At 39.9% G+C, this 57,671-nt stretch carries 60 protein-coding genes (2 of these 60 only partly in view); 25 read left to right on the forward strand and 35 right to left on the reverse strand.

Annotated elements, in window-relative coordinates; all coding sequences use genetic code 11:
* Positions 1–237, forward strand: the 3' end of a protein-coding gene (locus ACYVRA_RS14210; protein ID WP_461253381.1) for a hypothetical protein. 672 nt of this gene lie to the left of the window's left edge; the window shows 237 of its 909 coding nt (coding positions 673–909); the start codon falls outside the window, past its left edge; the stop codon is at positions 235–237.
* 121 nt (positions 238–358) lie between these two features.
* Here ACYVRA_RS14210 and ACYVRA_RS14215 read toward each other — a convergent pair whose 3' ends face one another.
* The 4 genes from ACYVRA_RS14215 to ACYVRA_RS14230 form a co-directional block, all read right to left on the reverse strand.
* Positions 359–1,642: an MBL fold metallo-hydrolase gene (locus tag ACYVRA_RS14215; RefSeq protein WP_461253382.1), complete on the reverse strand. Its 1,284-nt coding sequence runs from the start codon at positions 1,640–1,642 to the stop codon at positions 359–361.
* A 232-nt stretch (positions 1,643–1,874) separates the two neighbouring features.
* The gene (locus ACYVRA_RS14220; protein ID WP_461253383.1) at positions 1,875–3,503 is read right to left on the reverse strand and encodes a tetratricopeptide repeat protein; all 1,629 of its coding nucleotides are present in this window, start codon (positions 3,501–3,503) and stop codon (positions 1,875–1,877) included.
* A 254-nt stretch (positions 3,504–3,757) separates the two neighbouring features.
* Entirely contained in the window at positions 3,758–4,042 is a 285-nt protein-coding gene (locus tag ACYVRA_RS14225) for a hypothetical protein (protein ID WP_461253384.1), read from the reverse strand.
* 126 nt (positions 4,043–4,168) lie between these two features.
* On the reverse strand, positions 4,169–4,399 hold the full coding sequence (locus tag ACYVRA_RS14230) for a tetratricopeptide repeat protein (protein WP_461253385.1): 231 nt from the start codon (positions 4,397–4,399) through the stop codon (positions 4,169–4,171).
* 191 nt (positions 4,400–4,590) lie between these two features.
* Here ACYVRA_RS14230 and fusA point away from each other — a divergent pair, with 191 nt between their 5' ends.
* On the forward strand, positions 4,591–6,681 hold the full coding sequence (gene fusA, locus ACYVRA_RS14235) for an elongation factor G (protein ID WP_461253386.1): 2,091 nt from the start codon (positions 4,591–4,593) through the stop codon (positions 6,679–6,681).
* Between the two features lie 15 nt (positions 6,682–6,696).
* Entirely contained in the window at positions 6,697–7,419 is a 723-nt protein-coding gene (locus ACYVRA_RS14240; RefSeq protein ID WP_461253387.1) for a hypothetical protein, read from the forward strand.
* 35 nt (positions 7,420–7,454) lie between these two features.
* On the opposite strand, the gene ACYVRA_RS14245 is transcribed toward ACYVRA_RS14240, so the two are convergent.
* Together ACYVRA_RS14245 and uvrB are read right to left on the reverse strand one after the other, a co-directional pair.
* Positions 7,455–8,312, reverse strand: coding sequence for a DNA-methyltransferase (locus ACYVRA_RS14245; protein ID WP_461253388.1), 858 nt, complete (start codon positions 8,310–8,312; stop codon positions 7,455–7,457).
* A 72-nt stretch (positions 8,313–8,384) separates the two neighbouring features.
* On the reverse strand, positions 8,385–10,370 hold the full coding sequence (gene uvrB, locus ACYVRA_RS14250; protein WP_461253389.1) for an excinuclease ABC subunit UvrB: 1,986 nt from the start codon (positions 10,368–10,370) through the stop codon (positions 8,385–8,387).
* Positions 10,371–10,534: 164 nt separating this feature from the next.
* Here uvrB and ACYVRA_RS14255 point away from each other — a divergent pair, with 164 nt between their 5' ends.
* The 3 genes from ACYVRA_RS14255 to ACYVRA_RS14265 all read left to right on the forward strand — a co-directional run bounded on the left by ACYVRA_RS14255 (position 10,535) and on the right by ACYVRA_RS14265 (position 14,058).
* Positions 10,535–11,161, forward strand: a complete 627-nt coding sequence (locus ACYVRA_RS14255; protein WP_461253390.1) for a hypothetical protein — start codon at positions 10,535–10,537, stop codon at positions 11,159–11,161.
* Positions 11,162–11,164: 3 nt separating this feature from the next.
* Positions 11,165–12,283: a glycosyl hydrolase gene (locus ACYVRA_RS14260; protein ID WP_461253391.1), complete on the forward strand. Its 1,119-nt coding sequence runs from the start codon at positions 11,165–11,167 to the stop codon at positions 12,281–12,283.
* Between the two features lie 146 nt (positions 12,284–12,429).
* The gene (locus ACYVRA_RS14265) at positions 12,430–14,058 is read left to right on the forward strand and encodes an endo-1,4-beta-xylanase (RefSeq protein ID WP_461253392.1); all 1,629 of its coding nucleotides are present in this window, start codon (positions 12,430–12,432) and stop codon (positions 14,056–14,058) included.
* A 3-nt stretch (positions 14,059–14,061) separates the two neighbouring features.
* Here ACYVRA_RS14265 and amrS read toward each other — a convergent pair whose 3' ends face one another.
* On the reverse strand, positions 14,062–14,946 hold the full coding sequence (gene amrS / locus ACYVRA_RS14270) for an AmmeMemoRadiSam system radical SAM enzyme (RefSeq protein WP_461253393.1): 885 nt from the start codon (positions 14,944–14,946) through the stop codon (positions 14,062–14,064).
* Positions 14,943–15,329: a hypothetical protein gene (locus tag ACYVRA_RS14275; RefSeq protein WP_461253394.1), complete on the reverse strand. Its 387-nt coding sequence runs from the start codon at positions 15,327–15,329 to the stop codon at positions 14,943–14,945. The genes amrS and ACYVRA_RS14275 overlap by 4 nt, the downstream gene beginning before the upstream one ends.
* A gap of 83 nt (positions 15,330–15,412) precedes the next feature.
* Here ACYVRA_RS14275 and nudC point away from each other — a divergent pair, with 83 nt between their 5' ends.
* Positions 15,413–16,195: an NAD(+) diphosphatase gene (gene nudC, locus ACYVRA_RS14280; protein ID WP_461253395.1), complete on the forward strand. Its 783-nt coding sequence runs from the start codon at positions 15,413–15,415 to the stop codon at positions 16,193–16,195.
* Between the two features lie 26 nt (positions 16,196–16,221).
* Here nudC and ACYVRA_RS14285 read toward each other — a convergent pair whose 3' ends face one another.
* Genes ACYVRA_RS14285 through hflK form a run of 3 tightly spaced genes read right to left on the reverse strand, consistent with a single transcriptional unit; the run spans position 16,222 to position 19,588 of the window.
* Positions 16,222–17,622 carry a hypothetical protein gene (locus tag ACYVRA_RS14285; protein ID WP_461253396.1) on the reverse strand — a complete coding sequence of 467 codons (1,401 nt, stop codon included), beginning with the start codon at positions 17,620–17,622 and terminating at the stop codon, positions 16,222–16,224.
* Between the two features lie 29 nt (positions 17,623–17,651).
* The gene (hflC, locus tag ACYVRA_RS14290) at positions 17,652–18,638 is read right to left on the reverse strand and encodes a protease modulator HflC (protein ID WP_461253397.1); all 987 of its coding nucleotides are present in this window, start codon (positions 18,636–18,638) and stop codon (positions 17,652–17,654) included.
* Complete coding sequence (hflK, locus tag ACYVRA_RS14295; protein WP_461253398.1) at positions 18,638–19,588, reverse strand: FtsH protease activity modulator HflK; 951 nt, start codon at positions 19,586–19,588, stop codon at positions 18,638–18,640. The genes hflC and hflK overlap by 1 nt, the downstream gene beginning before the upstream one ends.
* Positions 19,589–19,671: 83 nt before the next feature.
* On the opposite strand from hflK, the gene ACYVRA_RS14300 reads away from it, so the two are divergent.
* From ACYVRA_RS14300 to ACYVRA_RS14310, 3 genes are all read left to right on the forward strand, one after another.
* Complete coding sequence (locus ACYVRA_RS14300; protein WP_461253399.1) at positions 19,672–21,009, forward strand: ATP-dependent 6-phosphofructokinase; 1,338 nt, start codon at positions 19,672–19,674, stop codon at positions 21,007–21,009.
* Positions 21,010–21,043: 34 nt separating this feature from the next.
* Complete coding sequence (locus ACYVRA_RS14305) at positions 21,044–21,796, forward strand: TrmH family RNA methyltransferase (protein WP_461253400.1); 753 nt, start codon at positions 21,044–21,046, stop codon at positions 21,794–21,796.
* Positions 21,797–21,899: 103 nt separating this feature from the next.
* Positions 21,900–22,793, forward strand: a complete 894-nt coding sequence (locus tag ACYVRA_RS14310; protein ID WP_461253401.1) for a GerMN domain-containing protein — start codon at positions 21,900–21,902, stop codon at positions 22,791–22,793.
* Here ACYVRA_RS14310 and ACYVRA_RS14315 read toward each other — a convergent pair.
* A complete protein-coding gene (locus ACYVRA_RS14315; RefSeq protein ID WP_461253402.1) occupies positions 22,790–23,593 on the reverse strand; it encodes a TIGR00282 family metallophosphoesterase in 804 nt (267 codons plus the stop codon). The genes ACYVRA_RS14310 and ACYVRA_RS14315 overlap by 4 nt on opposite strands.
* 44 nt (positions 23,594–23,637) lie before the next feature.
* On the opposite strand from ACYVRA_RS14315, the gene ACYVRA_RS14320 reads away from it, so the two are divergent.
* Positions 23,638–24,306, forward strand: coding sequence for a hypothetical protein (locus tag ACYVRA_RS14320; RefSeq protein WP_461253403.1), 669 nt, complete (start codon positions 23,638–23,640; stop codon positions 24,304–24,306).
* Between the two features lie 114 nt (positions 24,307–24,420).
* Here the strand turns inward: ACYVRA_RS14320 and ACYVRA_RS14325 are convergent, their stop codons facing one another.
* The 8 genes from ACYVRA_RS14325 to ACYVRA_RS14360 all read right to left on the reverse strand — a co-directional run bounded on the left by ACYVRA_RS14325 (position 24,421) and on the right by ACYVRA_RS14360 (position 31,217).
* Complete coding sequence (locus ACYVRA_RS14325) at positions 24,421–25,734, reverse strand: adenine-specific methyltransferase EcoRI family protein (protein WP_461253404.1); 1,314 nt, start codon at positions 25,732–25,734, stop codon at positions 24,421–24,423.
* A 208-nt stretch (positions 25,735–25,942) separates the two neighbouring features.
* The gene (locus tag ACYVRA_RS14330; protein WP_461253405.1) at positions 25,943–26,461 is read right to left on the reverse strand and encodes a hypothetical protein; all 519 of its coding nucleotides are present in this window, start codon (positions 26,459–26,461) and stop codon (positions 25,943–25,945) included.
* 237 nt (positions 26,462–26,698) lie between these two features.
* Positions 26,699–28,015 carry an adenine-specific methyltransferase EcoRI family protein gene (locus ACYVRA_RS14335; RefSeq protein WP_461253406.1) on the reverse strand — a complete coding sequence of 439 codons (1,317 nt, stop codon included), beginning with the start codon at positions 28,013–28,015 and terminating at the stop codon, positions 26,699–26,701.
* Positions 28,016–28,270: 255 nt separating this feature from the next.
* On the reverse strand, positions 28,271–28,714 hold the full coding sequence (locus tag ACYVRA_RS14340; protein ID WP_461253407.1) for a hypothetical protein: 444 nt from the start codon (positions 28,712–28,714) through the stop codon (positions 28,271–28,273).
* A 274-nt stretch (positions 28,715–28,988) separates the two neighbouring features.
* The gene (locus ACYVRA_RS14345) at positions 28,989–29,681 is read right to left on the reverse strand and encodes a class I SAM-dependent methyltransferase (RefSeq protein ID WP_461253408.1); all 693 of its coding nucleotides are present in this window, start codon (positions 29,679–29,681) and stop codon (positions 28,989–28,991) included.
* 291 nt (positions 29,682–29,972) lie between these two features.
* The gene (locus ACYVRA_RS14350) at positions 29,973–30,221 is read right to left on the reverse strand and encodes a hypothetical protein (RefSeq protein ID WP_461253409.1); all 249 of its coding nucleotides are present in this window, start codon (positions 30,219–30,221) and stop codon (positions 29,973–29,975) included.
* Between the two features lie 48 nt (positions 30,222–30,269).
* A complete protein-coding gene (locus tag ACYVRA_RS14355; protein WP_461253410.1) occupies positions 30,270–30,680 on the reverse strand; it encodes a hypothetical protein in 411 nt (136 codons plus the stop codon).
* A gap of 36 nt (positions 30,681–30,716) precedes the next feature.
* The gene (locus ACYVRA_RS14360) at positions 30,717–31,217 is read right to left on the reverse strand and encodes a GNAT family N-acetyltransferase (RefSeq protein WP_461253411.1); all 501 of its coding nucleotides are present in this window, start codon (positions 31,215–31,217) and stop codon (positions 30,717–30,719) included.
* Between the two features lie 606 nt (positions 31,218–31,823).
* On the opposite strand from ACYVRA_RS14360, the gene clpS reads away from it, so the two are divergent.
* The 3 genes from clpS to aat all read left to right on the forward strand — a co-directional run bounded on the left by clpS (position 31,824) and on the right by aat (position 35,377).
* On the forward strand, positions 31,824–32,129 hold the full coding sequence (clpS, locus tag ACYVRA_RS14365) for an ATP-dependent Clp protease adapter ClpS (protein WP_461253412.1): 306 nt from the start codon (positions 31,824–31,826) through the stop codon (positions 32,127–32,129).
* Positions 32,130–32,192: 63 nt separating this feature from the next.
* Positions 32,193–34,631, forward strand: coding sequence for an ATP-dependent Clp protease ATP-binding subunit ClpA (clpA, locus tag ACYVRA_RS14370; RefSeq protein ID WP_461253413.1), 2,439 nt, complete (start codon positions 32,193–32,195; stop codon positions 34,629–34,631).
* The gene (gene aat, locus ACYVRA_RS14375; RefSeq protein ID WP_461253414.1) at positions 34,631–35,377 is read left to right on the forward strand and encodes a leucyl/phenylalanyl-tRNA--protein transferase; all 747 of its coding nucleotides are present in this window, start codon (positions 34,631–34,633) and stop codon (positions 35,375–35,377) included. Before clpA ends, aat begins: the two co-directional genes overlap by 1 nt.
* Positions 35,378–35,495: 118 nt before the next feature.
* Here the strand turns inward: aat and ACYVRA_RS14380 are convergent, their stop codons facing one another.
* Complete coding sequence (locus ACYVRA_RS14380; protein ID WP_461253415.1) at positions 35,496–36,923, reverse strand: aminopeptidase; 1,428 nt, start codon at positions 36,921–36,923, stop codon at positions 35,496–35,498.
* A gap of 199 nt (positions 36,924–37,122) precedes the next feature.
* Here ACYVRA_RS14380 and ACYVRA_RS14385 point away from each other — a divergent pair, with 199 nt between their 5' ends.
* The 6 genes from ACYVRA_RS14385 to gltX all read left to right on the forward strand — a co-directional run bounded on the left by ACYVRA_RS14385 (position 37,123) and on the right by gltX (position 42,761).
* Entirely contained in the window at positions 37,123–38,184 is a 1,062-nt protein-coding gene (locus ACYVRA_RS14385; RefSeq protein WP_461253416.1) for an MBL fold metallo-hydrolase, read from the forward strand.
* Positions 38,185–38,307: 123 nt separating this feature from the next.
* Positions 38,308–38,850, forward strand: a complete 543-nt coding sequence (locus ACYVRA_RS14390) for a hypothetical protein (protein ID WP_461253417.1) — start codon at positions 38,308–38,310, stop codon at positions 38,848–38,850.
* Between the two features lie 345 nt (positions 38,851–39,195).
* Positions 39,196–39,969, forward strand: a complete 774-nt coding sequence (locus ACYVRA_RS14395; RefSeq protein WP_461253418.1) for a CIA30 family protein — start codon at positions 39,196–39,198, stop codon at positions 39,967–39,969.
* Positions 39,970–40,258: 289 nt separating this feature from the next.
* Positions 40,259–40,432, forward strand: a complete 174-nt coding sequence (locus tag ACYVRA_RS14400; protein WP_461253419.1) for a hypothetical protein — start codon at positions 40,259–40,261, stop codon at positions 40,430–40,432.
* 37 nt (positions 40,433–40,469) lie between these two features.
* On the forward strand, positions 40,470–41,099 hold the full coding sequence (locus tag ACYVRA_RS14405; RefSeq protein ID WP_461253420.1) for a hypothetical protein: 630 nt from the start codon (positions 40,470–40,472) through the stop codon (positions 41,097–41,099).
* Positions 41,100–41,246: 147 nt separating this feature from the next.
* On the forward strand, positions 41,247–42,761 hold the full coding sequence (gltX, locus tag ACYVRA_RS14410; RefSeq protein ID WP_461253421.1) for a glutamate--tRNA ligase: 1,515 nt from the start codon (positions 41,247–41,249) through the stop codon (positions 42,759–42,761).
* Here the strand turns inward: gltX and ACYVRA_RS14415 are convergent.
* The 13 genes from ACYVRA_RS14415 to trpD all read right to left on the reverse strand — a co-directional run bounded on the left by ACYVRA_RS14415 (position 42,758) and on the right by trpD (position 52,287).
* Positions 42,758–43,507: an SIR2 family NAD-dependent protein deacylase gene (locus ACYVRA_RS14415; protein ID WP_461253422.1), complete on the reverse strand. Its 750-nt coding sequence runs from the start codon at positions 43,505–43,507 to the stop codon at positions 42,758–42,760. The genes gltX and ACYVRA_RS14415 overlap by 4 nt on opposite strands.
* A 65-nt stretch (positions 43,508–43,572) precedes the next feature.
* Complete coding sequence (locus tag ACYVRA_RS14420) at positions 43,573–44,460, reverse strand: 4Fe-4S binding protein (protein WP_461253423.1); 888 nt, start codon at positions 44,458–44,460, stop codon at positions 43,573–43,575.
* Entirely contained in the window at positions 44,457–44,897 is a 441-nt protein-coding gene (locus tag ACYVRA_RS14425) for a DUF2141 domain-containing protein (protein WP_461253424.1), read from the reverse strand. The genes ACYVRA_RS14420 and ACYVRA_RS14425 overlap by 4 nt, the downstream gene beginning before the upstream one ends.
* A 78-nt stretch (positions 44,898–44,975) precedes the next feature.
* Positions 44,976–45,395, reverse strand: coding sequence for a hypothetical protein (locus tag ACYVRA_RS14430; protein WP_461253425.1), 420 nt, complete (start codon positions 45,393–45,395; stop codon positions 44,976–44,978).
* A complete protein-coding gene (locus ACYVRA_RS14435; RefSeq protein ID WP_461253426.1) occupies positions 45,392–45,838 on the reverse strand; it encodes a LytTR family DNA-binding domain-containing protein in 447 nt (148 codons plus the stop codon). Before ACYVRA_RS14435 ends, ACYVRA_RS14430 begins: the two co-directional genes overlap by 4 nt.
* 24 nt (positions 45,839–45,862) lie before the next feature.
* Positions 45,863–46,672, reverse strand: coding sequence for a tryptophan synthase subunit alpha (trpA, locus tag ACYVRA_RS14440; RefSeq protein ID WP_461253427.1), 810 nt, complete (start codon positions 46,670–46,672; stop codon positions 45,863–45,865).
* Positions 46,665–47,864 (reverse strand): tryptophan synthase subunit beta, encoded by a 1,200-nt coding sequence (gene trpB / locus ACYVRA_RS14445; protein WP_461253428.1) that lies wholly within the window; start codon positions 47,862–47,864, stop codon positions 46,665–46,667. The genes trpA and trpB overlap by 8 nt, the downstream gene beginning before the upstream one ends.
* A gap of 4 nt (positions 47,865–47,868) precedes the next feature.
* The gene (locus ACYVRA_RS14450; protein ID WP_461253429.1) at positions 47,869–48,501 is read right to left on the reverse strand and encodes a phosphoribosylanthranilate isomerase; all 633 of its coding nucleotides are present in this window, start codon (positions 48,499–48,501) and stop codon (positions 47,869–47,871) included.
* Positions 48,502–48,541: 40 nt separating this feature from the next.
* On the reverse strand, positions 48,542–49,276 hold the full coding sequence (locus tag ACYVRA_RS14455; RefSeq protein WP_461253430.1) for an SIMPL domain-containing protein: 735 nt from the start codon (positions 49,274–49,276) through the stop codon (positions 48,542–48,544).
* Positions 49,277–49,293: 17 nt separating this feature from the next.
* Positions 49,294–49,929 (reverse strand): hypothetical protein, encoded by a 636-nt coding sequence (locus ACYVRA_RS14460; RefSeq protein WP_461253431.1) that lies wholly within the window; start codon positions 49,927–49,929, stop codon positions 49,294–49,296.
* 54 nt (positions 49,930–49,983) lie between these two features.
* Complete coding sequence (locus ACYVRA_RS14465) at positions 49,984–50,310, reverse strand: hypothetical protein (RefSeq protein WP_461253432.1); 327 nt, start codon at positions 50,308–50,310, stop codon at positions 49,984–49,986.
* A gap of 138 nt (positions 50,311–50,448) precedes the next feature.
* Complete coding sequence (gene trpC / locus ACYVRA_RS14470) at positions 50,449–51,258, reverse strand: indole-3-glycerol phosphate synthase TrpC (protein WP_461253433.1); 810 nt, start codon at positions 51,256–51,258, stop codon at positions 50,449–50,451.
* Between the two features lie 12 nt (positions 51,259–51,270).
* Entirely contained in the window at positions 51,271–52,287 is a 1,017-nt protein-coding gene (trpD, locus tag ACYVRA_RS14475) for an anthranilate phosphoribosyltransferase (protein WP_461253434.1), read from the reverse strand.
* 111 nt (positions 52,288–52,398) lie between these two features.
* Between trpD and ACYVRA_RS14480 the strand changes: the two genes are divergently transcribed.
* Entirely contained in the window at positions 52,399–54,717 is a 2,319-nt protein-coding gene (locus ACYVRA_RS14480; RefSeq protein ID WP_461253435.1) for an MFS transporter, read from the forward strand.
* Between the two features lie 12 nt (positions 54,718–54,729).
* Here the strand turns inward: ACYVRA_RS14480 and ACYVRA_RS14485 are convergent, their stop codons facing one another.
* Positions 54,730–55,014 carry a helix-turn-helix domain-containing protein gene (locus ACYVRA_RS14485; protein WP_461253436.1) on the reverse strand — a complete coding sequence of 95 codons (285 nt, stop codon included), beginning with the start codon at positions 55,012–55,014 and terminating at the stop codon, positions 54,730–54,732.
* A 470-nt stretch (positions 55,015–55,484) separates the two neighbouring features.
* On the opposite strand from ACYVRA_RS14485, the gene ACYVRA_RS14490 reads away from it, so the two are divergent.
* The 4 genes in view from ACYVRA_RS14490 to ACYVRA_RS14505 are tightly spaced (at most 33 nt apart) and all read left to right on the forward strand, a layout consistent with a single transcriptional unit that may run on beyond the window.
* The gene (locus ACYVRA_RS14490; RefSeq protein ID WP_461253437.1) at positions 55,485–55,922 is read left to right on the forward strand and encodes a hypothetical protein; all 438 of its coding nucleotides are present in this window, start codon (positions 55,485–55,487) and stop codon (positions 55,920–55,922) included.
* A 26-nt stretch (positions 55,923–55,948) separates the two neighbouring features.
* Positions 55,949–56,071: a hypothetical protein gene (locus tag ACYVRA_RS14495; RefSeq protein ID WP_461253438.1), complete on the forward strand. Its 123-nt coding sequence runs from the start codon at positions 55,949–55,951 to the stop codon at positions 56,069–56,071.
* 33 nt (positions 56,072–56,104) lie between these two features.
* Positions 56,105–57,163 (forward strand): DNA-methyltransferase, encoded by a 1,059-nt coding sequence (locus ACYVRA_RS14500; RefSeq protein ID WP_461253439.1) that lies wholly within the window; start codon positions 56,105–56,107, stop codon positions 57,161–57,163.
* Positions 57,156–57,671: the 5' portion of a NotI family restriction endonuclease gene (locus ACYVRA_RS14505; RefSeq protein ID WP_461253440.1), read on the forward strand. Its footprint extends 321 nt past the window's final position; only the first 516 of its 837 coding nucleotides appear in the window; the start codon lies at positions 57,156–57,158; the stop codon falls past the right edge of the window. The genes ACYVRA_RS14500 and ACYVRA_RS14505 overlap by 8 nt, the downstream gene beginning before the upstream one ends.

Genomic DNA, 57,671 nt, shown 5'->3' on the forward strand with positions numbered 1-57,671 from the left:
TCTCCAGGTCATGCATGGAATGTTTTAAAATTAGTTGATGGGAGAACTTTATACTTCGATTTAACATGGTTTGATAATGAATCTATTAATACAGAAACTGGGGAGATATATCAAACAGATGATTATGGTTGGGAAAATATAACATTTTATGAACATCTTTTTCGTTTTTCAAATATTGGTTTGGGTTCCAAAGTTTTTCATCATAATATTGGCAAATTTGTTAAAGAAAATAGTTAACGCGTATGCTGTCAATCACTTTCCAATTTGTAGAAACATCTGCGATATTTCAACAACGCCGAGGGTAATTGACACCTGTGCTTTATCTTGACACAGTTATTTCCTTATAACTCCTGTTTGATCAAATACAATCAAAAACATGACCGTCTTGAAGTAAAATAATATTATGCCCAATAAATAATTCCTTAAACTTTTCTGGCGCTTCTGTGTGAATGGGGATAATACCGCATTTTGGTTTTACAGTGTCAAACAATGTGCCTAATGTCTTTACATCGGCGTGTCCGCTTGTATGTTTATACTCATAATTAAACGGTTTAACAAAATCAGCAAAGGTTGGATTATATGCCTTGTTACCCTTATCCAGATAACCTTTCCACATTGAATAATATATTTTTGTTTCTTTTAATTTGGAGTATTCTTCTAAAAGCGGTTTAAAACTGTCATTTAACCTTATAAGCATACAAAAGCCATGTTTATCAAGATAAGGCTTTAATTTACCGGCAAACTCAAAAAAGGGGTTGCTTTTACGGTTTAATTTTATGAAACGTCCCGCAGGTTTTTCTTGGTCATAATCAATATCATAGAATGCAGTTTTTTGCCTATGTGATTCAGAAACAATTTTTAAAATCTTAGTTTGATAAGTATCACAGACAAAACAACGCCTTGCCCTTTTTGCGGCATGATATAACGCAAATACCCTGTCAATATTTGTGGAAGAAACCATAACAAAGTTGTATTTGTTTTCTCTAAATAGTTCTTCAAAATCTTTTTGTAATTCCTGTTCTGTTTGCAAGGCGGCTTCAGGGCGTTCTATGTTTGAACCTTCCGAAATGATATAATCAATGCGTTGTGCGTATTTTTGAAGCATTGGAACAAGCGCTTTTTTTTTAAAACCATGCCCGCGAAAATCGCCTGTATTTAACACCCGTTTACCGTCCGCTTCAACGATAAACATATAAGCGTCAAAAGCTGAATGGTCAATAAATAACGGCGTAACTTTTATTTCGCCAACTTTTATTTTTTGCAATGGTTTAAAAGTATTTATTGTTTTTAGGCGTTTCAATATATTTTTATGTTTTTCCGCTTCTTCTTGGACTGGAATAAACGATAATCTTTTTTCAAGGCATTTATATATCTCCAAAGCCGTTTTACCAACATATATGGGTAAGCTTGATACCGTATCACATATTTTTCCAATATGGTCTCCATGATAATGAGTTATAAATAAAGCGCTTTTTGAAACATCGCCACAAGTTAATCCGTCAATTTGCAACAGTTGATTATTATCATTTTCAGCGCCAGGCAACTGCTCGCCAAAGTCAATAAAAACTTTATAGCCGTTACTTTTAATTTCTGTTATACAGCCGCCTATTTGATTTGTCCCTCTATGTATTGTTATTTTCATTCCGTTACTATCCTTTCAAAACTAATGATAAAATTATACCTAAATATAATTTTTATGAATAGTGGTAATTTACAATATATTCTTTATTTTCTTCTTTTTGACCATTTTGGGATTTAACACTCATGCAAGGACGGCACAGAGAGATGAATATATTTGGTCAAAAAGAAATATTTTACATAACATTTTCTTATCTCAAACCATAACAACAAAACTGTTAATTTGAGCATTGAGGTTATTTTGCGGACAGATCTCCCACCTGCTTTAACTGTTCTTTCGCGAAGTTATTTCCCGGCTCAAGTTTCAACGATTTCTCCAGATCGCTTACCGCTTGTTTATTATTCCCTTTCAGACGGTATGCCACCCCTCTGCCTCTATAGGCAAAGGCGTTTTTTGGGTTCAATTCAATCGCCTTAGTAAAATCATTGATGGCTTTATCATATTGATTTTTACACCGTAACGCCTCTCCTCTGCATCTATAGGCAAAGGCATTTTTGGGGTTCAATTCAATCGCCTTATTAAAATCATTGATGGCTTTATCATATTGTTTTTTACCCCGAAACGCCTCTCCTCTGCCTCCATAGGCAATAGCATTTTTCGGGTTCAATTCAATCGCTTTATTAAAAGCAATAATAGCTTCATCAAATTGATTCTTCAACCGAAGCTTCTCTCCAATGTCCGCATAGTCATAGTCCGTGGAAGCGGCGGCGGTTCCGCTGTTGTCTAATGTTTCATCGTCACCAAAATCAAAATCTTCTTCTTCGTCATCATCATCCGTGGAAGCGGCGGCGGTTCCGCCGTTGTCTAATGTTTCATCGTCACCAAAATCAAAATCTTCTTCTTCGTCGTCATCATCCGAGGAAACGGCGGCGGTTCCGCTGTTGTCTAATGTTTCATCCTCACCAAAATCAAAATCTTCTTCTACTTCTTCGTCATCATCATCCGAGAAAGCGGCGGCGGTTCCGCCTGAATAGGCAGCCGCATTGTAGCTGTAGGGTATGTCAGTTTCGTTGTATGGTATGCGGGTTTTTAACTCGCTCAGGGCGACTTCCTTAACACGGACAAATTCAGAGGTAGCTTTTCTAAAAAGAGATTTTTTTTCCACCCAACCTTCTACATAGAACATATCTGTTGAAAAATCAAATTGTATGCTCATATATAAGTCTTCGCTTGAATCCGAAAGTTTTTTCTTTATTTCTGGTCTATGGACTATCAAATTACGCCCCCGTATGACTATGTATTCAATGAAGGCAATATCATTTATAGGTTTGCCTAAATAAGCGGAGACCGCCTTGTATGGCGCAATATCCTTTGGCTCAGAAAACTCATCTAAGTATTCCATAGAACCACCAATTTCACTTAAGGCCAGGCTGTTAGGCATTTTGAAGAGCCAGCGATCCTCACGCCATTCCGCAGTAAGTTCTTTGGAAATTAAGGAGAGAGGTACTCCCGATGCGTCTTCCAGAGCTTTCTCGGCTGCGTCCACTTCCGCTTGCCATTCTTCCTTGGCAACCCATGTCTGAAGGCGCTCGTTCCACCAAATATCATCCAAAGTAAGCGGATGCCTCACGCGCTTTTCTAAAAAGGGGCGGAAATGCTCTTTGTCGGATTGGACCTTTGCGTTTTCCGCCGCCTCTTGCGCCCGCCATGCGGCGTTGTTCGCTGCCTCTTGCGCCCGCCGTGCGGCATTTTCCTCAGCCTCTTTTATAGCCTTCCGCGTGGCTTCGCCTTCTTCGGCGATTTGTTCGTTCCTCTCTTGATCAGCCTTAATCCTCTGCCAGCAGCCCTCACAGATCGGTACTCCCCTGTATCTAGCAGTAATATCCATCCAATGTCCGCAATACCCGCACTGTCTATAAGACATTTCAATCCTCCAGAAACTTCATCATCCCAGAATAAAACGATGGTATATTCAGGTATACTGTCATTATAACTGTAAATGCTCCGGTGTCAATCACTCGCAATGCCTCAAAAATAATCTAACCGAAAATGAATGACGCCTTAAAATAAAAATCTAACCAAAATATGTTTTTATGAAGGAGGGTTCGAGAAAACAAATGTACAGTTACCTGCCTGTTAAGCGACAATTGACTTTACAATTTATTATGAATTATATTTTTAAATCCATTTATACATCATTAACTCCCAATTATTTACAATTCTAGTTTTTAAAATATTATATTTTTCATTATAACTAATACTGGAATCATAAATCTTAAAACCATTCTTTTTATAAAAATCAATTGACCAAGGAGCAATTTTTAAAACATTCAGAATAATTAGTCTGCGATTTTCTTTACTTAATATATTTATTGATTCATTATATATGGAAGTCATTATTGCAATATCTGCCTCTAAAGCTTTACGAATATTTATTTGCATATTTTTTAACTGATTTCCCATTAAATTATTATATACTATTATTTAAATATTTTCCAATTTAATTTTTAAACATACCTGCCAATTTGTCGCTTAACAGTTTGGAAATGTTATTCCGATATAGCGATGTTTATGAAAAAAGGTTTCTTGCTAACTGCTTCCCATTTTCTTCTTGGCCCTTTTAAGGGCATTTTTCACTTTTGTTAAGTCCGGGTTGAGCTGCAGAACCGTCTCAAAATCCGCAATCGCTTTGTCATGTTCTTTTTGTTGATAATATACAATACCACGCTTGAAATATTCCTCCGCTGTTTTCGGCTCTGTTTGCACCGCTGTCTGCGCCGCTGCCTGTTCTGCCGTGACTGTACTAAATAAATTCTTCATGCATACATCGTTCTATCCCGCAGCCGTCTAACCTCCAGACAGGGCTTTGCGTATACCCTCTTTTATGTAAATAACGATTTATTTATAATTTTCAATTTATTATTACCCTTCTCCCCTTGCAACCATTTGCAAATCTTGCTATCTTAAGCCATATAAAAGCATTTAATGCGTATTTTAAGGAGTACTAAACAATGAGCATTGAGACCAGCAGAATGCGTAACATCGGCATTAGCGCCCACATTGACTCAGGTAAAACTACCCTGTCTGAGCGTATTCTGTTCTATAGTAAGAAAATTCACGCCATTCACGAAGTCCGGGGCAAGGACGGCGTTGGCGCCACTATGGATCATATGGAACTTGAAAGGGAACGCGGCATTACAATCCAGTCCGCGGCGACTCAGGTGACATGGAAAGACCACACCATAAATGTAATTGACACGCCCGGACACGTTGATTTTATGATAGAGGTTGAGCGCTCTCTTCGCGTTTTAGACGGGGCGATTCTTGTTCTTTGCGCGGTCGGCGGAGTGCAGTCTCAGTCAATCACGGTTGACCGCCAGTTAAAACGCTACCATGTGCCGCGTATCGCGTTTGTAAATAAGTGTGACCGTACCGGCGCCAATCCGTTCAAGGTAACGATGCAGTTACGCGAAAAGTTGGGGCTTAACGCCGTGATGATTCAAATCCCCATCGGGCTTGAAGATAAACTTGAAGGCGTTGTAGACCTTATCGCGATGAAAGCCATCTACTTTGACGGAGAGCAGGGCGAAACTACCCGCCTTGCGGAAATTCCCGCCCACTTAAAAGCGGACGCTGAAAAATACCGCGAGGAGCTTCTTGACGCTATTTCGATATTTTCCGACGAGCTTGCGGAAAATATAATTGATGGCAAAGCAATTCCACAAGAGATGATTCACGCGGCAATCCGCAAAGGCACTCTTGCGGAACAGTTTGTGCCGGTTATGTGCGGTTCCGCTTATAAATTCAAAGGGATTCAACCGCTGTTAGATGGAGTAACGCATTATCTTCCCAATCCGACAGAAGTAAAAAACTTCGCCCTCGACCTTGATAAAAATGAGGAAAGCATAGAGCTTAACGCTGATGAAAAAAGCCCGACCGTCGCGCTCGGTTTTAAACTGGAAGACGGTCAATACGGTCAGCTAACGTATGTGCGGGTTTATCAGGGTAAATTAAAAAAAGGCGACGAGTTGCAAAACACGCGCGCCCGCAAAAAATTTAAAGTGGGCCGTCTTGTGCGTATGCACGCGGACAGCATGGAAGATATTAACGAAGGCGCACCTGGTGACATTGTGGCCCTATTTGGAATTGAATGCGCGTCAGGTGACACTTTCTGCGGCGGCGGTCTTAACTATGCGATGACGTCAATGTTTGTTCCCTCTCCTGTCATTTCCCTCGCTATTATGCCTAAAGACAAAAAAAGCTCCGATCAGATGGCGAAGGCTCTTAACCGTTTTACAAAAGAAGATCCCACTTTTCAAACTTACGTCGATCCTGAATCGAACCAGACAATCATTAAGGGAATGGGAGAGCTTCATCTTGAAGTGTACATTGAGCGAATGCGCCGCGAATACAAGTGCGATCTTGATACCGGAATGCCGCAGGTCGCTTATCGTGAAACAATTACGCAAAAAGCCGAATTCAATTACACACACAAAAAGCAAACGGGCGGCGCTGGGCAATTCGGGCGCGTGGCAGGTTACATGGAACCGTTCTCCGAAGGCGATTACGATTTTGTAGACATGATCAAAGGCGGATCAATTCCCACTGAGTATGTGCCAAGCTGCGATAAAGGATTTAAAGAGGCGATTAAAAAAGGCAGCTTAATCGGCTTCCCAATCGTCAATATCCGCTGCGTTATAAACGACGGTCAAAGCCACCCGGTAGACTCGTCGGACATCGCTTTCCAGTCTGCGGCAATTGGCGCTTTCCGAGAAGCGTATGGCAAGGCAAGGCCGTGTATTCTTGAACCGATTATGAAAGTGTCGGTGGAAGGGCCGACGGAGTTTCAGGGAAATATTTTTGGCTCAATTAATCAAAGGCGCGGAATGATTTTATCTTCTATTGAGGACGGACATTCTTCGCGCGTGGAAGCGGAAGTTCCGTTAAGTGAAATGTTTGGTTACTCCACGGTTTTACGCTCGCTCACCCAGGGGAAGGCCGAGTTTACGATGGAATTTGAAAAATACTCAAAAGTGCCGCAGGGCATATCTGAAGAGCTGATAAAAGAAGCTGAAAAAAAGAAAAAGAGCGCAAGCCGTTAATTAGGAGAAAATATTATGGTATTAAACGAACTTATCCAACGCAGTCCAATCCGCATTTTTGAACAGTCAATCGAAGGCGGATTAAAACCCGGAGAAATCGGGGTTATCGCTTCACCTAACGGAGTGGGAAAAACATCGGTACTTGTGCAGCTTGCCCTTGACAAACTGCTTCAGGGGAAAAAAGTTATTCACGTATCTTTTACCACCCACAATTCATTGGGACAGCTCAATCAGCACGTGCCTGTTTGGTACAACGATATTTTTGACGAATTTATCAATAAAAAAAATCTTGATAACGCCGTGGAAATAAAAAACAACCTTGTTAAAAACCGCGTATTAATGAGTTTTAATCAGGACGGAATCACGAAGAATCAGATTCTTAAAAGTTTAAGGGCAATGATTATCGAAGGCGGCTTTAAGGCCGATTCAATTATTGTAGACGGGTTTGATTTCTCGCGCATGGACAAAGAAATCATTGCCGGCGTTAAAACCTTCGCGATAGAATTGGGGGTTAGCGTTTGGTACAGTTGCTCGGTAAAAGACGACGTATCGCAGTACGATAAAGAGAATATTCCTGTAATACTGAACGATTTTATTAACAACATTGATATTGTGATTGTTTTACAGCCAAAGCATGATCATGTCGAGCTTTCTGTTTCCAAAGACAGAGGATCAATTATTTCAAAGGCAATGGCTATGAAATTGGATCCTAAGACGCTGTTGATACTGGAAGCGTGATTACGGTAAACCGTTTTGACATATTTTAGCTCCAATTAGCCTGTTTCTTGAAAAACTGTCGGTTCTTTTTTTATTTTTAAAAATCTGTCTTTAGTTAATTTACAATATTTTATGTCAATTTCAATACCCACATAATAACGGTTTCCAATTAACAAAGAAGCGACCCCGGTAGTGCCTCCGCCATTAAACGGGTCTAATATTATATTACCTTCATTTGTAGAAGCCGTTATAATTCTTAATAAAAGATCTAATGGTTTTTGAGTTGGGTGTTTGCCAAATTCTTTCTCGCTGTTTTTAGGCGCGGGTATTGACCAGACTGACCGCATTTGCGTATTTTCTTTTTTTATTTTATCTTCCGGAAAAATTCCGTTTTTCATTTTCTCATAATTAAAAACATGTTTTGCTTTTTTATCTTTACGCGCCCAGATTATTGTTTCATGTGAAGCGGTAAAAAACCTGCAACTTAAATTAGGCGGCGCGTTTGGTTTGAACCACGCAATATCATTTAAAATATGAAAGCCGTTTTTTTGCATGATATATCCGCATTGAAAAATACTATGATATGTGCCAGAAACCCAAATAGTTCCTTCGGGCTTTAATACCCGTTTACAGGCAGTTATCCAAGCGTCATGAAATTTTATATCCTCTTCCAACCCTTTGCTTTTATCCCATTTCCCTTTATTAACATTAACCATTCTTCCATTTTGACATGTAAATCCGTTATTTGATAACATATACGGCGGATCGGCAAAAATCATATCTATAGAGTTATCTTGAATGCGTGCTAATACCTCAAGACAATCGTTGTTAAATATAACGGCATTTTCAGAATAGAAATAAGGTTTTATCTCATTTTCAGGATTTATAATTGTCAATAACAATTCGTCTCTCACCCCATCTCTTTAATCCGCGCAATCTCATCGCGCATAGCCCCCCGGCAATCCGTCGAACAACGATTCACTTACTTACCCCATCTCTTTTATTCGTACTATCTCATCGCGGATTGACGCAGCCTGCTCAAACTCCAATTTTTTCGCGTGTTCGAGCATCTCGCTCTCCAAGGCTTTAATCAACTGTTTGCGCTGCGCGGGAATAAGCACATTGTAGGAGTTCTTTAAAACTTCAACCGTGGTTGCCGCCGCGTTATCCGCTTCTTCGACATGGCGCGTCAGTATTTCCGCGATTGCTTTTTTTACTGTCGCCGGGGTTATGCCGTGTTTTTTGTTATACGCTATTTGAATTTCGCGGCGGCGGTTTGTTTCGCTGATTGCTTTTTCCATCGCTTCGCTCATGCGGTCGGCGTACATGATTACTTTTCCGGCGGCGTTACGCGCGGCGCGCCCGATTATTTGCACAAGGCTTGTAAGCGAGCGTAAGAAGCCGATTTTATCCGCGTCAAGAATCGCTATAAATGAAACTTCGGGCAGGTCGATGCCTTCGCGTAACAGATTGATTCCTACAAGAATGTCAAAATCGCCTTGACGCAGTTGGGTGAGTATTTCCACGCGCTCAATGGTTTCTACTTCGCTGTGAATGTAGCGGACTTTCAAACCGAGGCCGGATAGGTAATCCGTAAGGTCTTCCGCCATTTTTTTTGTCAAGGTGAGGATAAGAGAGCGTTCTTTGGCTTTGATTCGTTTCTGCACTTCGCCGTAAATGTCTTCCATTTGACCTTCGCTGGGACGCACTTCTATTTCAGGGTCTAAAAGTCCTGTGGGGCGTATTAGCTGTTGCACTACACGCGCTGATTGCTCAATCTCAGTTTTTCCCGGCGTGGCGGAAACAAAAACAGTTTTGTCCAGCCGCTCGACAAATTCATCGTAACGAAGGGGGCGGTTGTCAAGGGCGCAGGGGAGACGGAAACCGTAATCGACAAGACTTTGCTTGCGGCTGCGATCGCCCGCGTACATGGCGCCTAACTGCGGCAGGGTAACGTGGCTTTCATCAATAAACGTTAAATGTCTTTTTGGGAAATAATCTACAAGCGTGTCAGGGGTTTCGCCGCTTTTGCGTCCCGCTAAATGAGCGGAGTAATTTTCAATGCCGGAACAGTAGCCCATTTCGGTAAGCATTTCGATGTCGTATTCAACGCGGGTTTTTAATCTTTCAGCTTCGATAATTTTGCCGTTGTTTTTAAAATACTCTAGGCGGTCTTTAAGTTCGTCTTTAATCGCGCCCATCGCGTTTTGTATCATTTCGCCGGGCATTACAAACTGTTTTGCGGGATAAATAAGAGCGCGGTCGAGGTCTTCAAGCATTTCACCTGACACGGGGTTGAAACGGCGGATACGCTCAACTTTATCCCAATCCAAATCGACGCGGTAGGCTTCTTCCATGTAGGCGGGATAAATTTCAAGCGTGTCGCCCCTTCTGCGAAAACGCCCGCGCTCGAGAACCGCGTCGTTGCGTTCGTATTGCAATTCAACAAAGCGGCGGATTAGCGAATCGACATCGACGGTTTCGCCTTTTGAAAAAGTAGCGGTCATTTTTTTGTATACGTCGGGGGTTACCATGCCGTAAATGCAGGAGACAGTCGCGACGATTATTACATCTTCGCGTTCCATCATGCTTCTCGCCGCAGAGAGACGCATTCGTTCTATTTCGTCGTTTATTGAAGCGTCTTTTTCTATGTATAAATCTCTGCTTGCGACATAAGCTTCCGGCTGGTAGTAATCGTAGTAGGAAACAAAATACTCAACGGCGTTGTCAGGAAAAAATCCTTTAAACTCTCGGTAAAGCTGCGCGGCAAGCGTCTTATTGTGGCTGACAATCAGCGTGGGCATTTGCACCGCTTCTATTATCTTCGCCATTGTGAAAGTTTTACCCGAACCTGTAACGCCTTGCAATGTTTGGTACTTGTCCCCGGCTCGGATGCCTTCAGCTAACGCTGAAATTGCCTCGCCTTGATCTCCCGCAGGCTGGAAAGGCGATACTACTTGAAATTGACGCATAAAAATAAATCCTAATAATGGCTCACAACACTTGATATGACATAATGGCTACCTGTAAACTACTATATTAAAGTATAGTAGTATTGTCAAGGCAGTTATATATAATAATGATGTATAATAAAAGCGGCATTTAATGCCGTTAAATTTTTAGTAAGGGGTGTTTTATGAAAAAGAACTTAGCGGTAAAGCAGGCGATTTTACTGGTAATCGCGGTATTGGCGGTATTGGCGATCTCATGCGCTTCCAGCGGCGGAGCGGCAAAAACTGAAACTCAGAAAGCCGCGCCAAGCATTAAGTTTAGCTGGGATTTTAGCGATCCGGCTTCTGGAACAGCAGGCTGGTATATGATTCCTAAAGAATATTGGGATTTCCACGGAACAGCGGATATAAGCCGCGATGATAAAACTTTCGGAAAACCAATGTTACGGATGGACGTTGATTATTCAAAAGATTCTAATTCCGAATGGTCAGAACCTAAAATGAAAGTGGATTTCGGTACCCCGCTTGAAGGAATAAGCAAATTCAGTTTTGATTTTATTTACAATCCGACATTTTCCAAGGGCGGCCATTTTAAGAGCAAAGTAGTTATCTTTAACGGTAAAAAACAACTAGCCGAAAGAAACACCGACGCTATTTTAGCTCTTGATGAACTTCCTGGCGGCTATGTAAAAGGAACCGTATCGTTATCGCTCAGATCTTCCAGTCCGGTTGACAGTATGGTTTTTAGCATTGCCGGTTACAAGACAAATTACAAAGGCCCTGTTTTCTTTGATAATATGCGCTGGGAATAAGTCTTGAAATCAATCAGTATTCTTTTACTGGCGGCGTTTTTATTGCTTTTCTCGTGTAACACCGCGCCGTCGGTTAAGAATACTCCCGCTTCCAAGCCAAAACCTGTCCGTCCTCCCGCTGAATCATCACCTAATAAAAAACGCCTATTAAATTATTTGTCCGACGTATATGGGAAATACATCATCTCCGGTCAGATGGACACGTCATGGACTACCAACGAAGAGATAGATATGATATCCCGTGTTTACGCGGATACAGGAAAATATCCGGCGATTAAAGGTTTTGATTTTATTATGCTTTCATATACCTATATGCCATTTATGAACGGCAGGGAACAGGTGAACGAAGCTATTGAATGGTGGGAAGGAAAAAACAACAATACGGCGTTATTGCCAAACAAACCGTCTATTCATGGAATTGTTACATTCTGCTGGCATTGGCGGACGGGCGCGAGAAATGATTTTTATTCGGATAAAACCGAATACCGTATCCCTTGGAAAAACGATCAGCTTGATACCGAAGATGCCGCTTTCACAGTCATTACAAAAGACCTTGACAGAGTGGCTTTACGTTTACAGACGCTTAAAGAAAAAGATATTCCAGTATTATGGCGGCCTTTGCATGAAGCGAGTGGCGGCTGGTTCTGGTGGGGGGCAAGCGGCCCAAAACCGTACATCGCCCTTTGGGAATTTATGTGGGATTATTTTACTTACGAAAAAGGATTGGATAACCTTATTTGGGTTTGGAACGGTGACAGTGAAAACTGGTTCCCCGATCCAAAAACCGTTGACATTATAGGCCGTGATATTTACGCGCAGGGTTTTTCTTCATTAAAAGACCAGTTCGAGCGGACAAAAAACATGGGTGATAAGGAATACATCGTCGCCCTTACTGAGAATGGTAGAATCCCCGACCCTGATGAATGTGTTAAAGACAAAGCCATGTGGTCGTGGTTTATGACTTGGAATGACGGCCGTAAAATAATAGGCGAATCGCATAAAGATAACTTTTTTACCGGAGAATTTTACAACAAGAACGATTACAAAAAGAAGGTATACAACCACCGCTCGGTAATTACTTTGGACAAACTGCCGGATTTAACGGCTTACCGTTTGGAATAATACTGTAAGTCTTTCACAGTTTTAAGAATATTAAAAGATAAATCTTACAAACGCAAAATAAACAAAAGTTAAAACTTGTTTTTTAGACTTAAAAAAGTAATACTTAATTGAGATAATATTGAGTACAAACTAAAAGAGGAAGAGTTATGGGAAAGAAAGCGCCGCAAACCAGCAAGATTCATGCTGTTGCTCTTGTAATAGTAATTGGTTTTACAATAACAGCCTGTTTCACGCCGGAAAAGACTGATACTACTTCAACACCAACTACTACACCAACTCAACCCTCAACTCCTACTTCACCTTCAACTCCTACTCAACCCGCAACTCCTACTCCAACGGTTACTGACGTAACGGTAAATCCGTCAACCGCTACAGTCGCTAAAGGCGCGACACAAACATTTACAGCCGTTGTTACAGGTACCAATAATCCCGCGCAGACCGTTACGTGGTCTATCGTACAGACCAATAAAAATTCGGGAACTGTTATTAACGCAAGCGGAATGCTTACTGTAGCCGCCGCTGAAACTCTTTCCTCGCTTACCGTAAAGGCAACTTCAACTGCGGATACGGGCAAGAGCGGAACGGCGACAGTCATCGTTAGCGGCGGTTCTCAATCTGCAGAAATTCCGTTACATTCAAAATGGCCGTTCTTTGTGGGAGCGGCCGCTCCCGGCAGCGCTTTTAGTTCGAGTAACGGACAGTATCCTTTGCTTATGTCTTTTAACGTACTGGTCGCGGAAAACGATATGAAACCCGCATCCATAATGCCAAGTCAATGGCAGAATTGGGCTTCGTCTCCTGCCTACAATGCCTCTCAAGCCTACCGTTGGACAGAAGCGGATAAATTGGTTAATTTTGCTGAAGCGAATAATACAAAAATACGCGGTCATGTTCTTTTCTGGCATGAGCAGATTCCTAAAGTATTTTTTAGAACAGGTAATACGACAAGCGCTTATGTGGCAAAAAACGTGTTTTATACCCGTATGGAACAACATGTTAAAACTGTTTTTCAAAAATACGGCGGCAAAGTTCTATGGTGGGACGTAGCCAACGAATGTGTCGGGGATGACGGTAATCCAAGAGTCGCTGGCGGAGCCAATATCGCGGGCAGTGATGGCAAATCTGATTTTACGGCAGTCATGGAGGAGTCGGGCCTTACGGGCGATGACCGTTATGAGTGGATTGTTTACGCTTTTAAATATGCCCGTAAATATGCCGATGAAAACGGCGGTCAGAATGTAAAACTCTTTCTTACTGAATACAATATTGAAAATAGTTGGGATACGGTTAAACGGAACGGATTTCTCAGACTGTTGGATTACCTGATTGCAAACGGCGCTCCAATTGACGGCGTAGGCATTCAAGGACATGCAAGAATACAGTATGGTGACGGTTATATAACCAGTCTCAGCACTGTTATTGATCAAATTACAACAAAGACAAATCCTGTCAGCAAAAAAAATCTGGTAGTACAGGTAACCGAACTGGATATATCGCTTTTCGCGTGGGATGATTCAACTCTGACGCTTTCTGCCGGTGAAATAAATACGCGTCTGCAGACACAGACAAATATGTACCGCAAATTGTTTGATATGTTAGCTGATAAACACAGTAAGGGAAAATTCGACATGGTTCTTGTCTGGGGTCTTGACGACGGCCACAGTTGGCTGAACAACTTTCCCAAGTCAGGCAGAGAAGATCACCCCCTGCTTTTTGACCGTCAATACCGTCCAAAACCCGCGTACAACTCATTAATAACCGGAGCTGTCCAATAAGAACTATACGCCGATATTCCCCGTATGAACAAACGTCAATTTTTTTTCCGCTTCTTTGGCGGCGCGTAAAAGAAAATCCCTGTCCGTGGGCGGAGCGTTCCATCGGTAATCGGGATGATAGGCCGTTAGGTGCCAGGGGATTTCTTTACTGACGGAAGCGATAAAATCCGCGGCTTTGCCAAGTTCGTCACTTAAGTCATTTAAATCAGGCACGACAAGAGTTGTAATTTCCAGATGAACTCCCGTCTTGTGGCAAAGTCCGATAAAATCAAGCACTGTCCGCAAATCGCCGTTCAGTGTTTTTTTGTATGTTTCTTCGGAAAAAGTTTTTAAGTCCACGTTTGCGGCATCGGTAAGTTTTAAAATTTCGGCGGCGGCTTTTTCATTGATACAGCCGTTGGTTACCAGCACATTGGCTATCCCGTGCTTGCGCGCGAGCGTCATGCAGTCCAAAAGATATTCAATATGGATAAGAGGCTCCGAGTATGTGTATGCGATGGAAGGAGAGTCCTGTTTCAGCGCGGCGGAAATTATTTCGCCCGGCTGCATCCATTTTCCCGGTATGTCAGTATTTTGGGAGATATGCCAATTCTGACAAAAAGGGCAGTGGAGATTGCAGCCGGCAAAACCGAGTGAGAGTATTTTTGTGTGAGGTTTAAAATGATACAGAGGTTTTTTCTCAATTGGATCAAGCGCGAGCGCGGAGATGAATCCGTAAAAGGGAATAATTCCCTTTCCGCCTTTATTTCCCCTCACCCCGCACGCGCCAAATTTGCCGCTTTTAATTACGCAGTTGTTAGGGCAAAGCTCGCAACTAACGCCACCGTCTGTCTCACAGAGAAAAAGCGGAGGGCGTTTAAATTGGGAAAAATCAGAAATGCCTATCACGCGCCTGCCTGCGGCTGATTTTGCAAAATGCGTTCTTTAATCGCCCGCGTTTTGCCGACAGCCTGCGCCAATTCATTTACCTCAAATGGTTCAAGAATCATTCCGACGGCGCCGCGTTTTACCCAAAGTTTTACCAGCGGCACGCCCTCGCCCGCTTCGGTAACCGCGGAGGGAACTTCTTCAACAAACAATATATCATCAAGCTTAAATTCCAGCACGACCGGTTCGTTTCCCAGCGGATCGTATACAAGGATAAGTTTGTTTTTTTCTGAGGGATGCGTTCTTGGATACCCGGTAAAAGGAATACCGTCATTCGGATGCCCCTTCGCGTATTTAGCGATACTGTTTATCGGCAGCATTTCAAGATAATTTATTTTATTCATTGCTTTCTCCCTCCATATTTAATATATAATATAAATTATTGAATAACAAGAAAATTTTTATTATTATAAATCAGGAGTGATATTTGGACAAGCGGGCGTTTTTCTTTCAGGGTGATTCTTTGCTTTTACCGGTTAATACTCAGGATTCTCAAATTGAAGGCGGGCTTTTGTTTGAATTATCAAAGAAATTTGAAAATCCCGATATTTTTGAAATACCTGAATTGGGCGGCTCTCCCGCCTTGATTACCGTAGTGTCCGTCCCACAGGTAGCAATCTTGCCTGAAGATTGGAAAACTATCCCCGTCCGAAGCATTATTTCCATGTTTAGCGTATCCGGCGGCAGCGTCAACCGCATTATCCGCGCCTGCCATATCGCGCAGTGGAGGCGTGATTCCCGTTTCTGCGGAACTTGCGGCGCAAAAAACGACGACATTCCCATGCAGGCGCAGAGAATCTGCCCCAAGTGCGGAAGGATGGAGTTTCCAAGAATTTGCCCCGCCGTTCTTGCGCTTATTACCGACAATGAAAACAGAATTCTGCTTGCACATAACAAAAAATTTAAAGCGGGGGTTTACAGCCATATTTCCGGTTTCAACGAAGCGGGAGAAACGCTGGAAGAAACAGTAGTTAGGGAAATCCGTGAAGAAGTAAATATAACAGTAAAAGACATTGTTTATATTAAATCCCAACCGTGGCCTTTCCCAAATTCTCTGATGCTAGGTTTTAAAGCGCGATATTCATCGGGTACGATTAAACCCGACGGAGACGAAATAGAAGACGCAAAATGGTTCACAAAAGACAACCTGCCTAATTTACCCGCAGAGGGTTCCTTATCACGCTATCTAATTAACTGTTGGATTAATTAGGATTATTTCACTTTTATTCTTTATTTCTAACTTTCAGTCCTCAAGAGTTCGATAATTCTCCAACGGTTACGTTTGTCACGCTTTAAAGTAAGAACGTCATTGAAATGCCTGGCGTAATCATCGAATGGCGACCATAAATTATAGACCGCGCGGAAGACAATAAGACCGTCGGCTTCTTCGCCTCCGATACAATCAACTTCTAAGTCGGTTACGCCAAAAACATTGGGCGCCGGAAGATCCCCGCCCATTACTTTCCAAACTCTCGCTTGAACAATTGACGAAGCTTTAGCTCCTTCATAAGCCTGCCTTTGTTTTAAAACCGCATAATAACTTGAAGCCGCGTTTATATCGCTTCTGTCAGCGCCTTGGATGCATGCTTCCATAAACTGATGATTTAATGAACTGAACGCGTCGTAGTAAGCGGTGACAACCGTTTCGGGCGACATTCCTTCCGTTGTCGGACGGGTGGCAATATTTATTACCGTGCTGAAAAAAATAAATAGAACAAACGCTACTCCTACTGTAACGCCAATCAGCAAATATTTATTGTTTTTTATATATCGTTTTGCTTTTAAGAGTTTATTTTTATTGAACAAATAATTTTTCTTCTCTTTTTCAAACTGTTTTGCTTTTTCAGGAGATAAAGTTTCAAATAACGAAGAAACAGATACCGCTTTTTTTTCTTTATCTGTTAAAATTTCAAGAATACCGGTAAGAATTTCAATACTGCTTTTTGTTACGGTATTTTTCTTGCTCTTTTTTTCAACGGGAAGCATAAGCGCCGCTTGAATAAGCTCTGATAATCGCGCGTTAAGACCCAACGCGGCAAGATGAACTGGGAAAAAAACACCTTCCCTCATGTCCTGAAAAATATCATTTGAAAGATAGGGATGATTCCCCGTCAGTATTTTGTATAACATTACGCCAGTACAAAAAGCGGTCGTATCCATGCCGGTTAAATCGGGGCAATTATACTTGTCAATTTCATTGCCTTCAATATAGAGACAGCGGCTGGATATATGCTCGGGAGCAAAAAAAACATTGCCCTCTTTTGAAACAAATGACGCGCCCGGATTAATTACGGAATGTTTATCGCCAAGGAACATTTTTGCCTTACTCCAGTTGATTACGGCTTCCAAAGCTTCTTGTTTTAAAGCAAGTGACGGCGATGAGCCAAGTTCTTCTAAAAGTAAATCCAATCTTTTTCCCGGCACATAAGGGCCAAAAACCCTCATAAAACCGCCGATTTCATTCACACCGGTTATTTTCCATGTTTCGTTTGTTCCGTCTGGATTAACAATAAATCCCGGATCTATCAAACTCTGAGACATTTTTGTACGGGCAAAAGAACGCTGATCAAGCCCGGTATCAAAACATAAAACCGATTGATTGTTAATTTCTGAAATATAAATTCGCTGTTCCATCATTATTCCTTTTTTATATTAATTTTTAACGTTTACCTTGTCGAGTAAAGATAACGGAAATAATCCATGTCGGTAGTAAGCGTTTTGTTAAACTTCGGCATGGTCTGACGATACGATTCAATTGCCCTCCAATAATCGTAAAAAACCTGTCTATCTCTGTCCCTGTTGTACGCGTCCGCGTAAATTCTCGCCGCTCTCGCGTCCGCGTTTCCCATAATTGTTTGGGCTTGCGTGTAAGCGGCGGAAAGAATAGAACGCTTTTCGTTGTCCATTTTTCCAAGCCACTCGGCTTTTCGCCCTTCGCCCTCGGAACGGAAAGCCATAGCTATTTGGTTTCTTTCCCTAATCATGCGGGCATAAACGCTCGGCGTTAATTCGGGCGAATAACTTATTTGCCGCGTTACTACGTCAATAAGCTCTATGCCGTATTCAGGAACCATTCGGCGAGAGCGCGCCAGTATCTCTTCGGCAAGCTGCCGCCTTCCCTTTGTAATCGGCTCATAACTTGAACTTGACTGGTTTGTAGTGCTTAAAATATCCACCTCAAGACCTTCCCCAATTACCGCCGCTTCGTCATGCGACAAGCGTTCCATAATAATATTGGAGTTTCTGACAGATTCCCGCAATGGGTTTTCCGCCACGACTGTACGCACTTCCGAATCAATAATTTCTGAAAGTTTTGAATACGCCGCGTCTACAGTATTTATCGACTCATAAAATTTCTTTGGGTCTGATATGCGCCATCGGGCGACAACATCGACAAAAATAAATTGTCTTTCCGCCGTCGGCACTATTCTTGCCTCGCCGTCCCACGCCATAATTTTTTTGGGATAACGGATAACTTCGTCTATAAAAGGAACTTTCACTTTAAGGCCGGCTTGTGAAATAACGTCCGTTATTCTTCCAAACTGAACAATTACCGCCTGCTCTCCCTCGTTAATAACATACAGGGGGCCGGCTACCGCTATGCCAATAATGATTACAAGGACAACTATTATAAAAGTAACTATTTTTTTCATTATCTTCCCCCTCCCATGTTCATCATAGGCAGGAAATTTTTTAAATTACGGTCGATAACCGTCATGCTTTTCTCGTCCTTAAAGACTTCTTCGATCATTTCATAGTAAAGCCTCTGTCGCGTAACTTCGGGAGCGCGGCGGTATTCTTCGTAAACGGAATTAAAACGCGCGACATCGCCGTTTGCCCTGTTTACCCGTTCTGTCGCATAACCTTGCGCTACTTGTATCGTCTTCTCGGCTTCGCCTCTTGCTTTGGGAATTTCCTCGTTGTAGACTTGCTGTCCTTCGTTTATAAGCCGCTCAAGGTCTTGCATCGCTTTGTTTACGTCTTCAAAAGCTTCCTGCACTCCCGACGGCGGAGTAACATTCTGGAGTTTAACCGCGATTACGTCAATGCCAAGCCCGTATTCGCTGAATCTGTTGTTCATTGTAGCCAATGCTTCAATCTCAATCGTACTTCTCTCGACGCCCATAATGTCCATGATCGCGCGGTCGCCTACAAGCGTATTAATCGCCGAGCGAGACACGTCGCGTATTGTCGCCCGTCTTTCATTCACGTTAAAAGTCCACGCTTTTGGATCGACAACGCGGTATTGGATAATCCATTCAACATTGACAATATTTAAATCTCCCGTAAGCATAACAGATTCATTCGCCTGATCTGAATACGCGGGATAACTTCCGCTCCTTGTGGTGCGAAATCCAAATTCTTCGGTTTGTACTGTTCTTACATTCACCGTATAATTTCGATCTATGCCAAATGGAAGTTTTGCGTGAAGCCCGGGCTCCCTTATGCCGATAAACCTGCCAAAGCGCGTGATAACCGCCTGTTCGGTCTGATCTACTATAAAAACACTGGTTCCCAAAAAAATTAGGGCCAATATTCCCACAACAATTAAAACAAGTATTTTTGGGCTAAATTTGCCCATTTTTGCAGGGGTAATTTTCATAAGATTAATATACCATACATGGTTACAAAACTCAAGCTATGCATTATAATGAATAATATATGTTATTTTAAAAGGAGTTGTTTATGGTGGTAAGTGATGATCTGGATTTTACTATTGAAGAACTTGGAAAAGCGTCGGTTCATTCGCCGTTAAAAATGTCCAGGGAACTTGGAGATAAAGTCGCCAATTATGTTGTGAACGATAAATTTTTACGCTTAAATCCGTATGTTGTGCCGGGGCCACAGCCTCATGTTAAAAGAACTCAAGTTCTGGAATTAGCGGGTCCCCGCGAGCTGATTTATTTTTCACCGGCTCATGTACACGCGGGGATTGTAAGCTGCGGCGGCCTATGTCCGGGCATTAACGACGTAATTCGCGCCGTTGTCCGCTGTTTATGGTACAGATACGGGGTCACAAGGATTTCCGGCATTCGTTACGGGTACAGGGGGTTTTTACCGGAGTCCCAGTTTGGGGTAAAAGAGCTTGATCCTGACAGCGTTGACGATATTCATAAAATCGGCGGCACATATTTAGGGAGCGCCCGTGGCGGCGGCAGGGAAGTAGAGAAGATTGTTGACGCGATGGAAAAACTCAATTTGAATATGCTTTTTACAATCGGCGGAGACGGCACTCAGCGGGGAATGTTAGATATTGCCGGTGAAGTTGACAAAAGAAAATTAAAAATAGCGATAATCGGAATACCAAAAACAGTTGATAATGATTTTGCCCTGATAGACCGTTCTTTTGGTTTTAACACGGCGGTACAGAAGGCTGTGGAAGTCGTCTCCGCGGCGCACATGGAAGCGTCGTCCGCGATTAATGGAATAGGCCTGGTAAAACTGATGGGAAGGGATTCCGGATTTATTGCGGCGCATACAGCGTTGGCAAGCCACGAGGTGAATTTTGTGCTGATCCCCGAAGTGCCGTTTAACTTGGAAGGTTACAACGGATTTTTATATCACTTGGAAGAGCGCATTGTAAAACGCAAACACGCGGTTATTATCGTCGCCGAAGGAGCAATGCAGGATCAGCTTATAAAAGATAAAAAAACCGACGCGGGCGGAAATACTAAATTTGAAGACGTTGGCGTTTATCTAAAATCAAGGATAAGCAATCATTTTGAAGAAAAGGGAATTGAGATCAACTTAAAGTACATCGATCCAAGTTACGCGATCCGTTCAGCGCCAGCGAATCCCGACGATTCAATTTACTGCGAGCGTTTGGGCAACGCGGCGGCACACGCGGCAATGGCGGGAAAAACCAAAATTATCATCGGCCTTGTAAATAACGAATTTGTTCATCTGCCGATTGGCTTGGTTATTACTCACCGCAATAAAGTAGACCCGGAAAGCAGCCTGTGGCGCGACACTCTTGACGCTACCCATCAGCCGCCGTTGATGGTAAACAGTTTTAACGGTTAATTTGCAAGTAAAGGCGTTACAGGTAACGAGCCGAATGCTAAACAAATTAACAGATGAACTTGCCGTATGTGGCATGAACGCGGTTCTTGCCGTGGGTGAGCATCATCCCGCGACAATCAACCGTTTGTTTTTACGCGAAGATCGTCTTAACTCATTTACTGGTATATGCAAACAGCTTGCCGAACGCAAGCGCCCCTATAAACTCTGCGAAGACGAAGAACTTGAGCGAATCTGCAAAAGCGTCCATCATCAGGGCGTAGTCGCGATGATCGAAGAGCCCGTAGTTGAACCGCTAACCCATGAAGATCTTGACCTGTGGGCAGCCGAAGGAAAGACAGGAGTCCTTCTTCACTCTGTCGGCAATGATCACAACTTAGGCGCAATCGCCAGGGCAGCCGCCTTTTTCGACGCGAGCTACATTGTGTTAAACGAAAAAGACACGGAAGCGCGTCTTACAACAAGCGCCTACCGTATCGCCGAAGGCGGCTTTGAACACCTAACGGTACGTAAAATCACAAACTCAGCCGCCTTCTTAAAAGACGCGTCAAAAAAACTTTTAACAATCGGCACTGACACAAGGGCAAGACAGCGCATCGGCGACTTAAGCGGCATTGTAAAAAAACGCCAAGGCGTTGTTCTAGTCTTAGGCAACGAAGAGACAGGCCTGCCCAAAGAAGTAAAAACCCAATGTTCCTATTTGCTAAGAATCCCCGGCACCGGAAACATCGAAAGCCTGAATGTCTCGCAAGCAGCGGCGCTATTTCTTCACTCTATTTACAATATATAGGTTAAGACATCTCGCAAAGGCGCGAAGGCGCAAAGGTTGTTGTTTGTAGGATCATCGTTTTTCCTTCAAGATTTGTAGTTAAACTAATATATCTAGATTAATAATGGGTTATCGGACAAGAACTTCGCGCCTCTGCGCCTTTGCGAGAAATTTTTCGGTAAAATTCCTTGACCCCATTTATAATTTACCGTATCATGATTTTGTGGCGACAAGGAAAACTGCGGGTAATTCAAAATCTAAAGGGTCTCAGGCGGTTGTTATTTTTTGGCTGATTTTTGTAATTGCTATTATCAGTATTTTTATGGCGAATGCCGCTACCATAAAAAAGAATTTTAATATTTTTAAGACTCGCCTAACCACCCCTCCCGGCGCGGAAGAAGAAGTTTTACCAGTGGAGGATGAGCAGCCCGTTACAGTTGTAATTGATACTTCCGCGCCAAAACCTAAGACTTCTGAGGAAACAAAACCGCAAACCACCGAACCGGCGAAAACTCAAAACACTCAGCCTGAAAAAAAACCGGCTGCTGAAACGCAGACAAAGCCAAAAACCCCGACAACGACTCAAACGCCGCCCGCGCAAACGAGAGACAGGGCTATTTATTTTGCCAATGTCGGAAGCGACGGGCAGATTCTCCATTCAAAAGTAACGCGCAAAATTCCCGTTTCTGATTCGCCAATGCAGGACGCGTTGAACGCTCTGCTTGCCGGTCCAACGGCGGAAGAATTAAGCCGCGGACTTCTTAATCTTATTCCGAGAAACACAAGGATACTTTCCGCGACCGTTAGGGGAAATACCGCATACATCAATTTTAGCGAAGATTTTTTATTTAACACTTTTGGCGTTGAAGGTTATGTCGCCCAGCTTAGGCAGATCGTTTGGACAGTGACAGAGTTTCAAAATGTAAAAGACGTGCAAATATTAATTGAAGGCAGAAGACTGGATTATCTTGGCGAAGGTATCTGGATTGGAAGCCCGATTAGCCGTCAATCTTTTTAAATTCTTTTAATCGATACCGCTTTTCCGCTCTCTATATCAATCTCCGCGATAATGCCCTGCATTTTTCCCGGTTTATCTGTCGCCGCTATTTCCATGTGATACAGAACCTGTTTGCGGGCGCGTTCAATGCAAATTTTCGGCTCCATGCCGATTACGCTGTCAACGTTGCCGGTCATTCCAAGATCGGTGATATATGCGCTACCCTTTGGCAGTATCCGCTCATCGGCGGTTTGAATGTGCGTGTGTGTGCCGGCAATTACCGTAGCGCGCCCGTCGGCATAATAGGCAAGCGCTTCTTTTTCGCGGCTGGATTCGGCGTGAAAATCTACAAGAATGACAGGCAGAGAGTCAACCTCTGAGTGGGCGATTACAAGATTATCGAAACATCTGAAAGGACAATCGATGGCGTTCATTAATTCACGCCCCTGAAGATTTATAACTACCCAGTTTATTCCTTTTTTATTTATACAGGCAGATCCCATGCCGGAAACAACGGAATCTGTATCTGTACCTGCCGGATAATTAGCCGGGCGAAGAATTTGCTTTTCAGTATCCAGAACATGCCAGAATTCGCGCTTTTCCCAGATGTGGTTTCCGGAAGTAATTACATCCGCGCCAGCGGCGATTATGCGCTTAAAGTCATTTTCGGTCATGCCAAAACCTTCGGCGGCATTTTCGCCATTGACCGTGACAAAATCAATTTGATGTTCTTTTATCAGCTCCGGCAGTTTTGCTTCCAGAGTTTCAATGCCATGATTCCCTACTACATCGCCAATCATGGCGGCCTTTACTGTAAGCATATTTATATATTGCCATAAAAGCCTTCTATCTGTAAACTGTATTTATGACAAGAGGAATTTTCATCGCAGGAAACGAATCGGCTATTAGCCGCGCTATCGAGGCGGAGACGGGCAACCGCGTAGAACAATTTGCCGCCGCTTTTATTCCAAACAGATTTTCCGGCGCGGTAAGGGGTTCATCGCAGGAAACGCCTAAACGCCTGTCCCTCGACTGGAATCCGTCAAGCCCTATTTCCGCCCGGACTTTGATACTTGCCGCGGAAAACCGCCTTGAGCATATTGACGAGGCGATACTTATCTGCTCGCCGCCTTCCATTCGCGGTAAAGCCTTTGATCTTTCTTTTTCCGATGTTGAAATAATGATTAACGACCACATAAAAGGATGGTTTTTTCTTGTAAAAGAACTTGCGGCTGTTTTTAACAACCGCAAACGCGGAACCCTCGCCCTGGTTTACCCCGATATTTCTTCATCATCATTAAAAGATGAAGCGGCGGATTTACTCGGCCCCCCCGCTCTCGCCTCCTTCCGCGCCCTTACTGCCAGTTTGCTTTCCGCCGCCCACAACGATTCATATTTCACAATGGGCTTTTCAACTACCGACTCGGGAAACGAATCGGCATTTGCTTCATTTATATTTAAATCTCTTGATGATACCGCGAAACGCTCCAACGGCAAATTGCATAAATTTGGGAAGTTTAGTTTTTTTAAGTGACGGGTATTATTGGAAAGTTTCACAAAAAGAACACAAAGGGGGAAGAGGGGGTTTTTGTCCGAGATCCGGGCGTGGGATTTATGATAGGATAACGGACAAATATTTTTTAATATTTTATTCTTTCTGCACCAACACTCTTCTAAAACATTGTTTGCCATTTATAACTGCTATATAAGACCAATCTTTATCTATAATTTTATATCCTTTTTCTAATATGCCATTTAGTATTGGGCGGGCGGATACGGCAAAAGGTTTTTTATAATCATTCGGTATATAACAATTATCAACTAACAATATTTTTGAATCGTCATATTTTTTATATTTTTCGGGTATGTCTTTTAACGGCATTATTTTTAATTGCTTATATTTTGGCCTGTTTTTAATAGTAATATTTGTGTACCAATAACCTGACGCTCTGGTAAGTTCTCTTTTAGGCGTTAAAAACCAATCCACTTCGTTATAGCCTGCCCATACTTTATTATCTTTGAAATAAGGGATAAATGCTTTTGTAATTGGATTTGCTATGTTAGAAATGATTAAAAACTTTTTGCCGCTTTTAATGATAGTTTCCCAATAATCTATTGCTCTTGAAAACGGCGGGTTCGTGCATACTATGTCCGTTTCTTTTTTGAGAATTTTTAATGATAAAGGATGATCAAAACTTCCTGTATAACCTTCTGGATATTCTTTAGTAAAATCCATTTCTCTGTAACCAAATTTTGTAAAAACATAACCTTTAGTGCCCTGATTAAACAAATCAACCTGACCACTATAATGAGTGCATATTAATTTTTTTAATTCTAATTCTCTGAAGTTTTTAATAAAATATAATGGAAATGCCGAAGTGCGCCTTTCATCATCGTCAACAGGGTCATCGCAGTTACAAAACACGGTTTTATTTTTCCAAATGCTTTTATTATACATTGAGAGTTCTTTTTCAACATCTTCGTATCGGGTATAAAACTCGTCATTATTTACTTTTTGCGCCTTTTGCAACACGTCTTTTTGTGATAACCCTCTTTCTTCAAGAGAAGGTGCTGTTTTTTTTACAATTTTTACTATTTGTTTTTTATCTTCTGTTTTTATGTATGTCTCTTTTACAAACAACGGATGAGATTTAATAAATTTGACATATTCATTAAACAAATATGTGTTAAAAAAATATATTTCCTTGCTTTTTTCTTCACGAAGGGTAACGAATTGGTATTTTATATCATTTTCAACGGTTGCCATGTCTTTTACTTCGCAGGTCATCAAATATTGGTAAACGGTTTCTTTAGATTTGCCAGTCATATTATTGTATTCTTTCAGCCGCCGTTCAAGGTTATTAGTTATGCCTATTTTACATTTTGTCGTTTCTTTTGAGGATTGAACGATATAAATATACTGCCTGCTTTCAGCAGGCACTTTTTCTTTATTTTTTGCCAAAATAAGCCCTTTTTTCCGTTAATTTCATGGAGCTTATTATACCATAGTCATAAAATACGTTGCAAGTACTGATTTTGGAGGATTTTATTCTATTTGAGCGAAGCTATACCAACTATTTTTAATGTCATATATATCATATTCTGTATATTATACGACTGCAAATATCGTATAACGTTTGTTATGTGCTGGTTTGGGCGTACATAATTTTTTATAAAAAAATAGCTATTTCTCTTAATTTATCTCGCCGATATTTATAAAATTTTCTTATCCATATAGCAACAAATAATGTAAATATTCCTGCATATATTTCCACTTCTTCAATACCTCCTGTTACCATTTCTGTTTTTTTTACCAAGCTCATTTTATGATTCATTATTTTTACAATATTATTTTGCTCTTTTAAAATAATTACTCTCTCATTTTTATTGATTTTTTCAAAAATTACCTTATGCTCTCTGATTGGAATAAACCATCTAAAAAATACTTTAATAAATACCTTAAATACATATTCTTTATTAGTCTCCCAACTTTTAGGGAGGCTTTCTTTTATCATAGAGATGTTTGCCATTGGTCTAGATAAATATTCAAGCATTTCAATATTTAATATTTTGTCCCACATTTTTTCAATAGAATTTGTATATAAATGGAATATTTTAAATTTAATGCCTCTTCTTAATCTACCATTATTAACTTCTAATAAGATTTTTTCAAAGAGATCATTTCTCATATTCTTTATCGATTTCATATATTTTGTGAGTCCTATAATTTATAATATTATTTTTTTGAGTATTTGTCAATATTATTTTTGTAAATTTTTTTAATCAATTTAGCCCAAACTGGCACATAACGATAAAAGGTAAAGCCCCGAAGGGGCGTACTTTTACCGTATGTTAAGCGCCGTACCAACAACACCCCGTTATCTTACTACGTCGGTACTATTTATACAAATATTTTTTAATACATTTTATTCTTTCTGCACTAACACCCTCCCAAAACATTTTTTACCATTAGTATATGGAAAGTATTGCGTCTCCTGAATAATTTTATATCCTTTTTCCAATAATCCATTTAATATGGGACGAGCTGATACGGCAAAAGGTTTTTTATAATCATTCGGTATATAACAATTATCAACTACCAACTTTTTAGAGTCGTCATATTTTTTATATTTTTCCGGTATGTCTTTTAACGGAACTATTTTTAAATGTTTATATTTTGGTCTGTTTTTTATAGGAATATTTGTATACCAGTGCCCTGCTGCTTCTACAAGTTCCCTCTTTGGATTTAAGAAATAATCTATTCTGTTATATCCAGCCCATACCTGATTATCTTTAAAATATGGGATAAATGCTGGTGTTATAGGATTTGTTATATTAGAAATGATTAAAAACTTCTTTCCACTTCCAATAGTAACTTTCCAATAATCAGAAGCTCTTGAAAATGGGGGGTTCGTGCATACTATGTCCGTTTCTTCTTTAAGTATTTTCAATGACAGGGGATCATCAAAACTTCCCGTATAACCTGCGGGATATTCTTTAAATTCCTTAAAACCTGTTTTTGTAAATATATATCCCTTTGCGCCTTGATTAAATAAATCAACAGGACCGCTGTAATGGGTGCATATTAATTTTTTTAAGCCAAAATATTGGAAGTGATGTATAAAATACAATGTAAACGCGGACGTGCGCCTATCATCATCGTCAACAGGGTCATCGCAGTTACAAAACACGGTTTTATTTTTCCAAATGCTTTTATTATACATTGACAGTTCTTTTTCAACATCTTCATATCGGGTATAAAATTCGTCATTATTTACTTTTTGCGCCTTTTGTAATACATCTTTTTGTGATAACCCTCTTTCTTCAAGAGACGGAGTTGTTTTTTTTACAATTTTTGTTATCTGTTTTTTTTCTTCTGATTTTATGTATACTTCTTTTACAAACAACGGATTTTGTTTTATGAAATTGACATAACTTTTAAATAAATCTTTATTGTAAAAATATACTTCTTTAGTCGGTATTTCTCTTAAATGTCTAAATTTTTCTTTTATTTCGTCTTCAAGTTTTTTCATGTTTTTAGCTTCGCAAATAAACAAGTATTGAAATATACTTATATTCTTTGGTTTTCCTGTTGTATTATTATAAGTTTTTAATCTTTCTTGATAATCATCGGTTATACCTATTTTGCAAAAAGAGAGGGTATCGGATGCCTGTACAATATAAACATACTGTTTTGCCTTATTTGACGAAGATTTAACCTTATTTGTCTTGTTTTTTGCCAAAATAAGCCCCTTTTCCCATTAATTTCATAGGATCATATTATATCATATTTACGGAATACCTTGCAAGAACCGTTTTTTGAGGTTTTTACCTATTACAGTAAATTTATTCACCTTATTTTTTTCATATATATATTATTTCGTTATGTTATCTCGCATATCTATCTTAGATATGGCGCTTAACGTCTGGCGGTAAAGCCCCGAAGGTGCGTACTTTTACCGACCTGTTAAGCGACGAAAAATATTACAATAAATGTTTTACTTCCTCACCTCTATTTGTAGATCATTATTTTTTTTAAAAACAATTATTTTATAATTTTCATTATTGATAAATTCAATACCGACATACTTTATGTCATCTAATGATATTTTAATTGATTTGCTAACAGTATCTGTATCACCAAAATATTTTAATTTTGCTAAACCATATTCTTTCCAAATATTATCTTTTATATCATGTATCCAAATCATAATTTCAAATGTTTCATCCCGAACAAATGAATGAACTTTAACATAATCTTCCGCATGTCCTTGTAATGTAGTTAAATCAATAATTAACGAATTTTTTGTAGGTAGATCTGGCTGTGGATAATCCATATTTTTTATTCGAGTGTCTTTTATGGAATTACCAATTAACGCACATGAATTAACAAATAATACCAAAATTAAAATATTAACTGAAACAAATGTATTTTTTAACATTATAATCTCCAAATATAAGTATATATATTTTTTTCTCTTTGTCAACTATTATAATTTATTATTTTTTGTTGCATAACATTTTGGCTGTATGCGACGGTTTTGCGGTTGCGATAAAGGAACGCGGAGCGTTCCAGCAACCGCAAAACTGTGGTGGAGCAAAACGCCACAAAGGGCGTTAGCCCGACTGGCGTTTTGCGGAACCCGAGCCGCCCAACGGGCGGCGAAGCGCATACAGGCCTGTTAGGCGAAGTAAAAATTGCTTTTATACTATTATTTATGGTTTATTAAATGATAATATATACATATACCCTTTACATACTATTTTCCAGTCTATATCTTTCATTTCTTTTGGAATAAATTCTATCGGCACGTTTGCTTTTTCTTTGTCATATAATTCTTTTCCGGGAACATTTTTGTATATTTCCTTTACTGTCTTTTCAGTTTCATCTATAATAAATATCTTTTTTCCTGATTTTGATACACGTATCATTTCATTAACGGCTTTTTGTTTGTCATTATAAAAATTAAAACCTCCACAAGAATATACGACATCGAAAACATTATCTTTATATGGTAAATTTTCTGCTTCACAACAATTTAATTCAGCGTTTATGTTCCATTTTTTTGTATGTTTCAATGCCATTTTTAACATTCCCATTGAAACATCAGCACCATAATATTTTGCATTTTTATTCATATAATAAAAATTATCCGCTGTTCCTACAGATGTCTCTAATACTAAATCATTATCATTTACTTTTATATATTGCAAGAAATCATTTCTAAATTTATTTTCTCCACCAAATTTTATTTTTGAAAATATTTTTAGACTAAAATAATAAAATGGTGATATTTTATTATAAAGCTTTGAAAATTTTAGATTATCTCCTTCCAATTCATTTTGGTTAATAAATGTATCTATACCGACTATTTTTTTACTTTCAAATCTATAAATATTTGTTCCCATTTTATCCTCCATAAAATATTATACCATAATACATATTTTTGTCAATGCTTTATTAAATATTTCCAAATATTTCAAAATATATTACGCCTAACGTTCCGGCGGTAACTAGCCGCCGTTAGGCAGCGTACAGTTACCGACCTGTTAAATGCCGTTATTTTTGCTTTTATAATTATTTAATATATTATTACAATAACTTTCTGTGTCTGCTCAACAGGGATAAGTAGTCCATATTATAAGCCTATTTTATTGTTGCATGTTCTTCAGCGTTAATTTTAGTTATTTCACAATCTTTTACAATTGTCCTTCAAATATTTTATGATATATGATAAAATCCATAAAAGATTCTTTTGCCGTTACAATTTCTTTTGAATAAAACTTTGTGAAGTCTTGGGATTTCAAGTTGCCACACCAATTTCGTGAAGGATGGGCACTATGCCCTATTTTTTCTTCATTAAATATTTTTTTATCATAATTCTCCCATGCTTTTTTGCTTACAAAAAATAAATAATTTGGTTTTATAATATCTATAATAAACTTCAATGTTTCATTTGCTATTTTATTATCAAAACTCGAAGGATTAATACTTTTTCATTTGTCTGCAGGACGTTGATAAAAATTAGAATATGCAATATAACAAAACACGCTTTCAGTTGGGTTAAATCCAGTTTTACGAATGGCTTTATCAATATTCGAATAAGGCTGACGGGGCTTAAGTTCTTCTTTCATACAATTAATACAACTGGCAGTATCTGTATGTGAATAAAGTTCGTTTGCCAGTTTTTTATCTTCCGCTTCCGCTATTTCATCATCAATATAAATTTCATACCAATCCTCTATTAACTTTACATCAGTATTTTTAGGCGGATAGTGACTCTCACCAATGACTAATAATTTTTTAGTCTTGTTCCAATATTTCCCAATAAATGGTTTCATTTGATAGTGATGTACGTAATGGTCGAAAGCGTCCAGTTCTTGATTGAATTCTTCTGTACCCAACATAATTAACCTCCATACATTATCATATTAACAACTAATTTAACATAAGTCCTTTTTATCTAAATATTTTATCATTCTTCTATGTAAATGATATTCAGAATAGGGTCGTAATCCAGCAACTACTTCAATATCCCTAAAACCATTTTTTGAATACAATTCATACTCATATACTTCATTATTCATTTCTGTATCTTCAAGAAAGGGAAACGTAACTATTATTCTTTCACAGCCATTTTCATAGAAATATTTTTCAATTGCCTTATATAAATTATTTGCAACCTCCATTTCTTTATATTTTGATAATATCACATAATCCCAAATACAACCTATTTCTTGATTTAGAGGAGGTTTTTCCTTATATCCATCTACTAATCCTATCAATTTATCATTATCAAATGCTGCGAAAAGAACATCGGAGGCTTCCCCGCATAAGTAATAACATTCATAATTAATACTATTATCACAATGTAAACTAAACAACTCTTCTAAATATTCATTTTTCTTTCCAATATCATTAATTTCAATTATTGAAAAAGCCATATACACTCCTATTTCTCATATTATATACAATATTTGACATTTGTCAACTATATTTTTCCAAAATATTCAAAAATAATGGCGTTTAACATTTTATATACGCAATACAATAAAAAACGCATACTAAATTAGTATAATAAAAATAAAAACTTACACCTCCTTGAAACCTTTAGATAAATTACACCCCCTTTTTACTATATCTATTGCCTTTATTCGATATAAGATAACGTATATTCCCCTAATTCCTCTTTGTGTTCATTTTGTGAAATCTTCTGGATATAATTTTTGTAAAGTATTAGTTGTTACAGCGTACTACTTTAGCGTTGAATTTGGAGTGTTATCAATTATTACTGCCTAAATTGGCAATCAAGCGCAAAAAAGAAAAAACTCAACTCAATAACTATGGGATTTAATGAAAACCCTCAAAAAAAACGTTGATTCTCAAATAGTATCCCATTTCACTGAATATCTAAAAAATAGAGTATACAATTTCTAAATTTACTCCCCTCTTGCTCCTCTCTTCCTTTGTGCTCTTTGTCCCTTTGTGTTCTTCGTGTGAGTCTTTTTGGAACCCTTGTCCATATCCCTCAAATTATATAAAATTATCTTATGGAACCGCGAATCAAGGAAAAGCCGACTTCAAAATCGAGGGAAAAATTTAAAGAACCGGAGCAGTTTAGGGTGGTTCTTTTAAACGACGATTATACAACTATGGATTTTGTGGTTGATGTTTTGATGGAGATTTTTCATAAAAACATTGAAGATGCCTGTAAAATAATGTTGGATGTTCATAAAAAAGGCAGAGGAGTGGTAGGGGTGTATACTTGGGACATTGCCGTGACCAAAACCGAGCAGGTACACGCGATGGCAAAGGCTAATGAATTTCCGCTTATGTGTATTGTGGAGCCGATTTAGCGTATAGAATTGATCTATAGAAGAGAATGATAACTTATGTTATATTTATATAGGGGATGAAAAATGAAAGTTTCCGGTCATGTACAGGCGATTATTGACGCGGCGTATAATGAAGCAAAGGTGCGAAAACATGAGTACCTTACTCCCGAACATATACTTTACGCGGCTTTGGCTTTTGATGAAGTTCAGGGGGTGTTGTTTTCATGCGGGGCTGATTTAGCCCAGCTTAAACATGGAATGGAAAATTTCTTTGAGCAAAAAATGCCGATTACGTCCGGGGAACCTACAAAGACCGTGGGTTTTCACAACATCATTGAACGCGCTTTGATACATTGCAAGTCGGCTCAAAAAGACATGATCGATGTGGCAGATATTCTTGTCTCCCTTTACGATGAAGAAAGATGTTACAGCAGCTATTATCTTCGCAAGGCGGGAATAAGGCGGCTGGAACTTTTGCAGGTACTGTCCCACAGTTATGGCAACGATTCGTTTTTAAATTCTCAAAAGGGCGAAAAATACGCCGGTATAGATGAGGATGCCGACGGACAAAAAAAAGCGGGCAAAAAAACAATGCTTGAGCGTTACGCGATAGATTTGACCGCTTTGGCTAAGGAGCAAAAACTGGAGCCTGTAATCGGCAGGGAAGACGAGCTTGACCGTACTGTGCAGGTGCTTTGCAGAAGAATGAAAAATAATCCTATTCATGTTGGGGATTCCGGCGTAGGAAAGACGGCAATTACGGAAGGGCTTGCCCAGCGAATTGTCGCTGGCAATGTGCCGCCGCTTCTTAAAAACTTTAATATCTACGCCCTTGATATGGGTTCTATCCTTGCGGGAACCAAGTACCGGGGCGATTTTGAGGAAAGGGTAAAACGCATTGTTGAGGAACTTTTAAAAAAAGAAAAATCAATTCTTTTTATCGATGAGATTCACACTCTTGTCGGAGCGGGAGCAGTTTCAGGCGGAGCGATGGACGCTTCCAATCTGCTAAAGCCCGCGCTCACTTCGGGCAAACTCCGCTGTATCGGCTCTACAACGCACGAGGAGTACAACAAGTTCTTTGAAAAAGACCGGGCGCTTTCTCGGCGTTTCCAAAAAATTGATATTAACGAACCGTCTGTAGAAACGGCAATTGACATACTCAAGGGCGTTAAAGGCCGATACGAAGACTACCACCATGTCCACTACAGCGACGAGGTTGTGGAGACTGCCGTGCGTCTTTCCGCGCAATTTATCACAGAGCGCCGTCTGCCCGATAAAGCCATTGATGTAATTGACGAAGCCGGCGCTTACGCGCGGATAGAAGCGTACAAACATTCGCTGGAAGATTCAGGCGCGGAAGACGAAACGGCAGAAGCGTCAACACCGGATTTATTCGCGGCTGAAATGACAATGACAGAAAGGTCAGCGTTTGAAAAAACTGCGGCTGATAAGACGGCGGCTGATAAGACGCACAAGCCTTCAACAGTACAGGACGCGCAAATTGAAAAGATAGAAATTACCCTTCCTGTTATTGAGACTGTTATTTCCAAAATCGCGCGTATACCGCAGAGGTCTGTGGGCGAGAGCGAAAAAGACAAACTTAAAGATTTGGAAGCGAGGCTTAAACAAAGGGTTTTTGGCCAGAACGACGCGATATCTGCGGTGGTAAAAGCCGTTAAACGTTCTAGGGCGGGATTCAGGGCGGACGGCAAACCTGTCGCAAACTTCCTCTTTGTCGGGCCGACCGGAGTCGGCAAGACGGAACTGGCGCGGCAGTTAGCTGAAATTATGGGGATCGCTATGCTACGCTTTGACATGAGTGAGTATCAGGAGAAGTACACAATTTCGCGCCTTATCGGCTCCTCGCCTGGTTATGTCGGTTATGAAGACGGAGGTCAGCTAACGGACGCTGTCCGCAAACAGCCTCATGCTGTGGTATTACTCGATGAAATTGAGAAAGCACACAGCGACATCTTCAATATACTTCTGCAAATTATGGATTACGCCACCCTTACCGACAATCAAGGGCGTAAGGCTGACTTCCGCAATGTAATTTTGATAATGACAAGTAACGCTGGCGCAAGGGAAATCGGCAAGGGGCTTATCGGTTTTGGGGACCGAATTCAAGACGACAGCGCGATTGACAGCGCGGTAGAAAAATTCTTCACTCCTGAATTCCGCAATAGGCTTGACGCGATTGTCCGTTTTGGCCATCTTTCGCGCGACATTATGGTTTCCATTGTCCAAAAAGAGTTGGACGCTTTTACCGCCCAGCTTACGGAAAAGAACGTAACCATTACCGTTACAGAAACCTGTGTGGACAAATTGGCGGAAGAAGGTTATAGCAAAGAGTTTGGCGCAAGAAACGCGAGCAGATTAATAGAAGAAAAAATAAAAAGTTTCTTTGTGGATGAAGTCCTGTTTGGCAGCCTGAGCGAAGGGGGAAGCGCCGTTGTGGACTGGCGCGACGGCTACTGCATGGACATCGAAGAGACTCAAGCCTTAACAGCGGAAAATTAGTGCCGCGTTTTCGTCCCGGTCCCGATCCTGATTTTCCCTACCTTGATACAACCGCGTATTTTCAATTTCCCAATCCCAATGAATGTGAAGACAGTATCATCGCAGTAGGCGGCAATCTTTCGCCAGGGATGCTGCTCTCCGCTTACGAGCAAGGAATTTTTCCCTGGTACTCCCCCGGCGATCCAATCATCTGGCAGTCTCCCGATCCCCGTTGTGTGATTTTTCCCGAAAAACTGCATGTCTCATCCTCCATGCGAAAAATTTTAAACGGTAATGTTTTTAAAATAACCTACGATGAAAACTTTGACGGAGTAATAAGAAACTGCGCTGAAAAAAAGCGTCCCGGTCAAAACGGAACATGGATTACAGAGGACATAATCGAAGCATACACGGAACTTCATCAGCTTGGCTTTGTACATTCCGCCGAAGCATGGCAGGGCGGAGAACTAGTCGGCGGCTGTTACGGGGTACTGCTTGGCAAAGTTTTCTTTGGCGAATCAATGTTCTCTAACGTTCCGAACGCCTCAAAAGCGGCGTTCCTTACTTTTGCAGAAAAGCTTTTTGCTGGAGGACTCAGCTTTATTGACTGCCAGATACCGAGCAGTCATATAATCAGTCTTGGCGGAGAGGAAATGGCGCGTAACGATTTTCTTGCGCTGTTAAAGAAAAATTTGAATTATTCCCGAAGAATATCCTCTCGCAAAGGCGTAGAGGCGCAAAGTACTTCTCCGATAGCTCATTGCTGATCTAGATATATTAGTTTAACTACAAATCTTGAAGGGAAAACGATGATCCTACGAACAACAATTTTGCGCCTCTGCGAGAGAAAATTTGAGAATAATGTTTTGTGAAGTCTTCTCCTAATCATGCCTCTCTATAAAACGCGACATATCCCCTATATGTCGTATAAAGGTCTATCTTACTGATCACTTCAAAGGGCGAATGCATTGACAGCACGGGAATGCCGCAGTCGATAACTTCTATTCCCAAATTGGCGGCATACAGTGCGATTGTCCCGCCACCGCCCTTGTCTACTTTGCCCAATTCGCCAAACTGCCACTGGACTTTATTGCGGCTCATAATCGCCTGCACTTTAGCGCAAAATTCAGCGTTGGCGTCGCTTGCGCCGCCCTTGCCGCCAGAACCTGTGTACTTTGTTAGCACGATTCCCTTTCCTAAAAATGAACAGTTTTTTTTATCGAATACGCCTGAGTAGGTTGGATCAAACGCCGAGTTGACATCGGCGGATAACATTGCGGAGCGCGAAAAACATAGCCGCAGATCCGCCTGAGAGCCGCTGCAAAGGAGCGCGATGAAGTTTTCAAAGTTGACGGAGCGTGCGCCTGTGTTTCCGACAGAGCCGATTTCTTCTTTGTCTGACAGATAACAGACCAATGTTTTATTAGGGGCTGATTTTTCGCGCGCAAGAGCGGTGATAGCTTGCAAGGCGGGGAACACGCAGCAGCGGTCATCGTGGCCGTAAGAGCCGATTAAACTTCTGTCAAGGCCGACATCGCTTGCTTTAAAAGCGGGAACAAATTCAATTTCAGCGCTCGCAAAATCTTTTTCCGTAATACCGTATTTTTTATTCAGCAGTTCAAGCAGATAAAGTTTTATTTTTTCTTTTTCGTCTTTATCATTGTATGGGCGCGAACCAGCTAGAATATCAAGGTCTTCGCCCTCTACCACTACCGTCCCTTTTTTATCCATCTGCTCTCTGGCAAGGTGGGGCAGAAGGTCTGTAATCGTGAACACGGGATCACCCGGTTCTTCGCCGATATTGATGGTTGTTTTTTTACCGGTTTCGTTTACAAATACGCCGTGCATGGAGAGCGGAATGGCTGTCCACTGGTATTTTTTGATGCCGCCGTAGTAGTGAGTGTCAAAGAGCGCGAGGTCGCTGTCTTCGTATAAAGGGTTTTGTTTTAAATCGAGGCGTGGAGAATCTATATGGGCGCCGAGAATATTGCAGCCTTCGATGACGGGCTTCTTCCCTATGACGGCGGCAATGACTGACTTCTCTTTGATATTCTGATAAACCTTCATGCCTGCCGTAAAATTTTTGTCTTTCAAAGTGTCGATGTTTACAAAGCCGTTTTCAGTGAGAAGTTCGCAAGTGATATCGGCACATTCGCGCTCTGTCTTTCCCGTATTTAAAAATTGTTTGTACGATGTGGCAAGCGCCTCAACCTCTTTTTCAGTCTTCTTATCAATTCCTTCCCAGCCATTTTTCAGCTTGAAAAACAATTTGTCAGATAGTTTCTCTTTTTTTCCTTTTGTTGTTTTAGCCATAAAATCCCCCTGTTTGTACCTGTAGGAAATAATTATAATGAGTTCTACATTAATTCGCAAGAGTTCTCACAAAGAGCACAAAGGGACAAAGATCACAAAGAGGGAAGAAAGGGGCTGAAGGGCTATATACGCGAGAAGATGTATTATGTATTATATATGTATGAAAGTAAACTTTAAGAAGGTAAAGGGGATATAAATAGTGGTTTTAAGGGATAAACTGCTTTTATGTTTTTTATTAATAATTATGCTTTTTTCTTTTTCCAAATGCTCGTCTCCTCCGCCTGAGTTTTCGGAAGATGACTGGTATGAAAAAACTCACGCGCCGGATTCTGCTCTTTTATACGCGAATAATGTCGCCGATGATGGCACGTTTTTTAACCCCTGGTTGGAAAGAGAAAAAAGAAAGGGCCGATATTTCCGAAGCAAAGGGCAATTTGAAGAGCCGTCAAACGCCCAATACGGCGCAGTACCCAATGATTTTTCCTATATTTCAGATAACGCTTTTGACAGCATTACCAACGCTGGCCACGCTTCGATAATTATCAAGATGAACGGGCAGACAATTTTTACAGACCCGTTTTTTTCAAACGCGGCTGCGGTTGTGCCAAAAAAAGTTAAAATAAAATTTGATTTTTCAAAAGTGGCAAAAAAGCCTGTAGTGTTAATAAGCCACAATCATTATGATCATCTGGATAAATATTCCATAAAACAGCTTGCGAAAAAAGACGCTGTCTTTATCGTCCCGCTTGGGTTAAAAAAACTTGTTTCAAGTTACGGTGCGAAGAAAACGCACGAACTTGGCTGGTGGCAAAATATTATTATTGACGGCATTGAATATACGTTTGTGCCTGCCCAACATTGGTCGCGGCGGTTAGGGCAAAAGGGCGGCAGTACTTTGTGGGGCGGCTATATAATTAAAGGCGCGAAAACAATTTATTTCTCTGGCGACACAGGTTATTTTATCGGGTTTAAGGAATTCGGGAACCGTTGGAACATTGATTACGCCATTATGGGGGCGGGTGCTTATGAGCCGCGTTGGTTCATGCATTACGCGCACATGAATGTAAAAGAGTTTTTAATGGCTGCGCGGGAAACAAAAGCGAAAATTTCAATCCCCATGCACTTTGGCGTTATCAGCCTTAGCAATGAGCCTCTGCTCTATCCGTTATTTGAAATTGACAACGCGATTAAACAAAACCCCGAACTTGCAAATAGCATACTGCCATTAAGGGTGGGAGAGTATACAAAAATGAGCAATTAGCAATAATTTTTTATTTTTCTAGGTATTCGACAAATAATTTGTATTGAAACTACAAGTAAACTATGTCCCTCGAGTTGTTTTTCTGTTTTTTATAAGTTATACTATAATATTAAGGAATATTATATGAAAATGTTTTCTGTAAAAAAAATACAAGTGCCACCTATTATTACAATTTGCGTTGTAGTGATATTTATTATTTTGTTGCAGTCTTGTGTGACCACCGAAGAAAAAAAAGCGTTAGAAAGAAGAGACTTTTTGGTAAATAACGGAGGCTTGGCAATGTTTACTAAGCCACCGTTAGAAGGTGAAACAGTTTTAAAAACTTATGAAGATAGCTATGTTCGTACTAAAACCGTGACAATGAGTGATACAACGAATATTAGTAAATACAATCTATGGGTTAATTATCGTTTGAATTATCCTTCTGATCTTCACGAGAATTCATTTTCAGCAAATCCAGTCGCTTTTATTATACTTGCAAAAGCCGCAAAAGATTTTCCAGATATTGATATAAATGAAATGGATGTTCGTTCAGTAAGAAATGGCTCAAATTCGTATCGTATAAATATATCGAATTTGCTTAATGACAAGAAAAAAATAGTCGGTTATATCTTTTATCCTGAAACTACTTATTATTTTTCAGGAACTGTTGTAAGAGTAAAATAAAATTATCTAAAAAATAAGGGACAAAGATCACAAATGGGTATTTTAGATCGTTGTTTCAAAGCTGATCTTGAAATTTCACGATAAGATAACGGACAAAAACCTCTGATTTCTCTTTGTGTCCTTCTCTTTCTTTGTGTTCTTTGTGTGAAATCTTCTGGATGTAATATTTGTAAAGTTTTAGATGTTACTGACTACGATGGTCAATAAATACTTCACGCCTTCTCATCACACAGTACAAGTTGAGCAGACAATAATACCAACGGAAGAATTTCAAAAAAAGTTGGACCCTGTTCTTTATACCGAGAAACGGCAAAGATTCTTAAAGAAAAGTCAGGCGGGAAATGCGTGGTTATATCCAGCATAGGCGATCTTGTTAACCCGTTTCTCAGCATGCGCTCCCAACCGTGGATTGTAAGCGGAAAATTATATGTCGATCCCGCCATAGAAAAGGGTATGGATTTTATCAAAAATATTCATGCTAACGGATTAGACGGCGGCGTAGGCCAATGGTCGAATGAATGGTTTGCGGGAATGAGGGGCGAGCTTAAAGATAATAAGGGGAATCCCGTGGAAACATTCGGGTATTTTCTTCCAACATGGGGTTTGCATTTTGTCCTGAAAACCAACGCGCCCGGCACTTCCGGCGATTGGGCTATGATTCAATGGCCTGTTCCTTACAGTTGGGGCGGAACATGGCTTGTCGCAAGCGCGAAAACAAAAAATCCAAATGCCGCCAAAGAGCTTATCCGTTATCTGACAACAGAGAATGGTTTTCTTGAAGCGTGGGCGAAAGACACTGGAGACGTTGTAAGCAATGCGGAAAGGGCGAGAACAGCGCAAGGAATACGGTTTAAAGTATACGGAGACGGCAAACCGTGGGTTTTGGCGGTAACCACAGAAGAAATAAAGACTGATTATCAACGCTACCAATATCGATTCGATACGATAAAAAACAAAGTTTCGGTAATAGACATACCTTATTCAGCCCTTAAACAGCCTGAATGGGCCAAACAGGTAACATTCAATAAGAACACAATAGAGAATTTTATTTTTCAGCGTAATCATGATCTAGGTATGGGAGCCTCAACGATTAAAATTTTTGATATAGAGGTTTATTGAATATATTTTGAATATTTTCCAAAAATAACAATGAGGGAGATTATTACTTCCAGACTGGGAAAATATGTCCTGTTATAGGATGATTATGCCCTTTTCAAATAAAAAAATCTCATTTTTAGACTAGACAAAATATTTTAGAGGTAATAAAATAATAACAAGGTTTTAAATTTCCTGCGGTTTTTTTCGCCTCTTGCTTTGCGAGTCTATAAGCCCGTAAAAAGGAGGCTTTTGGGACTGGAAAACAGTGGTAAATTTGTATATATTTAAAGATGAAGATTAAGGGGAAAAGATGATGGAAGATATTGTATTAATTAATGCAAGAAAAAAACTTGAAGCATCTCCAAATTTAACAGATAAAGAGTATGAAAAAAAAATGTCTCACATGAACGATGAAGATAGTATTGACGATTTAGATTTTGATAAAAAAGATTACGATATTCTGGATTACGTTGTTTTTGACTGATTCAAAAAATAAATCTATCTACTGAGGAAGTACAGCTATGAAGGAAGAAACTAAGGAGCGTTTTCGAAAAAAGTTATTAATAGATATAAAGAGACTTTGTGAACTTAGTAACAAGCTATATAATGATGAAGATAGATTTAAACATATTTTTGAATATTATGAACAATATAAAAGCTTAATACACAAACGGATAGAACAATGCAACGAAGAAGAAAAAGAATATATTAGAATGGATCGACATAAAGTCGCAGCGGCATTTTTCTGCGCAATCTTAAAAGCTAGTCCAATTGGCAAAAAACCAGATGCTAATAAATTCCTTGAAAGAACAATAAATATACAATTGGCTCTTATATTTAGCGTGCAATATGTTATTGATTTATTTAATGTATCTGATCCTAACAATTCCGAATTGGATAAAAAGATTTTTAGCAGGATGTTCAAATTACCAAAATGTAAAAAGAGCAAATCAAAAAATTATATAACAAATTTTATTATGCTCATTGAAGATATTCAAAAAGAAAGCCTTAATGATGATTCAGAAAATTTTCAGCCAAAATTATTGTTTGTTATATCACATTTATTTTTTTTATTAGATGTATATTCATATCAGGAAAACTATTGTCTTACTATAGAAAGTGACCCATCCTTAATAGCTATGGCTAAATAAGGCAGAGTAACAAATAAAGGTGATTTAACAAGATTTATAGGAAGACAGCAAAAAGCAGAAAACAATGCCTGTCACTGCCTATTTACCGCTGAAACGATCACTGCCGTTATAATGACAGACCTTCACTTATTTGCTATAATAAAATCAATGAGTATACGAGACCGATATGCGCCTTCCCCCACGGGGCTTCAACACATTGGCGGGATAAGGACTGCGCTTTTTAATTACCTCTTTGCCCGTTCAGGCGGCGGAAAATTTATCCTGCGCCTTGAGGATACCGACAGAACCCGCTATGACGAAAGTTATGTGAAAAACCTTTACGACACTTTTAACTGGCTTGGAATAAAATGGGATGAAGGCCCCGATTGCGGCGGCCCATTCAGTCCTTATATACAGTCAGAGCGAACCGCTCACTATAAAAAATACGCGCAGGAGCTTCTTGATAAAGGGCAGGCGTATTACTGCTTTTGTTCGGCGGAAAGAATTGACAAAGTGCGGCAGGAAAGGGAAGCCGCCCATTCCTCAGAAAGCGGCTATGACCGGCTTTGTCGGAACATTGCTCCAGTGGAGGCCGCGAAAAGAGCCGCCGCAGGAGAACCCTGCACCGTCAGATTAAAAATCCCGCTTGGAGAGACGACACGCTTTCATGATCATCTGCTTGGAGACATTGAATGGAAGAACGACGATATTAACCCCGATCCAGTGCTGTTAAAATCTGACGGCTTCCCGACTTACCACCTTGCGAATGTGGTAGACGATCATTTAATGGAAGTGACCCATGTTCTTCGCGCTCAGGAGTGGCTTGCCTCCACGCCTCTGCATGTGATTATGTACCGCGCCTTCGGTTGGCAGCATCCTGAGTTTTGCCACCTTCCAATGGTGATGGGGCAAGACGGCAAAAAACTTTCCAAACGCCACGGCGCGACAAGCATTGATGAATTCCGCAAGCAGGGGTATCTTCCTAGCGCGCTGATAAATTACATCGCGCTGTTAGGCGCTTCCTACGAAGAAGGAAAAGAGATTTACACCCCCGAAGAACTCGCCCAGCGTTTCAGTCTTGATAAACTAAATAAAGCTCCGGCGGTATTTGATTATAAAAAACTTGAATGGTACAACGGGCAGTACATCAGAATGATGAGCGATGAAGAGCTTGCCTCTCTTTGTCTTCCCTTTGCGATAGACGCGGGATTGTTTGGCGGCGTAGAGAACGAAAGAAACGAAACGCCAACACAGCGTTATGAGCCATCGGAGAAGCAGAGGAAAATTTTTACCGCCGCAATGCCGCTTGTAAAAGAGAGGCTTGTCTTCCTTAGCGAAGTACATGAAAAAATAGCCTATTTGTTTAAAGAGCCGGAAATTCCGGCGGCGCAAGAGTTTATTCCTAAAAAGAGCGATCTTGCGAAGACGGTTGAGATTTTGCAGATAGGCAAGGAGCTTGCGTGCGAGTTAGCTGAAATGCCAAACGATGAAAAGACGGAGGAGTTTATAAAAGCGGAGGCGGAAAAAAGGGAAATAAAACTTGGAGACCTTATGATGCCATTGCGTGTCGCGATTACGGGCAGCCGCGTAAGTCCGCCGCTTTTTGGATCGCTTCGTATTTTAGGAGCGGAAAAATCTGTTGAGCGGGTGCAGAGGGCATTGGATAAATTAAGCGGGGCTTAATTCTCAGAGTTTAGGCAAGTTTGCAATTCCTCGAAGACCGAGCCAAGATCATCAAAATGGAGTAACGCCCTGCCGTCCAGTGAAGTGGGCATGTTATTTACAATGACAATTTCACCACCGCACCGCAAAGTGTATTGGGGCATACCGGCGGCAGGGAAGACAGTCAAACTTGTTCCCAGCACAAGCATCAAATCCGCTTTTTGCGATTCCGCCGTCGCTTTTCTTAACGCGTCAGCAGGAAGACTCTCCCCAAAAAAAGTAATCGCCGGTTTTAATACCCTTCCGCACTTTGGGCACTTGGGCAATTCTCCCTTGTGGACAATAGCCGCTACTTCTTCATAACTCACCCTTACGCCAGAGCATCGCATACAATAATGAATTGAAGGCGAGCCGTGAATCTCTATCACATTCTTGCTTCCGCCCTTTTGATGCAAAAGATCGATATTTTGCGTAATCAACGCTTTTAGATAACCGCGCTTTTCAAGTTCTCCAAGCACGATGTGTACAATGGACGCTTCTTTTTCATCAAGATTGTAAATGAAAGAACCCGACATTTTGTAGTAAAACGAAGGGTCTTTTTCAAAATAGCTGATGTCATAAATTTTTTCCGCGTCCATATCGTTGTAAAGGCCGTTCTTGCCGCGAAAGTCTCGAATGCCGGAAAGCGTGCTGACGCCCGCGCCTGTCAGGGCGACAAGGTGTTTGGCTTCTTTAATCATCGTATATAATTCTTTAACTTGTTCCATAGTAATAAATTATATACCATTACAATGATGTATGCTACTGCCAGCGGCCTCGTTACAACAAGCGTTTACTTTATAGCCTTAACCGGACATATATTTTTGCAATTTCCGCATAAAATACATTCAGTTGATAAAATTTTTTGTCCGTTTTCAATATATTTTCTTACATCTACGTCCATCGGACATACCTCGTTGCATTTCCCGCATTTTATGCATTTGTTTCCTGTTGGATTTAATTTAACTAATGAAATGCGCGTTGGCAGTTTCATAATAAGTGAAACAGGGCAAAATATTTTACAAAAGGCGCGTTTTTTCTTAAATACAAATGCCAATATTATTCCTATTATGTAATACGATATATACCCGACAAGAAACCAGATAAATTGATCGAACTTGCGGTGTTCTATGAAAGAAGTGATAGAGGAATCTATATGTTTCGCGTAATAGTCATACCCGCTTTGAATTAGTATAAAAGGTATTAATAATGAAATAATTAAAACAGGTATCCTTATGTAAGTATATTTTTTGGGTACGGGTTTGTTTTCTTTTATCGGCAGCCATTCGAGTAACGCTGCTGTATAACAAGCCCAGCCGCAAAAACCTCTGCCCCAAATAAGCGGACCAAAAACTTTTGCTATCGAATAATGAATTAAGACGCGGGTAAAAATTCCCGTGGTTATAAAATATGCCAGATAAATTACAGTTTCTTCGATCTGCATATTTTCTCTCTGCATTACTCCCAGAAAAACCAGAAAAACCAGCGAAATCATAGAAAGGCTGATTTTTCTTCCCAAGTCTGAATTATTTAATCGAATACTGAGGAAAATGCCAATTGACATGCTTAATCCCACTGGGATAAAAACAAAGAAAAATCCAACCCATATCGTTAAACCCATTGAAACGGACAAAACAGTACCAATTAGAAATGGGAAAATACACTCTATATATTTTTTCATATTACCCCCAACGCTTTTACTTTTCCTATGTTGACAATTAGTTTTGTCGAATTGTTATTTATCGGCACTTTCAATGTATTAAAACCGCCCGGCGCTCCCCTTAGATTATAATTAGTTTTACCGACAGGCTCTAACGGTATGCCAAATAAAATGGTATTGAGTTTTTCATCGCCGTTTTTATCCTGAAAAACAGAAACTACATACTCACCGTCCGGCAAATCTAAAGAATGCGTTAAGGTAGTTATATTTGGCTGTAAGATAAAATTGGCAAAAGCCTTTTCGTTTTTATAATCATTTTTATTTGAGTATACGGCGACATATACCAAACCGCCATTCACGATTACTCCGTTAATCTCTATAGTTGTATGAATATTTTCCGCAAATAAACTTTCAACAACTAAAATTAAAACGCATAATAAAAGCAATTTTCTCAACATATTGTTCTCCATGTTGAAATTATAGAAAATTGCTTTTTAAAAATAACAGAAAGTTAAGTAAGATGCGTAAATTTGACGCTAAGATGCATTATCAGACTGCTTTTCCTGATGTTTTTGCAGTAATTTGTTTAATTCTTTCGCGTCATTTTTTATCTTGGTAACTGAGATTATCATTGCAAATATATAGATTATCACCGCCATTACAACAAGAAGCCACACCGATATTGCGGAATACCAATCAAAAAGAAGGCCAAATACGATAAGAACGGCGATTATATAGCTGATATCAATCAAATATTCAAAAATTATATTACGGATTTCAAATTTCCATCGCAGGAAAAGACCCAGAATAATAACAATATTTGCGGCAAAAATTTCAAAAACAACGGGAACAAAATGAATTTCAACGTTAAACAACATCGAAAATACCGCCAGTATAACTAAAGCGGAGCCGGTAACAAACATAATATAATTTATTATATCTTTTATTCCTTTCATTTATTCATCTCCTGTAATATCTGTTTTATACCGGAAATATATTTTCTGGTAATACATAAATAAACTCCATTAGACAATACCGCTTCAAGACGATTATTGTCCAATGGCCTGAATTTGTCCAGCTTGTTAATATTTAAAACGCAATATTTACTGATTTGTATAAAACCGTTATCTTTTAATTTTTCGTATATCTGATACAGGCGGCTTTTAACAAGATATTTTTCTTTCTCACAGCAGACGATAGTTTTGCCGTCAACGCTTTCAATGTAAAAAATATCAGAAACATTTACAAGTTTTACAATGTCATCTGAATAACATTCTATTTGAGTGTCAACCGATTTTAAAAATGAGACAATACGCTCTACAATCTTGCTCTTTACAGGGTATTTAATTGATATTTCAATGTCTTTTTGTAAATCATTTTGTTCAAGATTTATAACCATATTGATAGAAAACCTTCCAATGTATTAAAAGTTGATAACAGCCTCTTTCATTTCTTTCACATAACTGTAAATGTGCGGCGCCGCTTCTGTTCCGTACTGCGCCGACAATTTTACAAGTGCGCTTCCTACAATTACTCCATCGGCAATACGCGCCATTTGCGCCGCCTGCTCTGGGGTGTGAATGCCAAACCCGATTGCGATGGGCGTTGATGTTACAGATTTAATCGCTGCGGTAATTGAGGCAAGGTCTGTGGTTATTTCGCTTCGCATTCCCGTTACGCCCATCGAAGAAACAAGGTAGATAAAACCGGAAGCGGACTTCGCTATTTCTTTTATTCGCTCTTGTGAAGTTGGAGCGATTAGCGAGACAAGATCGATACCGTGTTTGTTCGCCGCTTCTTTTACAGGCGGCTGTTCTTCAAACGGCAGGTCGGGAATGATGATGCCGTCTAAGCCGACATCATTGCAGCGTTTAAAAAAAGCGTCGTAGCCTGAATAACCATTAGGTTTGCCAGTGGTCAGTCCGTAATGAAAAACAGGGTTGACGTATGTCATGAACAAAAGAGGGACGCTTGTCTCTTTTCGCAATTCCGCGACAAGGGTAAATAATTTTTCCACGGTTGTTCCGGCGGCAAGGGCGCGATTATTCGCTTCTTGAATGACCGGCCCTTCCGCGATTGGATCAGAAAAAGGGATACCTATTTCTACTATGTCCGCGCCGGCTTTTATCATCTGCATAATAAACTCTTTTGAGCTTTCAATATTAGGGTCTCCGCCCGTAACAAAGCCGATAAACGCCTTGCCGTTTTTAAAAGCGTTTTGTATATTACTCATGTAATTCTCTCCCCCTGTAACGGGCAATTGCAGCCACATCCTTGTCGCCGCGGCCTGAAAGGCAGATGATCATGCTTTCATCGGCGGAAAAGTTACGCGCTATTTTTTGGGCGTGGGCTACGGCGTGGGCGCTTTCTATCGCGCAGATAATTCCCTCCGTGCGGGAAAGATATTCAAAGGCGCAGACGGCTTCTTCATCGGTGACTGGCGCGTACTGCGCGCGTTTGGTGTCGTGCAGCCAAGCGTGTTCAGGCCCGATGCCGGGATAATCCAACCCCGCCGATATTGAGTACACGGGAGCGATTTGCCCTTCTTCGTTTTGGCAAAAATAGGATTTCATTCCATGAAAAATACCGACCGTCCCCTTTGCGATTGAAGCTGCGTGTTTTTCAGTGTTGATACCGGAACCTGCCGCTTCACAGCCGATCAGCTTCACTCCCGAATCATTTATGAAATTGTAAAAAATACCCATAGCGTTACTGCCGCCCCCGACACAGGCAAGCACGGCAGCGGGAAGTTTCCCCTCCGCGGCAAGTATCTGTTCCCTTGCCTCCTTGCTGATCACTGCTTGAAAATCGCGTACAATCATGGGAAAGGGATGAGGCCCCATCACCGAGCCAAGCACATAATGCGTGTCATGGACTCTGCTTACCCATTCGCGCATAGTTTCATTAACAGCGTCCTTGAGCGTCATTGTTCCCGATGTTACAGGATGAACTCTTGCGCCTAACAACTCCATGCGGTAGACGTTAAGCGCCTGACGCTCGGTATCTTCCTTGCCCATGAAGATTTCGCACTCCATTCCCAAGAGAGCCGCAGCAGTCGCCGCAGCAACGCCGTGCTGGCCCGCTCCTGTTTCGGCAATAATTCTTGTTTTGCCCATTTTTTTTGCAAGTAACGTCTGCCCAAGCACATTGTTGATCTTGTGGGAGCCGGTGTGGTTCAAGTCCTCGCGCTTCAGATAAATTTTGGCTCCGCCAAGATCGCGGGTCATTTTTTCAGCGTAGTAGAGGAGAGAAGGGCGCCCCGCATAATTTTTTAAAAGCGCATCCAGTTCAGCTTTGAACGTGGGATCATCTTTGTAATGGTTGTAGGCTTTTTCAAGATTGATGATCTCGTTCATCAATGTTTCGGGTATGTACTGTCCGCCGTAATCGCCAAATCTACCGGAGAATATTTTTGCGTCTTTCATAAAGTTATCCTTGTCTTAAGATTTCAGTTAATTCTAATATTTTTTTCCGATCTTTTAAACCGTCTGTTTCCACTCCGCTTGAAACGTCAATAGCAAACGGTTTAAGCGCCATTGCCTGTTCAATATTTTCTATGTTGATGCCGCCTGCTAAAAACCAGGGTTTTGGGAATTTAACTGAGCTAAGCTGTTTCCAATCGAATGTCTTGCCGGAACCGGCGCCTGAATCAATTAAAAAATAATCCACTAAATTTGACAGGGCTTTTAACTGCGAATTAAGCGATGTACTGCCGAAGATTACTGTTTTTATCACTTTAATCGGCGGAATAACAGTTTGCCTGATGTTTGTTTTGCTTAACTTTTTTAACTGCGTGATATAGCTTTCATCTTCATTGCCGTGAAGCTGAGCAATGGAAATAATGCCGTTATGGTAAAGTTCAGTAATAAATGCGATAGGCGCGTTTACAAACACGCCGACGGGAGTAATCTCGTCAGCAAGACGGAAACGCAGATATTGGGCAAGAGGAGCGGAGACCTGCCTTGGACTATTGGCAAATACAAAACCGGCAAAATCCGCACGGGACTCATTTATATAATCAATGTCTTCATCGCGGAACAATCCGCATATTTTAATACGCATGGCTATAATGTAGCATATTTACACGCAATAAGTCCATGTTTTATTTTAATAAAAATACTACTGATATATTAGTCGTGATTTCCAATTCACCTATCGGTAATACTGTTGAAGTATCCGCTTCAGCTTGCAACGCCTCATCAGCTAATTGTCTGCGAAACGCGTTGCTTGTCGGTGAAACTTGCTGCGTCCCCTGATCCGATATGCTTAATACTTTAATTATTTTAAGATTCGACAGTTCCGCGTACTGATTGGCCTTTTCAACGGCTTTTTTATACGCAAGCTCGCGGGATTTAACATAATATTCGGTTGTGTTTTTTATGCTGTAATTTACCTGATTTAATTCTATCCCGTTTATTTGAATAAGCTGATCAATTATCCATGACGCTTTTTCGCTGTCATCAGTTATATTTTCAATAGAAAAAGTTATACTTTGCCTGGCTCTCTGTCCGACAAGAATACGTCTGCTTGTATATTCATATTCCGAGTTAAATTCCAGCGATGCGGTATTTATATTTTTATCTTCAATGTTCGCGTCTTTTAGCACTTTCATCGCCTGCCTGACCATTCTAGTCACTTCTTCCTGAGCCGCCTTAGTCGTTTGCGCGACCTTACTTAAAGTAATGCTCATTTGAATTACATCCGGCTGGACTGATACAGTGCCTGTTCCAAAAACAGAGATTGTGCTTTGGTTTTGCCGATTATTCTCTTTATCACAACCAGATACAAATACGGCAATTAATACTAAAACACATACCCCAAAATACTTTGTTTTCATAAAATTATCTCCTTACTTTATTTTAGCATATATTTAGACTTAAAAAAATTCAGATTTTGAGGAAACCATGCGGGATCTAGGGCAAGTCCGTTATAGAGTTCAAAATCATCTAACAGCCCGCTTCCATTTTGCTCTTCATTGTCAATAGTAAGGTCGTACCAAATAGACATATTGGAATTAACGTTTTTCTTTTTATATTCATTAATTATATTTTTCATATCATTATCTGAAAGATATTTTTCAATAAAAATATAGTAATAATTCATCATAAAATCAAATTCATTTTTCACCGCTAACGGCTCGGCAATTTTTGAAACTGATACTTTGCCATTTTCTTTAAGATAAATTAATTTAAATTCTTCGAGTGGATTTCCATCTTCATCCGCTGTCTCGTTTAAATATACTGAAATATTTATTTCATCTCTTTTCAATAGAATATCATAATCGCCAATTAATATATTACCTTTATCAAATTCAAATCTTGCAATCTGATAATTACCGGTATATTGAACAGGTATGCAAAAATAATAGCCTCTTTCATTATTTAAAAGAAATATAGATAACGTATCTTTTAATGAAAAATTGTACTGGGAAAAATCATTTTGGTGCGTTTTTACGCAATTCGATAAAGAAATTGCGGCAAATAAGCACATAATGCATAAATAGAAATTAATTTTACTCTTTATATAATTATTATACATCAATTTCTATAATCTTGTTAAAATCAAAGTTATAGACTCCTTTGTATCATCAACATTCCATATAATAAACAGTAATTTATTAGCGGACAATAGAAAATATTGTAAAATTGCTGAATCACCATCTTTTTCAAAATAAATTGTATCATTCATTTCTTGATAATTACCTTGCCGATACAATGTATCTAATAAAATGAATTCATTACGATTAAATCTTATGAATTCGTGTTTTTCACTGCCACTAATGAGACCCCAACTTCCGATTAATGAAGAATCAAAAGCAAAGAGACTATAGCCTATACAGAACATAATTAGAAACAACAGTATTTTTTTCATATATTCCTCCAAATTAATATTATTTTATATCTTAAATTTACTATTGTCAATAAATATTTAACTAATGTAGCGCGTAGCTACCCAAATAAAACTTTTTTGTTCGTGCCGATTCGTGGTAAAATATTTATTGTTTTTCCATCAAGTAGATACCAATTCTTTTAAAAACGCTTTTCTATCCGCCGCTCTCATCAAACTTTCGCCAATTAAAACAGCGTCCACGCCGGTTTTTTTTAATTCGCGGATATCATCCGCTGTTTTTATGCCGCTCTCCGCTACAGTCAGTATCCCTGAAGGAAGTTGTTTTTTTAAGCGTGATGTCAGTCCCGTATCAACACTAAACGTGGTAAGATCTCGGTTGTTAATGCCGATGATACGCGCTCCCGAAGTAAGAGCTTCCCGCGCTTCTTCTTCGCTGTGGATTTCTACAAGGCAGTCCAAAGCAAGTTCTCTTGCGGCGGCAATAAAATCAGCTAATGTTTGTTGTTCCAACAGGGCGCAGATTAAAAGTATCGCTTTCGCTCCCAATAATTTTGCTTCGTAAATTTGGTACTTGTCAATAATAAAATCTTTTCTGAGCGTCGGAATTTTCACAGTGGCGGAAATTTCGCGTAAATAATTATCGCTTCCCAAAAAAAACTCAGGCTCTGTCAACACGGAAATCGACGAAGCGCCGCCTTCTTCGTACTCCTTCGCGATTTCCAACCAGGGAAAATTTTCCGCGATTACGCCTTTTGAGGGCGACGCTTTTTTTACCTCACAGATAAATGACAGCCCGCCAGCGGCAATAGCGCTTTCAAAGGGCAGGCGATTTTTATCAGCGTGTTCAGTTTCAGCTAACTTAATTGCTTTATCCCGCGCCTGTTCAAAAGGGAGGGCATTTTTTGCTTTTTCCACGCGGACAAGCGTGCTTGAAGCGATTTTGCCTAAGATAGCGGGGGGGCTTTTCAAGAGGGGAGCCTCCTAAGCTGTTTTCTTCTGCGACATAGAAATAAATGTTTTAAGTTGTTCGCTTGCCTTGCCTGAATCGATTGCCTCTGCCGCGATGGCAACGGCTTCCTTTATGCCTATTTCAGGCTTAGCGATATGAATCGCGGCAGCGGAATTAAGAAGCACTGCGTTTCGTCTGGGGCCTTTTTCTCCCGCTAAAATACTTCTTGTTATTTGCGCGTTTTCCTCCGGAGTTCCGCCTAACATATCTTCTTTTTTACAGCGTTCAAATCCAAATTGTTCGGGTTTAATCTCATAACTTTTAATAAACCCGTCACGTAATTCGCAGACTGTAGTTGGAGCGCTAAGAGAGATTTCGTCTAACCCATCCTGGCCGTAAACAACCATCCCTCTTTTTACTCCAAGATTGCATAAAACTTTCGCCATCGGTTCAACCAAATCATTCTCGTACACGCCTAACAATTCCATGTTCGCGCCTGCTGGATTTACCAGAGGGCCAAGCATATTAAAAATTGTGCGAATGCCAAGTTCGCGCCTGACGGGGGCTACATATTTCATTGAAATGTGGTAGTTCTGCGCAAAGAGAAAACAAAGATTGATGGTTTTTAAAAGATTCAAACTTTGTTCAGGGGGGATTTTTATATCGACGCCGAGCGCTTCAAGAACGTCCGCCGCTCCTGTTTTACTTGTCGCCGCGCGGTTGCCGTGTTTTGCGACAGGAAACCCCGCCGCGGAAATAACAAGCGCGGAAGTAGTAGATATATTGAAGGAATTGGAATGATCCCCGCCTGTGCCGACAATTTCCAGCACGTCCATGTCGTGTAATATCCTGACGCAGTGCTTACGCATCCCCGCGGCGGATGCGGTAATTTCATCAATAGTCTCGCCTTTCACGGACATTGCCGCAAGGTAAGCCGCCATCTGTATTTCGCTGGCTTTCCCTTCCATAATTTCATTCATAACTGTTTCGGCGCATTCATAAGAAAGATCCTCTCTCTTTGCAGCCATTATAATCGCTTCTTTTATCATATTTATTCTATACCACAGATTCAATAAAATTACAATATGAAAACATAAAAAAAACTTTACATATGTTTCCGCTTACTTGTATTTTGCTTTTTAGATTGATAAAGTTTGAATATGACAACGCAATTATCACCCTACCGCTTGAATAAGGCGCGAGACGTTTACAATTTTTTCAATGTTTTAAACGCCGTTTCATGGAATCTGTTGGTAGGAATTATTATAACTTTATTTGCCCTCAGGCTGGACGCTTCCTCAACCTATATCGGGCTTATGAGCGCCGCTTTTTACATCGCGTTATTTCTGCTTCCGCTTGGCAAATTACTTGCAAAGAGGTTTTCAATAATCGGGATTTTTAGCTTTACATGGATAATGCGATCAATCTGTATGATGCTGGCGGCTGCCGCTCCTTTTGTAGATTACGCAGGTCACAGAAATATCGCCCTTCTTTTAATTATATTGGGCGTGTTTTTATTTCATCTTTTCCGCGGCGTAGGGATGATTGGAAATAATCCTGTTTTAAGTTTATTGGCAAGCGGCCCGGATCGCGGCAGTTATATGACGCAGATTCAGATCATCAATAGCGCGATTGGAATGTTCGGGAGTTTCCTGATAGCGATGGTGCTTGGAATGGAGCCGCCAATTTTTGTGTTTTCTATTTTATTGGTTATCGGAGTAATCACAGGGGTAATAAGCGGGTATGTTATCAGAAAAGTACCTGAGCCTCCCATTCAACAGGAAACAGACAATAACTTAGCATCACCGTTTAAAACAGAAAAACAGAAAACTAAGCTTGCCGATATTTTTAAAGACGCTTTTTCCAATGATCATTTGCGGATTTTTTTAATAATTTTCTTTTTAGTTATTCTTGTGTCAGGCGTTACGCGAACATTTGTCATTGTTTACGCCCGCGAAGTTTTTGGGCATAACGACGGCTTAATTTCCCTGTACTCAGTCTTTGGCGGGCTTGGCTATCTTATGGTCGGCTTAATTGTTAAATTTTTGGTAGATCGCGTTGGCGCAAAACCGCTTTTCCTGGTTTGCGTGATTTTAGGGCTTATAAGTTTAATCCCCGTTGTTTTTATTCCACAAACGGCTATTGCTAACGTAGCAGGTTCTATTCTTTTTTTAGCGTTTTTATTTTTCATGCTGAACTTCGGCTTTCTTGGCTCCGAAGGAATCGCGCAGACTTACTTTTTTGGATTGGTTCCGCCCGAAAAAACTCTTGACATGGGAATCTTATACTTTTTTATTTTAGGCATTGCCGGCGCGAGCGGCTCTTTTTTAGCCGGGCTTTTCCTTGATTTTTTCCGTTTTATCGGGCTTTCTCATTTTTTGGCTTTTAAAATACTTTTTATTATATTGATAGGTTTAACGATACTTGCCCTCTCCTTGCAAAAGAAAATGAAACCTTTAGGCTCCCTTCCGCTGTCAAACGCGCTGGAAGTTATTTTCTCCGTCAGGGATCTTCGCGCGATAAGTTTGTTAGGCAAACTAAATAAAGCGGAAGATTCATCACAAGAGAAAATGCTTCTTGGCGAATTGCACAATACCCCTTCCCACCTCGCGATTGACGGGATACTGGAGCGGGCATGTTCGCCAAAAATGGCTACGCGCACGGAGGCGATAAGGGCGCTTGAGATGCTTCAGAAACTGAGCAAGAAAGCGGAGAAAGCGTTAGTTGATGACGCTGTAAATAATCCTTACACCACCGCTTATATTTCCGCGCGTATTTTAGGAAAACATAATTGTACCGACGCCATTCCTATGTTACGTGAAATTACCAAATCAGGGGATTATATGCTCGCGGGAGAAGCGATAATCGCGCTTGCAAGAATGAAAGATGAAGATTTTCGTCCTGAAATAGAAAAATTAATTTTAAGCTCGGATAACCCTCGGCTAAAAATCATGGGAGCGGAAGCTCTTGGCATATATCACAATGTTGAATCTGTTCATGTGTTATTGGGTCTTTTGCGCGAAAAAAATCCGCCGCCGTATTTAAGGGATGAGATTATTCTCGCGATCGCCGCAATAATTGACACTCAAAAAAAGTTTTACAAAATCTTAGCCAAGTTTGCGGCGGATAATTCGCTTGCCGCGACTCTGGCGGCGGACGAAGCGGAAGAAGCGCTTGAATTTGTCAAAACCGCTCTTAGTAAAAAGAAAGCGTTAGACGAAAAAATATCTGTGGTAAAATCCTACGCTGAGAATTTTCAAAATGCCGTAAATAAATATGTAAAAGAAAATGACGGAGCGTCATTATCGCGCCTGATTTTAGATTTGCCCGATGAGTATTTAAAAGCGGAAAGTATTATTAAATCTGTTTTTTCAGAAGCGGTTATTGATAATGATTTAAGCGGTTATGACAGCCTTCGCTTATTAATCGTTCATTGGTCGGCGCAGGAATTGCGTATTTGGGCGGTTATGGTGAGGTAGGCTTAATCATGATTACAATGTTTCATCAATGGCTTTGAGAATTTTCTTTTTAAGAGCATTTTTTTGCTCATGCTGCGATTTCATTGTTTTTAAAGTGTTTGATTCATCGGTTTTTGAAAACAAGTCCGCTGGTTCTATTTTAAGGGCTTTTGCTATCAGATTGAGTGTATCCGCAGAAGGAAACCGCTTCATAATTTCTATTTTTCCTATCAAGGTAGGTGAACAGCCGACTTTTTCCGCTAATTTCATCTGAGAAATCCCCAATATCTCCCGGCAACGCTTCATGTTTTTTGCCAAAAGAATACGGACATCGGTCATGGTTATCCCTCCAACAGTAAAAAAATTGTCGTATTTGTATGAAAATAGTGAAATAGACTATAAGTCTTTATATATACAGACTAATAGTCTTGCAATAAATTAGGATATGCGGTAAAATTTAATAAGAAAACAGTGGCAGACGTTATTAAGGCGGTTGTTGCAGTTTTAAGGGTGTCAAGTTTTGACTTGTATGACGGTTCGGTTATGGTATTTTATTGTGCATATATAACGTTATGCAACATTTACGCAATTTTTTTTCAAAGGAAAAAATAAAAAATATACCATTCGGCATATATGTTTTTAGCCTTTTTTTGCAAAATATGCCTTTCGGCATATATACGAATTAGTTTTTTACGATAAAATTTAAGTATGGCAAATAGCCGTGTTACGGTTTTTTTATATTTTAATTGTTATCGGAATAAAGCAGGGTAACAAAAAAGGAGCTTTGTATGAAAAACTTTACAAAAGCATTCGGGATTATCGCCTTTGTAGTGGTAATCGGGTTTTCAATGGTGGCTTGTGGAGATGAAGAAGAAACAGAAAATCAAGCACTAAATTCCATTACTCCTTACCACATAGAAAAACAAGGGGGGTGGCGGTATCCATTAGGCGATGGGGCATGGACTAGTATTGTTTTTCATGTTCTTATTCTAGGTGAAGGCGAACACGAAGGTGAGTGTTTCGGAACATTAGATCCGGGGTTTAGCGGGACATGGAAAATTCAAAAAAACGATGCTGGTGTGTTTGAACTTGAAGTTACAATAAATGGTAATATTATGGGCGATGACAGTTTGAACGGAGTATATAATGGAGTGTTGTCAAATAGCGGTAAAACCTTGAAATTAACCAGAACTGACGGAACAGGTTCATTAATTTTTAAAGACTAGTCATCCATTTTGTGAAAAATGTGCAAATGTCGCATAACAGGACTGTAGCTGTACGCCGCCAGAAGGCGGCTAGGCAGTTACAGCCGGAACGTTATGCAACATTTACGCTTAAACTTGGTGGTAAATATTTCCCCAAAATAGCCTATTGAAAATATTATAGACTTAGTATATAATCCTAAAATATGACAATTAATGATTATTTGCTGCAAAAAAATATACGCCCTTTGTTATTATGTGGGGATTCTCTGCAAATTTTAAGGAAAATACCACAGAATTCTATCGATATGGTTATAACAAGTCCACCTTACTGGGGAAAAAGAGAATATACAAATGGTGGGATAGGTTTAGAGAAAAATTATATTAGTTTTATAGATAATTTGTTACAAATAATATATGAGATTAAACGAATTCTTAAACAAGAAGGTTCATTCTGGCTAAATATTGGTGATACATATAAAAACAAATCCCTTGTTGGGGTTCCCTGGAGAATTGCCATTAAAATGATGGATGAACAAGGATGGGTTTTAAGGAATGAAGTTGTATGGAATAAAGTTAAAGGAGGAATGGACAATTCAAAAGATAAATTGGGAAATGTTCATGAGCCGCTTTTTCATTTTGTTAAAACAAATAAATATTATTATAATGTAGACGCCATTCGCGCAAAACCTCATAAGACATTTGTTAAAAATGGTACTGTAATTTCAGCGACTGGCGTATCTGGAATAAGATATAAACGCCAAATAGAAATGTCTACTTCGTTGACTGATGTTGAAAAAAAGTATGCTTACGATGATCTTGAAACTGTATTAAATGATGTAAAGAACGGGAAAATATCCGATTTTAGAATGATTATTCGCGGGCAGCAGCGAGTTACACATTCAAATAACATAAACGTTTCAGGACGAGCTAAAGAATTGTCCGAGAAGGGATATTATTTTTTAAAATATCATCCGAATGGAAGCAAACCCAGAGATGTTTGGGATATTTTGCCTGAAGACACACAAAATAGAAATAATCATTTTGCGCCTTTCCCTGATGATTTGTGTAAAATTCCAATTTTATCAACCTGTCCGCCTAATGGCGTAATGTTAGATCCGTTTGTCGGAACGGGAACAAGTGTTGCGGTTGCATATTCATTTGGAAGAAAATCTATTGGCATAGATATTTCGCAGGAATACATTGAAATTGCCAATCAAAGATTTTGTGAACCATTTCTGTTTAAGGATGCAGTAAATGTATAAAATAGTAGAATTATTTGGAAACAACACAAGTAATAAAGATTTAGATTGGAAAAACATCATAGACAAACAATTATGTCCTTTTGTCAATAAACGTTGTTATAAGGTCAGAAAAAGCCAACCTGAAATTTCTATTGGAACATGTAGTGTGTTGTATAGTACGGATAATAAACCGATAATTATATGTCCAAATCGATTATTACAAAATAGAAAAGTGTTTCTTGATTGCGTGCATTTGTTACAATTACATCAGCCAGGAAATGACATACATATAGTTCCTGAATTATCTGTTCCAGGGGGAAGTGTCGATTATGTAATTGCATCGGTTAGGAATAACAAAGTGAAGGATTTTGTTGGTATTGAATTTCAAACATTAGATACGACTGGAACTGTATGGCCAGAAAGGCAGAATTTTTTATTTGATTTGGGTATTGTTGTCGAAAATATAGAAAGCGATAAAACTTATGGTATGAATTGGAAAATGACAGCTAAAACAATATTAGTGCAATTA

The sequence above is a fragment of the Treponema sp. R8-4-B8 genome, from assembly GCF_054786175.1.

What these genes read in the sequence shown, in the direction of transcription:
- ACYVRA_RS14215 (WP_461253382.1), bottom strand. Translation starts at nt 1,642, where the DNA reads ATGAAAATAACAATACATAGAGGGACAAATCAAATAGGCGGCTGTATA.
- ACYVRA_RS14220 (WP_461253383.1), bottom strand. Translation starts at nt 3,503, where the DNA reads ATGTCTTATAGACAGTGCGGGTATTGCGGACATTGGATGGATATTACT.
- ACYVRA_RS14225 (WP_461253384.1), bottom strand. Translation starts at nt 4,042, where the DNA reads ATGGGAAATCAGTTAAAAAATATGCAAATAAATATTCGTAAAGCTTTA.
- ACYVRA_RS14230 (WP_461253385.1), bottom strand. Translation starts at nt 4,399, where the DNA reads ATGAAGAATTTATTTAGTACAGTCACGGCAGAACAGGCAGCGGCGCAG.
- fusA (WP_461253386.1), top strand. Translation starts at nt 4,591, where the DNA reads ATGAGCATTGAGACCAGCAGAATGCGTAACATCGGCATTAGCGCCCAC.
- ACYVRA_RS14240 (WP_461253387.1), top strand. Translation starts at nt 6,697, where the DNA reads ATGGTATTAAACGAACTTATCCAACGCAGTCCAATCCGCATTTTTGAA.
- uvrB (WP_461253389.1), bottom strand. Translation starts at nt 10,370, where the DNA reads ATGCGTCAATTTCAAGTAGTATCGCCTTTCCAGCCTGCGGGAGATCAA.
- ACYVRA_RS14255 (WP_461253390.1), top strand. Translation starts at nt 10,535, where the DNA reads ATGAAAAAGAACTTAGCGGTAAAGCAGGCGATTTTACTGGTAATCGCG.
- ACYVRA_RS14265 (WP_461253392.1), top strand. Translation starts at nt 12,430, where the DNA reads ATGGGAAAGAAAGCGCCGCAAACCAGCAAGATTCATGCTGTTGCTCTT.
- ACYVRA_RS14275 (WP_461253394.1), bottom strand. Translation starts at nt 15,329, where the DNA reads ATGAATAAAATAAATTATCTTGAAATGCTGCCGATAAACAGTATCGCT.
- ACYVRA_RS14285 (WP_461253396.1), bottom strand. Translation starts at nt 17,622, where the DNA reads ATGATGGAACAGCGAATTTATATTTCAGAAATTAACAATCAATCGGTT.
- hflC (WP_461253397.1), bottom strand. Translation starts at nt 18,638, where the DNA reads ATGAAAAAAATAGTTACTTTTATAATAGTTGTCCTTGTAATCATTATT.
- hflK (WP_461253398.1), bottom strand. Translation starts at nt 19,588, where the DNA reads ATGAAAATTACCCCTGCAAAAATGGGCAAATTTAGCCCAAAAATACTT.
- ACYVRA_RS14300 (WP_461253399.1), top strand. Translation starts at nt 19,672, where the DNA reads ATGGTGGTAAGTGATGATCTGGATTTTACTATTGAAGAACTTGGAAAA.
- ACYVRA_RS14305 (WP_461253400.1), top strand. Translation starts at nt 21,044, where the DNA reads ATGCTAAACAAATTAACAGATGAACTTGCCGTATGTGGCATGAACGCG.
- ACYVRA_RS14310 (WP_461253401.1), top strand. Translation starts at nt 21,900, where the DNA reads ATGGGTTATCGGACAAGAACTTCGCGCCTCTGCGCCTTTGCGAGAAAT.
- ACYVRA_RS14315 (WP_461253402.1), bottom strand. Translation starts at nt 23,593, where the DNA reads ATGCTTACAGTAAAGGCCGCCATGATTGGCGATGTAGTAGGGAATCAT.
- ACYVRA_RS14320 (WP_461253403.1), top strand. Translation starts at nt 23,638, where the DNA reads ATGACAAGAGGAATTTTCATCGCAGGAAACGAATCGGCTATTAGCCGC.
- ACYVRA_RS14330 (WP_461253405.1), bottom strand. Translation starts at nt 26,461, where the DNA reads ATGAGAAATGATCTCTTTGAAAAAATCTTATTAGAAGTTAATAATGGT.
- ACYVRA_RS14340 (WP_461253407.1), bottom strand. Translation starts at nt 28,714, where the DNA reads ATGTTAAAAAATACATTTGTTTCAGTTAATATTTTAATTTTGGTATTA.
- ACYVRA_RS14345 (WP_461253408.1), bottom strand. Translation starts at nt 29,681, where the DNA reads ATGGGAACAAATATTTATAGATTTGAAAGTAAAAAAATAGTCGGTATA.
- ACYVRA_RS14355 (WP_461253410.1), bottom strand. Translation starts at nt 30,680, where the DNA reads ATGTTGGGTACAGAAGAATTCAATCAAGAACTGGACGCTTTCGACCAT.
- ACYVRA_RS14360 (WP_461253411.1), bottom strand. Translation starts at nt 31,217, where the DNA reads ATGGCTTTTTCAATAATTGAAATTAATGATATTGGAAAGAAAAATGAA.
- clpS (WP_461253412.1), top strand. Translation starts at nt 31,824, where the DNA reads ATGGAACCGCGAATCAAGGAAAAGCCGACTTCAAAATCGAGGGAAAAA.
- clpA (WP_461253413.1), top strand. Translation starts at nt 32,193, where the DNA reads ATGAAAGTTTCCGGTCATGTACAGGCGATTATTGACGCGGCGTATAAT.
- ACYVRA_RS14380 (WP_461253415.1), bottom strand. Translation starts at nt 36,923, where the DNA reads ATGGCTAAAACAACAAAAGGAAAAAAAGAGAAACTATCTGACAAATTG.
- ACYVRA_RS14390 (WP_461253417.1), top strand. Translation starts at nt 38,308, where the DNA reads ATGAAAATGTTTTCTGTAAAAAAAATACAAGTGCCACCTATTATTACA.
- ACYVRA_RS14400 (WP_461253419.1), top strand. Translation starts at nt 40,259, where the DNA reads ATGATGGAAGATATTGTATTAATTAATGCAAGAAAAAAACTTGAAGCA.
- ACYVRA_RS14405 (WP_461253420.1), top strand. Translation starts at nt 40,470, where the DNA reads ATGAAGGAAGAAACTAAGGAGCGTTTTCGAAAAAAGTTATTAATAGAT.
- gltX (WP_461253421.1), top strand. Translation starts at nt 41,247, where the DNA reads ATGAGTATACGAGACCGATATGCGCCTTCCCCCACGGGGCTTCAACAC.
- ACYVRA_RS14415 (WP_461253422.1), bottom strand. Translation starts at nt 43,507, where the DNA reads ATGGAACAAGTTAAAGAATTATATACGATGATTAAAGAAGCCAAACAC.
- ACYVRA_RS14420 (WP_461253423.1), bottom strand. Translation starts at nt 44,460, where the DNA reads ATGAAAAAATATATAGAGTGTATTTTCCCATTTCTAATTGGTACTGTT.
- ACYVRA_RS14425 (WP_461253424.1), bottom strand. Translation starts at nt 44,897, where the DNA reads ATGTTGAGAAAATTGCTTTTATTATGCGTTTTAATTTTAGTTGTTGAA.
- ACYVRA_RS14430 (WP_461253425.1), bottom strand. Translation starts at nt 45,395, where the DNA reads ATGAAAGGAATAAAAGATATAATAAATTATATTATGTTTGTTACCGGC.
- ACYVRA_RS14435 (WP_461253426.1), bottom strand. Translation starts at nt 45,838, where the DNA reads ATGGTTATAAATCTTGAACAAAATGATTTACAAAAAGACATTGAAATA.
- trpA (WP_461253427.1), bottom strand. Translation starts at nt 46,672, where the DNA reads ATGAGTAATATACAAAACGCTTTTAAAAACGGCAAGGCGTTTATCGGC.
- trpB (WP_461253428.1), bottom strand. Translation starts at nt 47,864, where the DNA reads ATGAAAGACGCAAAAATATTCTCCGGTAGATTTGGCGATTACGGCGGA.
- ACYVRA_RS14450 (WP_461253429.1), bottom strand. Translation starts at nt 48,501, where the DNA reads ATGCGTATTAAAATATGCGGATTGTTCCGCGATGAAGACATTGATTAT.
- ACYVRA_RS14455 (WP_461253430.1), bottom strand. Translation starts at nt 49,276, where the DNA reads ATGAAAACAAAGTATTTTGGGGTATGTGTTTTAGTATTAATTGCCGTA.
- ACYVRA_RS14460 (WP_461253431.1), bottom strand. Translation starts at nt 49,929, where the DNA reads ATGTGCTTATTTGCCGCAATTTCTTTATCGAATTGCGTAAAAACGCAC.
- ACYVRA_RS14465 (WP_461253432.1), bottom strand. Translation starts at nt 50,310, where the DNA reads ATGAAAAAAATACTGTTGTTTCTAATTATGTTCTGTATAGGCTATAGT.
- trpD (WP_461253434.1), bottom strand. Translation starts at nt 52,287, where the DNA reads ATGATAAAAGAAGCGATTATAATGGCTGCAAAGAGAGAGGATCTTTCT.
- ACYVRA_RS14480 (WP_461253435.1), top strand. Translation starts at nt 52,399, where the DNA reads ATGACAACGCAATTATCACCCTACCGCTTGAATAAGGCGCGAGACGTT.
- ACYVRA_RS14490 (WP_461253437.1), top strand. Translation starts at nt 55,485, where the DNA reads ATGAAAAACTTTACAAAAGCATTCGGGATTATCGCCTTTGTAGTGGTA.
- ACYVRA_RS14495 (WP_461253438.1), top strand. Translation starts at nt 55,949, where the DNA reads ATGTCGCATAACAGGACTGTAGCTGTACGCCGCCAGAAGGCGGCTAGG.
- ACYVRA_RS14500 (WP_461253439.1), top strand. Translation starts at nt 56,105, where the DNA reads ATGACAATTAATGATTATTTGCTGCAAAAAAATATACGCCCTTTGTTA.